50 protein-coding genes and 1 pseudogene are annotated in these 55,988 nt (G+C 70.9%); 25 read left to right on the top strand and 26 right to left on the bottom strand.

Annotated elements, in window-relative coordinates; all coding sequences use genetic code 11:
* Window positions 1-141: pseudogene (locus ACNFOC_RS08510) on the top strand (transferase); the annotation flags it as partial.
* Between the two features lie 104 nt (window positions 142-245).
* Here the strand turns inward: ACNFOC_RS08510 and ACNFOC_RS08505 are convergent.
* Window positions 246-659, bottom strand: coding sequence for a nuclear transport factor 2 family protein (locus ACNFOC_RS08505; RefSeq protein ID WP_416958302.1), 414 nt, complete (start codon window positions 657-659; stop codon window positions 246-248).
* Between the two features lie 13 nt (window positions 660-672).
* The gene (locus ACNFOC_RS08500; protein WP_416958300.1) at window positions 673-1,962 is read right to left on the bottom strand and encodes a streptophobe family protein; all 1,290 of its coding nucleotides are present in this window, start codon (window positions 1,960-1,962) and stop codon (window positions 673-675) included.
* Between the two features lie 161 nt (window positions 1,963-2,123).
* Between ACNFOC_RS08500 and ACNFOC_RS08495 the strand changes: the two genes are divergently transcribed.
* Both ACNFOC_RS08495 and ACNFOC_RS08490 read left to right on the top strand, forming a co-directional pair.
* A complete protein-coding gene (locus ACNFOC_RS08495; RefSeq protein WP_416958298.1) occupies window positions 2,124-3,383 on the top strand; it encodes a DUF6777 domain-containing protein in 1,260 nt (419 codons plus the stop codon).
* A gap of 83 nt (window positions 3,384-3,466) precedes the next feature.
* Window positions 3,467-3,928 (top strand): ATP-binding protein, encoded by a 462-nt coding sequence (locus tag ACNFOC_RS08490; protein ID WP_416958295.1) that lies wholly within the window; start codon window positions 3,467-3,469, stop codon window positions 3,926-3,928.
* 4 nt (window positions 3,929-3,932) lie between these two features.
* Here the strand turns inward: ACNFOC_RS08490 and ACNFOC_RS08485 are convergent, their stop codons facing one another.
* Window positions 3,933-4,712: a class I SAM-dependent methyltransferase gene (locus tag ACNFOC_RS08485; protein ID WP_416958292.1), complete on the bottom strand. Its 780-nt coding sequence runs from the start codon at window positions 4,710-4,712 to the stop codon at window positions 3,933-3,935.
* Between the two features lie 88 nt (window positions 4,713-4,800).
* Between ACNFOC_RS08485 and ACNFOC_RS08480 the strand changes: the two genes are divergently transcribed.
* Entirely contained in the window at window positions 4,801-5,193 is a 393-nt protein-coding gene (locus tag ACNFOC_RS08480; RefSeq protein WP_416958290.1) for a helix-turn-helix domain-containing protein, read from the top strand.
* A gap of 9 nt (window positions 5,194-5,202) precedes the next feature.
* Here ACNFOC_RS08480 and ACNFOC_RS08475 read toward each other — a convergent pair whose 3' ends face one another.
* Together ACNFOC_RS08475 and ACNFOC_RS08470 are read right to left on the bottom strand one after the other, a co-directional pair.
* The gene (locus ACNFOC_RS08475) at window positions 5,203-5,805 is read right to left on the bottom strand and encodes a ClpP family protease (RefSeq protein WP_416958288.1); all 603 of its coding nucleotides are present in this window, start codon (window positions 5,803-5,805) and stop codon (window positions 5,203-5,205) included.
* Between the two features lies 1 nt (window position 5,806).
* Window positions 5,807-6,460 (bottom strand): ClpP family protease, encoded by a 654-nt coding sequence (locus ACNFOC_RS08470; protein ID WP_416958286.1) that lies wholly within the window; start codon window positions 6,458-6,460, stop codon window positions 5,807-5,809.
* Window positions 6,461-6,715: 255 nt separating this feature from the next.
* On the opposite strand from ACNFOC_RS08470, the gene ACNFOC_RS08465 reads away from it, so the two are divergent.
* Window positions 6,716-7,219 carry a VOC family protein gene (locus tag ACNFOC_RS08465; RefSeq protein WP_416958284.1) on the top strand — a complete coding sequence of 168 codons (504 nt, stop codon included), beginning with the start codon at window positions 6,716-6,718 and terminating at the stop codon, window positions 7,217-7,219.
* A 14-nt stretch (window positions 7,220-7,233) separates the two neighbouring features.
* Here the strand turns inward: ACNFOC_RS08465 and ACNFOC_RS08460 are convergent, their stop codons facing one another.
* Entirely contained in the window at window positions 7,234-9,765 is a 2,532-nt protein-coding gene (locus ACNFOC_RS08460; RefSeq protein WP_416958283.1) for a beta-L-arabinofuranosidase domain-containing protein, read from the bottom strand.
* Between the two features lie 190 nt (window positions 9,766-9,955).
* Window positions 9,956-10,714, bottom strand: coding sequence for an ABC transporter ATP-binding protein (locus ACNFOC_RS08455; protein WP_416958281.1), 759 nt, complete (start codon window positions 10,712-10,714; stop codon window positions 9,956-9,958).
* 155 nt (window positions 10,715-10,869) lie between these two features.
* On the opposite strand from ACNFOC_RS08455, the gene ACNFOC_RS08450 reads away from it, so the two are divergent.
* The 9 genes from ACNFOC_RS08450 to ACNFOC_RS08410 all read left to right on the top strand — a co-directional run bounded on the left by ACNFOC_RS08450 (window position 10,870) and on the right by ACNFOC_RS08410 (window position 21,475).
* Window positions 10,870-11,904, top strand: a complete 1,035-nt coding sequence (locus ACNFOC_RS08450; RefSeq protein WP_416958279.1) for an ABC transporter substrate-binding protein — start codon at window positions 10,870-10,872, stop codon at window positions 11,902-11,904.
* Between the two features lie 5 nt (window positions 11,905-11,909).
* Window positions 11,910-12,710, top strand: a complete 801-nt coding sequence (locus ACNFOC_RS08445; RefSeq protein ID WP_416958277.1) for a class I SAM-dependent methyltransferase — start codon at window positions 11,910-11,912, stop codon at window positions 12,708-12,710.
* Window positions 12,707-13,465 (top strand): ABC transporter permease, encoded by a 759-nt coding sequence (locus tag ACNFOC_RS08440; RefSeq protein WP_416958275.1) that lies wholly within the window; start codon window positions 12,707-12,709, stop codon window positions 13,463-13,465. The genes ACNFOC_RS08445 and ACNFOC_RS08440 overlap by 4 nt, the downstream gene beginning before the upstream one ends.
* A gap of 185 nt (window positions 13,466-13,650) precedes the next feature.
* Window positions 13,651-15,234, top strand: coding sequence for an ABC transporter substrate-binding protein (locus ACNFOC_RS08435; RefSeq protein ID WP_416958273.1), 1,584 nt, complete (start codon window positions 13,651-13,653; stop codon window positions 15,232-15,234).
* Window positions 15,235-15,236: 2 nt separating this feature from the next.
* Window positions 15,237-16,193, top strand: a complete 957-nt coding sequence (locus ACNFOC_RS08430; protein ID WP_416958271.1) for an ABC transporter permease — start codon at window positions 15,237-15,239, stop codon at window positions 16,191-16,193.
* Window positions 16,190-17,077, top strand: coding sequence for an ABC transporter permease (locus tag ACNFOC_RS08425; protein WP_416958269.1), 888 nt, complete (start codon window positions 16,190-16,192; stop codon window positions 17,075-17,077). Before ACNFOC_RS08430 ends, ACNFOC_RS08425 begins: the two co-directional genes overlap by 4 nt.
* A complete protein-coding gene (locus tag ACNFOC_RS08420; RefSeq protein ID WP_416958268.1) occupies window positions 17,077-18,807 on the top strand; it encodes a dipeptide ABC transporter ATP-binding protein in 1,731 nt (576 codons plus the stop codon). The genes ACNFOC_RS08425 and ACNFOC_RS08420 overlap by 1 nt, the downstream gene beginning before the upstream one ends.
* A complete protein-coding gene (locus ACNFOC_RS08415) occupies window positions 18,804-20,810 on the top strand; it encodes a CocE/NonD family hydrolase (RefSeq protein WP_416958266.1) in 2,007 nt (668 codons plus the stop codon). Before ACNFOC_RS08420 ends, ACNFOC_RS08415 begins: the two co-directional genes overlap by 4 nt.
* Window positions 20,777-21,475, top strand: a complete 699-nt coding sequence (locus ACNFOC_RS08410) for a TetR/AcrR family transcriptional regulator (protein WP_416958264.1) — start codon at window positions 20,777-20,779, stop codon at window positions 21,473-21,475. The genes ACNFOC_RS08415 and ACNFOC_RS08410 overlap by 34 nt, the downstream gene beginning before the upstream one ends.
* Before the next feature lie 103 nt (window positions 21,476-21,578).
* Here ACNFOC_RS08410 and ACNFOC_RS08405 read toward each other — a convergent pair whose 3' ends face one another.
* Both ACNFOC_RS08405 and ACNFOC_RS08400 read right to left on the bottom strand, forming a co-directional pair.
* Window positions 21,579-23,243, bottom strand: coding sequence for a hybrid sensor histidine kinase/response regulator (locus tag ACNFOC_RS08405; RefSeq protein WP_416958260.1), 1,665 nt, complete (start codon window positions 23,241-23,243; stop codon window positions 21,579-21,581).
* An 8-nt stretch (window positions 23,244-23,251) separates the two neighbouring features.
* The gene (locus tag ACNFOC_RS08400) at window positions 23,252-23,926 is read right to left on the bottom strand and encodes a response regulator transcription factor (RefSeq protein WP_416958259.1); all 675 of its coding nucleotides are present in this window, start codon (window positions 23,924-23,926) and stop codon (window positions 23,252-23,254) included.
* Window positions 23,927-24,157: 231 nt separating this feature from the next.
* Between ACNFOC_RS08400 and ACNFOC_RS08395 the strand changes: the two genes are divergently transcribed.
* Window positions 24,158-24,586, top strand: a complete 429-nt coding sequence (locus ACNFOC_RS08395; RefSeq protein WP_416958257.1) for an STAS domain-containing protein — start codon at window positions 24,158-24,160, stop codon at window positions 24,584-24,586.
* 3 nt (window positions 24,587-24,589) lie between these two features.
* Here ACNFOC_RS08395 and ACNFOC_RS08390 read toward each other — a convergent pair whose 3' ends face one another.
* The 4 genes from ACNFOC_RS08390 to ACNFOC_RS08375 form a co-directional block, all read right to left on the bottom strand.
* Window positions 24,590-25,465 carry a geranyl diphosphate 2-C-methyltransferase gene (locus ACNFOC_RS08390; RefSeq protein ID WP_416958255.1) on the bottom strand — a complete coding sequence of 292 codons (876 nt, stop codon included), beginning with the start codon at window positions 25,463-25,465 and terminating at the stop codon, window positions 24,590-24,592.
* Window positions 25,466-25,514: 49 nt separating this feature from the next.
* On the bottom strand, window positions 25,515-26,552 hold the full coding sequence (locus ACNFOC_RS08385; RefSeq protein WP_416958252.1) for a family 2 encapsulin nanocompartment cargo protein terpene cyclase: 1,038 nt from the start codon (window positions 26,550-26,552) through the stop codon (window positions 25,515-25,517).
* A 16-nt stretch (window positions 26,553-26,568) separates the two neighbouring features.
* On the bottom strand, window positions 26,569-28,014 hold the full coding sequence (locus ACNFOC_RS08380; RefSeq protein ID WP_416958249.1) for a family 2B encapsulin nanocompartment shell protein: 1,446 nt from the start codon (window positions 28,012-28,014) through the stop codon (window positions 26,569-26,571).
* Between the two features lie 252 nt (window positions 28,015-28,266).
* A complete protein-coding gene (locus ACNFOC_RS08375; protein ID WP_416958307.1) occupies window positions 28,267-29,277 on the bottom strand; it encodes a zinc-binding alcohol dehydrogenase family protein in 1,011 nt (336 codons plus the stop codon).
* Between the two features lie 121 nt (window positions 29,278-29,398).
* Here ACNFOC_RS08375 and ACNFOC_RS08370 point away from each other — a divergent pair, with 121 nt between their 5' ends.
* Complete coding sequence (locus ACNFOC_RS08370; protein ID WP_416958247.1) at window positions 29,399-30,193, top strand: VOC family protein; 795 nt, start codon at window positions 29,399-29,401, stop codon at window positions 30,191-30,193.
* A gap of 70 nt (window positions 30,194-30,263) precedes the next feature.
* On the opposite strand, the gene ACNFOC_RS08365 is transcribed toward ACNFOC_RS08370, so the two are convergent.
* Window positions 30,264-31,481: a low temperature requirement protein A gene (locus tag ACNFOC_RS08365; protein WP_416958245.1), complete on the bottom strand. Its 1,218-nt coding sequence runs from the start codon at window positions 31,479-31,481 to the stop codon at window positions 30,264-30,266.
* Window positions 31,482-31,587: 106 nt separating this feature from the next.
* On the opposite strand from ACNFOC_RS08365, the gene ACNFOC_RS08360 reads away from it, so the two are divergent.
* Window positions 31,588-32,283, top strand: coding sequence for a ribonuclease H family protein (locus ACNFOC_RS08360; protein ID WP_416958243.1), 696 nt, complete (start codon window positions 31,588-31,590; stop codon window positions 32,281-32,283).
* A gap of 18 nt (window positions 32,284-32,301) precedes the next feature.
* Here the strand turns inward: ACNFOC_RS08360 and ACNFOC_RS08355 are convergent, their stop codons facing one another.
* Window positions 32,302-32,766, bottom strand: coding sequence for a hypothetical protein (locus ACNFOC_RS08355; RefSeq protein WP_416958241.1), 465 nt, complete (start codon window positions 32,764-32,766; stop codon window positions 32,302-32,304).
* Window positions 32,767-32,902: 136 nt separating this feature from the next.
* Here ACNFOC_RS08355 and ACNFOC_RS08350 point away from each other — a divergent pair, with 136 nt between their 5' ends.
* The 3 genes from ACNFOC_RS08350 to ACNFOC_RS08340 all read left to right on the top strand — a co-directional run bounded on the left by ACNFOC_RS08350 (window position 32,903) and on the right by ACNFOC_RS08340 (window position 36,311).
* Window positions 32,903-34,114, top strand: coding sequence for an FAD-dependent monooxygenase (locus tag ACNFOC_RS08350; RefSeq protein WP_399193923.1), 1,212 nt, complete (start codon window positions 32,903-32,905; stop codon window positions 34,112-34,114).
* A 119-nt stretch (window positions 34,115-34,233) separates the two neighbouring features.
* Window positions 34,234-35,727, top strand: coding sequence for an MFS transporter (locus ACNFOC_RS08345; protein ID WP_416958239.1), 1,494 nt, complete (start codon window positions 34,234-34,236; stop codon window positions 35,725-35,727).
* Window positions 35,724-36,311, top strand: a complete 588-nt coding sequence (locus tag ACNFOC_RS08340; RefSeq protein ID WP_416958237.1) for a TetR/AcrR family transcriptional regulator — start codon at window positions 35,724-35,726, stop codon at window positions 36,309-36,311. Before ACNFOC_RS08345 ends, ACNFOC_RS08340 begins: the two co-directional genes overlap by 4 nt.
* A 22-nt stretch (window positions 36,312-36,333) precedes the next feature.
* On the opposite strand, the gene ACNFOC_RS08335 is transcribed toward ACNFOC_RS08340, so the two are convergent.
* Window positions 36,334-38,067, bottom strand: coding sequence for a cholesterol oxidase substrate-binding domain-containing protein (locus ACNFOC_RS08335; protein ID WP_416958236.1), 1,734 nt, complete (start codon window positions 38,065-38,067; stop codon window positions 36,334-36,336).
* A 136-nt stretch (window positions 38,068-38,203) separates the two neighbouring features.
* Here ACNFOC_RS08335 and ACNFOC_RS08330 point away from each other — a divergent pair, with 136 nt between their 5' ends.
* Window positions 38,204-39,187: an aldo/keto reductase gene (locus ACNFOC_RS08330; RefSeq protein WP_416958234.1), complete on the top strand. Its 984-nt coding sequence runs from the start codon at window positions 38,204-38,206 to the stop codon at window positions 39,185-39,187.
* A gap of 77 nt (window positions 39,188-39,264) precedes the next feature.
* Window positions 39,265-39,753 (top strand): DUF6328 family protein, encoded by a 489-nt coding sequence (locus tag ACNFOC_RS08325; protein ID WP_416958232.1) that lies wholly within the window; start codon window positions 39,265-39,267, stop codon window positions 39,751-39,753.
* Here ACNFOC_RS08325 and ACNFOC_RS08320 read toward each other — a convergent pair.
* From ACNFOC_RS08320 to ACNFOC_RS08280, 9 genes are all read right to left on the bottom strand, one after another.
* Entirely contained in the window at window positions 39,686-40,333 is a 648-nt protein-coding gene (locus tag ACNFOC_RS08320) for a DUF2238 domain-containing protein (RefSeq protein ID WP_416958305.1), read from the bottom strand. The two genes, ACNFOC_RS08325 and ACNFOC_RS08320, sit on opposite strands and share 68 nt — an antisense overlap.
* Before the next feature lie 111 nt (window positions 40,334-40,444).
* The gene (locus ACNFOC_RS08315) at window positions 40,445-41,467 is read right to left on the bottom strand and encodes a hypothetical protein (protein ID WP_405976564.1); all 1,023 of its coding nucleotides are present in this window, start codon (window positions 41,465-41,467) and stop codon (window positions 40,445-40,447) included.
* 115 nt (window positions 41,468-41,582) lie between these two features.
* Window positions 41,583-43,229: a serine/threonine protein kinase gene (locus ACNFOC_RS08310; protein ID WP_416958230.1), complete on the bottom strand. Its 1,647-nt coding sequence runs from the start codon at window positions 43,227-43,229 to the stop codon at window positions 41,583-41,585.
* 351 nt (window positions 43,230-43,580) lie between these two features.
* On the bottom strand, window positions 43,581-44,540 hold the full coding sequence (locus ACNFOC_RS08305; protein WP_416958228.1) for a pyridoxal-phosphate dependent enzyme: 960 nt from the start codon (window positions 44,538-44,540) through the stop codon (window positions 43,581-43,583).
* 82 nt (window positions 44,541-44,622) lie between these two features.
* Complete coding sequence (locus tag ACNFOC_RS08300) at window positions 44,623-45,651, bottom strand: polyprenyl synthetase family protein (protein ID WP_416958225.1); 1,029 nt, start codon at window positions 45,649-45,651, stop codon at window positions 44,623-44,625.
* Complete coding sequence (locus tag ACNFOC_RS08295) at window positions 45,648-46,694, bottom strand: tetratricopeptide repeat protein (RefSeq protein ID WP_416958223.1); 1,047 nt, start codon at window positions 46,692-46,694, stop codon at window positions 45,648-45,650. Before ACNFOC_RS08295 ends, ACNFOC_RS08300 begins: the two co-directional genes overlap by 4 nt.
* 201 nt (window positions 46,695-46,895) lie before the next feature.
* Complete coding sequence (locus tag ACNFOC_RS08290; protein WP_328685458.1) at window positions 46,896-47,573, bottom strand: AIM24 family protein; 678 nt, start codon at window positions 47,571-47,573, stop codon at window positions 46,896-46,898.
* 66 nt (window positions 47,574-47,639) lie between these two features.
* Window positions 47,640-49,103 (bottom strand): CAP domain-containing protein, encoded by a 1,464-nt coding sequence (locus ACNFOC_RS08285; RefSeq protein WP_416958221.1) that lies wholly within the window; start codon window positions 49,101-49,103, stop codon window positions 47,640-47,642.
* 166 nt (window positions 49,104-49,269) lie between these two features.
* Window positions 49,270-50,529 carry a serine hydrolase domain-containing protein gene (locus ACNFOC_RS08280; protein ID WP_416958219.1) on the bottom strand — a complete coding sequence of 420 codons (1,260 nt, stop codon included), beginning with the start codon at window positions 50,527-50,529 and terminating at the stop codon, window positions 49,270-49,272.
* Between the two features lie 307 nt (window positions 50,530-50,836).
* Between ACNFOC_RS08280 and ACNFOC_RS08275 the strand changes: the two genes are divergently transcribed.
* Complete coding sequence (locus ACNFOC_RS08275; protein ID WP_416958217.1) at window positions 50,837-52,639, top strand: M4 family metallopeptidase; 1,803 nt, start codon at window positions 50,837-50,839, stop codon at window positions 52,637-52,639.
* Window positions 52,640-52,711: 72 nt separating this feature from the next.
* Here ACNFOC_RS08275 and ACNFOC_RS08270 read toward each other — a convergent pair whose 3' ends face one another.
* On the bottom strand, window positions 52,712-53,455 hold the full coding sequence (locus tag ACNFOC_RS08270) for a hypothetical protein (RefSeq protein ID WP_416958214.1): 744 nt from the start codon (window positions 53,453-53,455) through the stop codon (window positions 52,712-52,714).
* A 135-nt stretch (window positions 53,456-53,590) separates the two neighbouring features.
* On the opposite strand from ACNFOC_RS08270, the gene ACNFOC_RS08265 reads away from it, so the two are divergent.
* Both ACNFOC_RS08265 and ACNFOC_RS08260 read left to right on the top strand, forming a co-directional pair.
* Entirely contained in the window at window positions 53,591-54,763 is a 1,173-nt protein-coding gene (locus ACNFOC_RS08265; RefSeq protein WP_416958212.1) for an ROK family transcriptional regulator, read from the top strand.
* A 64-nt stretch (window positions 54,764-54,827) separates the two neighbouring features.
* On the top strand, window positions 54,828-55,988 hold a 1,161-nt coding region (locus ACNFOC_RS08260), incomplete at its 3' end, for a glycoside hydrolase family 27 protein (RefSeq protein ID WP_416958210.1).

Raw genomic sequence — 55,988 nt, 5'->3', positions numbered from 1 at the left:
ATGGACACCCACGAGGCGCTGCACGGCGCGGCTGTCGACGTCGTCCTCCTCGTCCAGTGCACCAGCCCCTTCATCGTCCGCGAGGACGTCGACGGCATCGTGAACGCGATCGTCGCGAACGGCGCCGTAGGCGGCGTGACTGAAGTGTCTCGTCTGCGGGCGCGTTGGGGCTGGTCGCGCCCACGCGGCGGAGCCGCATATCGATACAGTCCCGCGCCCCTGAAGGGGCGCTGCAGTCCCCGGTGTTAGCCCTGGCCCAGGCCGTTCAGCGGCACCCGCCGCGCCTCCAGCCTCCGGCGTGCGATCCGCCACCCCGCCTCCACCCGCACCACCGTGTCCACGTACGTCACCGATCCGCACGAGCCGTCCGTCCTGATGCCCAGCCCCTTCGACCGCACCCGGACCTGGCCGTCCGCCAGCTCCTCCACCACTACGTTGGTGACGTGATGGGCGACAGGATTCCCGGCGCCCAACGCCAGGGACGCGTCCGCGAGTTGGGTGAGGCCCTTCAGTGTGCCCTGGCCGAAGTCGGTGAGGTCGTATTCGACGTCCGGGGTGAACACCTCGGCGGTGCGGTCGAGTTGGCCCTCGTCGACCAGGTGGCCGTGCAGTGCGATCAACTCCGTGATGGTCAGGCGGTCTTCGAGAGTCAGTGGCATGTCGCGCACACTTTCACGCCGGGCGCTGCGACTGTGCGGGAATTTCGACCTCGCCCCGCCGGTGCACCGGTCTCGCCAGCAGTGCCCCCAGGAAGCCCGCGATCAGGCCCCATAGCGCTGCCAGCCCCACTGCCGACCACAGTTCGGGCTTCAGGAACAGGTCTCCCGACAGGCCACCGCCCACGTCGCCGATGCCGAGCAGGGAGAGGCCGTAGTGGGCCGAGATCCGTCCGACCAGGCAGATCATGAGGACCGCGAGGGCGAAGGCGATCGCCAGGTGGACGGCGTGCTGCCAGGCGCGTACGTGGGCCGGGGAGCGGGCGGCCATCAGGAAGGCGGCGGTCAGGAGCAGGATCGCGTTCACGGCCAGGAGCCACCACACGCCGCTGTCGTGGGCGGCCAGTGAGCGCAGGTTCAGGGTGGAGACGTCCGGGGTGCGCAGGACCTCGTTCAGGAGGCGTGGGACGGGGAGGCCGAAGGGGCCGTCCACCCGGCCGTTCCAGGTGGCGCCCAGGCCGATCGTGAGCGCCAGCCAGACCAGGTTCGGCATGCCCAGGAGGATGAGGGCGAAGGTCTGGGCGGCGTAGCCGCGTGTCGCCGCCACGACGAGGGCCAGGACGACGCCGAGTGCCACGTAGGCGAGGAGCAGGGCCACCACGGCGAACGCGGCCGGGCGTACCGACGCGTGGAAGCGGAGGAGGCGGGCGGGGAGCGGGGCGCCGGGGGAGACCAGGAGGGCCAGCAGCAGTACCCCTGCAAGCCACAGCAGGCCGAACAGGACCGTCCGCGGCACGTCCGCCGCGAAGCCGACCTCGGGCGACGTGCCGAGCAGGTCGCCGATGTCGCCGAGGGTCCCGGTGCCCAGGGAGACCGAGAACTTCTGGCGCGCGCCCAGGGCCAGTCCGATCAGGGCGAGCAGCCACAGGACGGCGACGCGACCGGCCCAGCCGGCCAGTTCCGCCCCCGAGGCGACCGCGCGGTGCCGCAGGGGCCGTAGGAAACCCGCCGCGGTCGTCAGGGCGCCGGTCAGGGTGACCGAGAGGGGGATGACGGTCAGGCCTGCCTTTGTGTCGGCCAGGTCGCCCGCGTTCCCGGTGAGCTTGACGGTGCCGCCCACGGCCGTCACCACCGTGGCCGTGACGACCCGGGGGAACGCGCCGTCCGGGAGGTCCGTGGCGCCCGCCGCCCACAGGCCCAGCGCGGACACCACGCCCATGCTGAGCAGTCCGGCCAGCACCGTGCCGAGCGCCTGGAGCCAGCCGTGGCGGGCTACTGCCTGGTCAGAGGGGGTTCGGGGGGTCACACGGCCACGCTAAGCAGCGGCCGGGGAGCGCGCCCGCCGGGAGGGCCGTCCGCGTCGGCTTGCGGGCGGACCATGACCCGAGCACACAATGGGTTCGTTGTGGATAAAGCGGCATGAGTCGGTATGAATGCCGCTGTCGCCCGCGTCGGGAAGAAGAGCTCGTGAGCGTCGAACCTCCGTCTTCAGGCCGCCCCACCGGACCGCCCTCCGGCCCGCTGTCGGGACCCTCCCAGCCGCCTTCGGGCCCGCCCTCGCAGCCCACGGGCGGCGGCGGTGCGGGAGCGCCGGAGCCGCACCGGCCCTGGTGGAAGTCGGTGCCGCGCGTCGCGATCCTCACGGCCGTCGTGGTGGCCGCCGTGGTTCTGGGCCTTGTCTTCACCCGGTCCGACGGCGGTTCGGGCAACACGGCGGGCAAGGGCGAGGTCTTCCTCCAGTCCGCGGCCAAGACCGGCCCGGACCCGTTCACGGAGTCCACCGCGACCGAGAACTCCGCCCCGCCCGTCTCCGCCTCACCCACCGCCTCGGAACCGGTGAACGCGGTACGCGGCGTCGACGGCGGCGCCCCCGGCCTCTACGGCGGCACCCAGAACGTCTCCAGCTGCGACGTCGAGAAGCAGATCAAAGCCCTCCAGGCGGCCCCCGCCAAGAACGCGGCGTTCGCGTCCGTCGCCGGCGTCCAGCCCGCCGGAGTCCCCGCCTACCTGCGCTCGCTCACCCCCGTACAACTGCGCATGGACACCCGTGTCACCAACCACGGCTACCGCGACGGCGCCGCCACCAGCTACCAGGCCGTCCTCCAGGCCGGCACCGCCGTCCTCGTCGACAACCACGGCGTGCCCCGCGTCCGCTGCGCCTGCGGCAACCCCCTGTCGCCGCCCGTCGCCCAGCAGACCACCCCGAAGCGCACCGGCGACACCTGGTCCTCGTACCGCCCGCAGAACGTCGTCGTGGTCACCCCCGCACCCCAGATCATCAACATCTTCGTGATCTACGACCCCGACAACCACCACTGGTTCGGCCGCCACCACGGCGACACGGGCAAGCACGACCACAAGACCCCGGCGCCGGTGAACCCGGCCAGCCCCTCGGTGACCGTGTCCCCGCCGCCGTCCTCCAACTCCCCGTCGCCGTGCGCCTCCGCGTCCTCCGGTGCGCCGGGAACCCCGGGAACGCCCGGGACGTCCACCAGCCCGTGCCCGCCGACGTCGAGCGCACCGTCCTCCTCGTCGCCGAGCTCGGAGTCCCCGTCGAGTCCGGACTCCCCGTCCTCCGAGCCGCCGTCGACGGAGTCGTCGGCCGCCTCTTCCGCCTCCTCGGCCTCGTCCTCCCCACCCGAATCATTGGCCTCCGACACGACCACGACCTCGTCGTCCAGCTTCAGCGCGCCGGTTTCGCCGGGGTCGATTTCACCGTCCCTCTGATCGGGGGGACTGCCGGGCGTGGGGCTGGGTACGAGCACTGGTACGACAGCGACCGGCAGTGCCGCCTTCCGAGAGAGACACGCATGATCGACCACCGGGACGGGGTAGTGATACCGACTCGTTTCGACGTGCCCGTGGAACCGCTGCGGCGGGCGGCGCACTACACCGGCGAACCGGGCTGCATCTCCGCGGCCCGGCACTTCACGCACCAGTTCCTCGAACAGCTGAGAACCGAGTGGTGCGCCACGATCGACGACCAGTCCGACGGTGAACTGCTCCTGGTCGTCAGCGAGTTGGTGACCAACGCGGACCGGCACAGCAACGGCCCGTACATCCTGGAGCTGGAGGGCACGGACACCTCGGTGACGGTGTCCGTCTGCGACAGCAGCGTCGCCCTGCCCCGGCTCTTCGCCCGGGACCCCGAGCGCATCGGCCGGCACGGCCTGGAGATAGTCCACGCCCTGGCCGCGCAGGTGAGCGTCGAACGGGTACCGGTCGGCAAGCGGGTGCGCGCCGTGGTGTACCTGAGCGCCGAGGACCGCTAGGAGATCACGCCCCGGTCCGGGTGGCCGTGATCAGCTCGTGCAGGTACCGCTTGGTGACCCGGCCGCCGTGCCGCGTCTCCAGCAGCTCCCGCAGACAGGCCAGCAGGCCCTGGCGCGAGGGCTCGTCCAGCGCGAGATGGCCCGAGTACGTGAGCACGACGTCGAGGTACTCGTCCGTCGTGTACGTGATCTCCCGCGCACCGCGCCACACCGTGACGTCCGCGAAGTGCGCGGAACGCTCGAACTCCCCGGTGTCCGTCGCCGTTTCGTCCTCGGTGGGACTCCGGAAGTCGGGCGGAGTGGCCGGGTCCCAGCGTTCGTAGCAGCGCTGCATCCGGTCGAAGAAGTCCTGGGTGCCGCCCGCCACATGGTGCGTGGTGACGACCGCGAGGTGCCCGCCGGGACGCAGCGCGGACGCCGCCCTCGCCAGGAACCTCCCAGGATCGAACCAGTGGTACGCCGTCGCGATCGCCACCAGGTCGAACGGCTCGTCCGGCACCTCCCACAGCTCGAAGTCCGCGACCTGCACGTCCACGCGCGGGAAGGCGCTCAGGTTGCGCCGGGCCACCGCCGCGAGCGACGCACCCAGCTCCACGGCGGTCAGCCGGCAGCCGAACTCGGCGAGCGGGACGGTGAGTTGACCGGTGCCGGGGGCGATCTCCAGGACCCGGCTGTCCGGGCCGAGGCTCGCCGTGCGGGCCAGTTCGTCGACCAGGGGGCGCGGATACCGGGGGCGGGCCCGGTCGTAGCGCTCGGCCACCGTGTCGAACGTGTCGCGCAGCACCGTTCAGGCACCCTTTCGTATCGGCGATTCCCCCCAGGGCAGAATGCTGATCCCTTGCCCTCACGTCCAAGGCTTTTAGTCTGAGGGGGTGAGCAACCAAGCGCCGTACCAAGCCCGCGTGATTCCGCTGCGCCCGCACGAGCCGGCCCCTCACCTGCCGGAGCCACAGGTTCCCGCGCCCAAGGAGCCTCTGTGGCGCGACCTGGTCGGTGACGTCCTGCGACGCGAACGCCTCGCCCAGGAGCGCACGTTGAAGGATGTGGCCGACGCCGCCCGGATCTCCATGCCGTATCTCTCGGAGGTGGAGCGGGGCCGTAAGGAGGCCTCCTCGGAGGTCCTCGCGGCCGCCGCCCACGCCCTCGGTCTCGACCTCGGCGACCTGCTGTCGCTGGCCCAGGACGAACTCGGCCGGCATCGCAACAGGCGTCAGGGCAGGGTCACTTCGCCGTACAACGGGCAGCTCAGTCTGGTCGCCGCCTGACAGCGCCGCTCAGAGCGGGCCGAGGCGTCGGCTGACCACCTCGTCGGCCAGGCCGTACGCCACGGCCTCCCGCGCGGTGAACACCTTGTCGCGGTCCATGTCGGCGCGCAGCGTGGCGATGTCGTGGTGGGTGTGCCTCGACAGCACCTCCTCGACCTGGGAGCGGATCCGCACCATCTCCTTCGCCTGGAGGGCGAGATCGGAGACCATGCCGCGCTGCCCGCCGCTCGCCGGCTGGCCGAGCAGCACGCGCGCGTGCTCCAGGACGGACCGCCGTCCGGGGTCTCCGCCGGCCAGCAGTACGGCCGCCGTCGAGGCGGCCTGGCCGACGCAGAACGTGGAGATCGGGGCCTGTACGTACGTCATCGTGTCGTAGATCGCCATCAGCGAAGTGAACGATCCGCCGGGCGAGTTGATGTAGATCGCGATCTCGTTCTCCGGGGCCGACGCCTCCAGATGGAGGAGTTGCGCGATGACGACGTTGGCGACCCCGTCGTCGATCTCGGTGCCGAGGAAGATGATCCGCTCGGACAGCAGCTTGCTGAACACGTCGTACGACCGCTCGCCCTGCGGGGTCCGCTCGACGACGTTCGGAATCGTGTACGTCCCCATGTCAGAGCCCCATCCGTCGCTTCGAGGCGGCCGGGCGCACGTCGTCCAGAGATTCGACGACCCGGTCCACCATGCCGTACTCCTTGGCCTGTTCCGCCGTGAACCAGCGGTCGCGGTCGCCGTCGCGGCGGATGGTCTCCTCGCTCTGGCCGGTGTGCCGCGCGACGATCCGCTCGACGGTCTTCTTGGTGAACTCCAGGTTCTCCGCCTGGATCTCGATGTCGGCGGTGGTGCCGCCGATGCCCGCCGACGGCTGATGCATCATGACCCGCGCGTTGGGGAGGGCGTAGCGCTTGCCGTGGGTGCCGACGCTCAGCAGGAACTGGCCCATGCTCGCCGCGAAGCCCATCGTCAGCGTCGAGACGTCGTTCGGGATCAGCCGCATCGTGTCGTAGATCGCGAGGCCCGCCGTCACCGAGCCGCCCGGGCTGTTGATGTACAGGCTGATGTCCGTGCGCGGGTCCTCCGCGGACAGGAGCAGCAACTGGGCGCAGACCCGGTTCGCGGAGACCTCGTCGACCTGCGTGCCGAGGAAGACGATCCGCTGCCCGAGGAGTTGGGCCGCGAGGTGGTCGTCGAAGTGGGAGGACGGGGTGTCGAGCTCCTCGGCGCGTGGCATGAGGGCCGGTGCGAAACCGGCCGTGAGTGGAGACATGGGCACTCCTTGTCCAGGGTGTCGAAGGTGTCGTGACCTGTCTCCACTGTCGGCCGACAACGCCCCGGCCTGGGGATTTCTAGGCCCTCAGCAGATTCGCCGTGAGCAGACGGGTCAGCCGGTGCCCTTGCGCCGGTGGGGGCTGGGCGCGCCCCGCAGGGGATAGGACACCTGAAGTGTTCGGCAGTCGACCGATGAGTTTCGCGGCTCGCCCCAGTCGATACAGATGACCGTGTTCGATGCCCCCTGGAGCCCATGGAGGAGCTCATGACCACCGACGCACCCACCGACGGATTCACCACGTGTCTCTGGTTCGACGGCCAGGCCGAGGAAGCCGCCCACCACTACGTGTCGATCTTCAAGAACTCCAGCATCGGCCGCATCAGCCACTACGGCGAGGGCGCCCCGCAACCGGCGGGCTCGGTGCTCACCGTGGAGTTCACGGCCTTCGGCCAGAAGTTCGTCGGGCTGAACGGCGGCCCGGAGTTCAAGTTCACCGAGGCGGTCTCCTTCCAGATCCCGTGCGAGAACCAGGAGGACATCGACTACTACTGGACCAAGCTCACCGACGGCGGCGAGCCCGGCCCCTGCGGCTGGCTCAAGGACAGGTTCGGCGTGTCCTGGCAGGTCGTTCCCGCCCGGCTGATCGACATGATCACCGACCCGGACCCCGCGAAGGTCGCCCGGGCGACGGAGGCCTTCATGAAGATGGGCAAGTTCGACCTCGCGGCCCTGGAGAAGGCCTTCGCGGGGGAGTGACGGCCGCTCCTCGGTCACATCGACAGGCCCTGCGCCAGCGTCGCCACCTCGGCGGCGCTCAGCGCCCTGCCGTGGACCCGGAAGTCGTCGACCGTGCCCTTCAGGTACGGATCGGCGTACTGCGACCTGCCGATGTATCCGGCGCGGATGTGGTTGCCGAAGCGGCGCGGCTCCACGGTGACGGCCGCGTTCCGGCCGGCTTCGGCGCCGTCGACGTACAGGACGGCGGTCCCGTCGCCGTACGTCACCGCCACGTGCACCCAGCGGTCGGTGGGCAGCGGGTCGGCGTCGATGCGCTGCTCGGCGCCCGCCCCGCCCGCGGTGATCGCGTACCGCAGGGTGCCGTCGCCGCTGAGCGGGGTCAGGAACATGTTGGCGGTGACGCCGGTACCGAGGTCGAAGATCCGGCTCCAGGTGCCCGGTCGGCCGTCCAGCCGGACCCAGGCGGCGAGCGAGTACGCGGAGGCGCCCGCCAACAGGTCCTCGGCGAGGGCGACATGACCGTCGACCCCGTCCAGCGCGACCGCGCCACCCGGGCGGCCGTCCGTCGACCACGAGGCACCGCCGACCAGTTGGGCCGTACGGCCATGGCCCGTCGCGTCGGACGCCGCGGTCCCCGAGGTCTCGTCGAAGCGGTGCCAGGCGGCGAACTCCGGGGGAGGGGGCGGTGGTTCGCCGGTCAGCCAGTACACCGAGTAGTGCTGGTGGTGGACGCGGGCGATCGGCAGCAGGGTCACGTCCGCGTCGTCGGCGCGGGCGGTGAAGCGCAAGGGGTCCGACGACTCCTGCCGTACGGAGTCGACGTCCAGGCGTGACAGCCAGGGATCGGCTCGATCGCCGAACGCCCCCGCCAGCACCACCGGGCCGTGCAGTACCGCCTGTACGTCGGGGTCGTCGGGGGTCGCCTCCACGACGGTACGCATCGGCAGGGACACCTCGACCCGGTCGCCGGTGCGCCACGCCCGCTCCAGGGTCAGCCAGCTCCCGGGCTTCGGACGGTCGGGCAGCGTACGGCCGTTGAGGGTCGCGCGGGCGTCGGCGGCCCAGGCCGGGACGCGCACGCGCAGTCGATGCGTGGCCCGGCCCGCCGTGACCGTCAGGGTGGTGCCGGAGCGGTCGGGGAAGCCGGTGGTCTGCCGCCAGGTGATGCCCCGCTCGCGCCACACGACCTGCGAGGGGATGAACAGGTTGACCAGCAGGGCGCGTTCGTCGTGCGTGTAGATCGTGTCGGCGAACTTGGCGTGCGTCTCCATGCCCGTGCCGTGGTCGCAGGAGAAGTTGTCGTAGTCCGTGGAGTAGGCGTTCGGATCCGTGCCCATGAAGGACGGCTGGCGCTTGAACGAACCCGGCGCCAGACCGGTGTAGTAGATGTTGAAGCCGTGCTCGGAGTCCGGGTCCTGCTCGCCCAACAGCTGGTTGAACAGGGCCCGTTCGTAGAAGTCGAGCAGCTCGACGCGCTCCGGCGTGTGGAGGTGCAGCAGCCGGGTCAGCTTGAGCATGTTGTAGCTGTTGCAGTTCTCGCAGGTGTTGTCCGACAACTGCCCCGCCACGACGTCCGGTTCGTGGAAGGCCTCGCCGTTGCTGTTGCCGCCGATGACGTACGAGTGGTGGCCGGTGACGATCTGCCAGAAGTTCGCGGCGATCGTGCGGTACCGCTCGGGCAGCCCCTCCTCCCACAGCCGCAGCGCGCCGACCATCTTCGGGATCTGCGTGTTGGCGTGCAGTCCGGCGAGCCGGTCCTCGTCGCGGGCCAGCGGGTCGAAGACCTGGGCGTGGGTGAAGCGTTCGGCGACATCGAGCCAGGTGCGGTCACCGGTGAGGGCGTGCAGATCGGCGAACACGTCGTTCATCCCGCCGAACTCGGTCTCCAGCACCCGCTGCATCTGCTCGTACGACAGCTTCGCGGTGCGCGCCTCGACCCAGTGGGCCTGCCGGAGCACGACGTCCAGGGCCTGGTCGCCGCCGGCCAGCCGGTACTGCTCGACCAGCCCCGCCATGATCTTGTGGATCGTGTAGTACGGCGCCCACACCCCGGTCCCGGCCTCCAGCCGGTCGAAGAAGCTCTCCGGGAACGCGGACAGATACCCCTCGCCGAAACCGGCGGCGGGGGAAGCCGCCTGACACGTCGCCAGCTCGGCGACGAGGGCCCGGCCCTTGTCGCGCAGGGTCGCGTCACCGGTGCCGGCGTACGCGAGGGCGAGTCCGGAGAGGAGATGGCCGGTGGAGTGGCCGCGCAGTTCCACGTCCGGGCCCTCCCAGCCGCCGCAGGGCTGGGCGTCGCTGGGCAGTCCGACGTTGGTGCGGAAGGTGTGCAGCAACCGGTCGACGTCGACGAAGCGCAGATAGGCCGAGTTGCGGCGCTGGTTGTCCCGGAAGGGGCTCTCCAGCAGGGTCACGGCGGTCAGCGGGAAGGGGCGGGCCGGAGGGAGTGCCGGTGCGGCTCCGGTGGCGGCGTGCGCGGTGCCGCCACCGCCGGTGAGGGCCAGGGCCGCCGAGGTGGCACCTGCGGCCGCGAGCAACTGACGTCTGCCCAGGGGTGGGGTCATCACCAATGTCCTTCGCATGTCGAGGAGTTGGGAGTCGGAGCGGCGGTGTCCCTCCGCCACTCCACTCCTGTTCGAGATCCCGAATGTTGTGCGACATGCTGTGCGCAGGACACGCTATGCGCCCGCTGTGTGATGTCAACAGGGCCGTGTGAGACGGCAGTTGACCGTGAGGCGACCGCGCGGAGGGGGATCAGCTCTCGCTGTCCAGCAGCAGCGCATGCAACTCGGCCGCCCGCCGGGCCAGTTGCTCGGCCTCGTCGGCCTTGGCGCGGGTGCGCGGCCGGGGCAGGGTGATGTCGAGGACGGTACGGATCCGGCCGGGCCGGGGCGTGAGCACGACCACCCGATCGGCGAGCAGCACCGCCTCGTCCACGGAGTGCGTGACGAGGACGACGGTGGACGGATGCTCGCGATGCGTGCGCTGCAACTCGGCGCACAACTCGTCCCGGGTGAGCGCGTCGAGCGCGGAGAACGGCTCGTCCATCAGCAGCACCCGGGGCCGCTGCATGAGCGACCGGCACAGCGCGACCCGCTGCTGCATCCCGCCGGACAGCTCGTGCGGCAGGCGGCGCTGGAAGCCGTCGAGGCCCATCGTCCCGATCAGTCCCAGCGCCAGTTCGCGCGAGCCGTTCTTCCGGTCGCCCGAGATCTCCGCAGGCAGGAGCACGTTGTCCAGCACCGACCGCCACGGCAGCAGCGCCGGACGCTGGAAGAGGAAGGCGCAGTCGCGGCGGGGCCCGGTGACGGCCCGGCCGCCCATCAGGACCTCGCCCCGCGTCGGCGGCACCAGCCCGGCGATCAGTCGCAGCAACGTCGACTTCCCGCAGCCGGACCGCCCGACGACCGCCACGAACTCGCCGTCGGCCGCCTCCAGATCAATATCGTGAAGCGCTTCGACGGAGCCCCGCCGATGCGCGAACTCCTTGGACACGCCCCGTAGTTGGATCACGCGTCGACTCCCGTCGGCCGCCGTGCGCGGAGTACCGAAAATCGCTCTGCTGGATTGTGACATGCTCGCGTACGATTTTCCGGATCGCGACCCCGGCGATAAATCCCCACCAAGTGCCGCCGTCCCCCACCCATTCCCCCGTCAGGGAAGGTCGCATGATCCGCTCATACCGCACAGCGACGGTTTTCTGCGCGGCGGCCACGTTACTTGCCGCCGCTGCCTGTGGCTCCAACTCCCCTTCCAAGACCCCGAGTTCGGCCAAGGATCACATCACCTACGTCACCGCCTTCGGTGCGGCGGGACGGGACGCCTTCGCCTGGGTCGCCGAGCAGAAAGGGTATTTCCGGCAGGCGGGAATCGACGTAAAGATCGAACTCGGAAAGGCCACGGGCGAGAATCTCAAGGCCCTCGCCTCCGGAAATGCGCAGTTCACGAGTTTGGACTTCACGGGCGCGATGATCTCCGCAGGGGCCAAGAACTCCACGGCCTACCGCGACTTCCGCGCCGTACTCGCCATCCACCAGCGGACCCTCGTCTCCATCATGGCGATGCGGGGTTCGGGCATCACCACTCCGAAGGACCTCAAGGGCAAGCGGATCGCGGCCGCCGCCAACTCCGTGAACCAGCTGCTCTTCCCCGGCTACGCCAAGCTCGCCGGCATCGACTCCGCGGGAATCCACTGGATCGCAGTCCAGCCCGTCCAGTTGGGCCCGGCCCTCGCGAGCGGGAAGGCCGACGCGCTCAGCACGTTCCTGATCGGCCGGCCCACCATCGAGAAGGCCACCGTGCAGGCCAAGTCGAAGCACGTGGTGGTGTTCCCGTACAGCAGCTACCTGCCCGACCTGTACGGCAACGCGACGGTCACCACGGCCTCCATCGCCGCGAAGAAACCGGACCTGGTCAAGCGCTTCCGCACCGCGCTGCTCAAGGGGCTGGAGTACACGATCCAACACCCCGACGAGGCAGGGAAGTTGCTGCATGCCAAGCACCCGGAGACGGACGCCGCGGCCGCGACCGCGGAGATCAAGCTGATGACGCCGTCCGTGACGGCCGAGGGCGAGTCGTCCATCGGTCTGATCACCGAGGCGCGGATGCGGCGGGCGATCACCAGCCTCCAGAACGCCGGAGTCGTCCAGCCGGGGATGACACCGCAGGACGTCGTCGACTTCACGGCCATGAAGGGGAGTTGACGGACTTGGAGACCCCGCTCCCGTACGTCTTCGACAACGACCACCCGGAGGCCGCCGACCGGCACGGCCAACTCCCGGCGATCCTGGACGAGTTCACGATCTCGCGGCTGACCTCCCTCGGTGACCTGACCGGCCTGCGCTGTCTGGAGACCGGCGCCGGGGGCGGCAGCATCGCCGCCTGGCTCGCCCGTGCGACGGGACCGACCGGGCGGGTGCTCGCCACCGACGTCAACACCCGTCATCTGCCCCCGAGTCCGCCGTACGACGTGCTCGTGCACGACCTGGAGAGCGAACCGGTGCCGGACGGGCCGTGGGACGTGATCCACGCCCGGCTGGTGCTGCTGCACCTGCCCGGACGGGAAGCCGTGCTCCGAAGGCTCGCGGCGGCGCTCGCACCCGGTGGCGCACTGGTGGTGGAGGACTTCGAGACGACCTTCCGCAAGCTGGTGCTTGCGGCCCCGACGCGGGAGGCGGCCGAACTGGTCGACCGCTACCACGAGTTGCTCGTCGAACGCGTCCTGCCCGCCCACGGCAACGACCCCACCTGGGCGGGACGCGTGCCCGCCGCCATGCTGGAGGCGGGCCTGGCCGACGTGGACACCGTGATCCAGGCCCGGTCCTGGCCGGGCGGCACCGCGGGCGCCCTGCTGATCGGCGCGAACATCGCGCAGGCGCGGGAGGACTTCCTGGCGGCCGGCATGACGGAGGCCCAACTCGACGAGCTGGACCGGCTGGTGGCCGATCCCCGGCTGCTGGTGCGCGGCCACTTCACCTACTCGACCATCGGCCGCAGGCCCTCCGCGTGAGACGCGTCCTGGCGGCGGGACCGCCGGTGCTGGCGGCCGCGTGCGCCCTGGCCGCGTGGTGGCTGGCGACCGTCGCCTTCGGCATCCGGCCGTTCCTGCTGCCGTCACCGCCCGACGTCGTCCGTGCCTTCGGCCGGCTGCCCGGCTATCTGCTGCGGCAGACCTGGCAGACGTTCACCGAGACGGCCGTCGGCTTCGGCCTGGCCGTGGGCGCGGGACTCGCGACCGCCGTCCTGCTCACCGCCTCGCGCGGCGTGGAACGGGCGGTCATGCCGCTCCTGGTCGCCGTCAACGCCGTACCCAAGATCGCGGTGGCGCCGCTCCTCGTAGTCTGGCTCGGCTTCGGGACCGCCCCGAAGGTGTTCATGGTGGCGCTGCTCGCCTGGTTCCCCGTCGTGGTCTCGACGATGGCCGGGCTGACCTCGGTCCCCCTGGAGCTGACCGAGCTGGCCCACTCCCTCACCGCCTCCCGCTGGCAGACCTACCGCAAACTCCGCATCCCCTGGGCGCTGCCTCAGGTCTTCATCGGCCTGCGCCTGGGCGTCACCCTGGCCGTCGTCGGCGCGGTCGTCGGCGAGTTCGCGGGCGGCGACCAGGGCCTCGGCTACGTCATCGTGGCCTCCGGCGGCAACGCCGACACCCCGCTCGCGTTCGCCGCGATGGCCCTGCTCAGCGCGATGAGCGTGCTGCTCTTCTATGCCGTCGTCCTCGCGGAGCGGGCGCTGCTGCCCTGGGCCCGCGAGATCACCGGCTGAGCGACCGTCCCCGGAGCCACCGCACGGGCCGTCCCCGCGATCCCCGCGCCCGCTCCGCGTAACCAGTGCGTTTCGGACGTTAATTTCCGCGCCCAAAGGGTTGGCGGAAAACCATCCCCTCGTTATCGTTCACCAACTTCACTCAATCGTTCGGCTGAACGAATAGCGACAAGGACGGTCGGTACATGTCCGACATCCACCACCCGGGCCGCCGGTCGGTGCTCGCCGCGGGTGTCGCCTCGGCCGCCGCGCTCGGCGGGTCCTGGCTGCTGTCCGGCTGTAGTGGGGCACAGGCCGCCCCCGTCCTGCCGGCCGCCGCCGCGAAGGGCGCCCCCGACCGCGGCGGCACCCTGCGCATCGCCCGGCCGCCCGCGTCCGACGCCGAGACCCTCGACCCGGCCAGCTCGCTGTCCGCGTACGAGTACCTGGGCGCCCTCTACAACCGGCTCGTCCGCGTCGCAGCGAACGGTGAGCTGGCCCCCGACCTCGCCGAGTCCTGGGAGACCGACGCCAAGGCCCGCACCTGGACCTTCCGCCTCCGCAAGGGCGTCGCCTTCCACGACGGCCGCGCCTTTACCTCCGCCGACGCCGCCTACACCCTGCGCCACATCCTCGACAAGGCGACGGCGTCCCCGCAGGCCGCGGTCCTCGCCCCGCTCATCGACCCCGCGAAGCTGGGCACGCCCGACGCCCACACCCTCGTCGTCCCGCTGAAGAGCCCGAACGCCGAGTTCCCGAGCCTGCTGACGCACTACAACTGCTACGTCATCCCCGACGGCAGCGCGAAGTCGATCGGCCGCACCGGCATCGGAACCGGCCCCTTCAAGCTGGAGTCGTTCGCGCCCGCGGGCCCCGGCCGCGTCACCGCTTACAAGGACCACTTCGCGGGCCGCCCCGTCCTCGACGCGATCGCCTTCTACTCGGTCGCCGACATGTCGGCCCGCTCAAATGCCCTGCTGGCAGGCCAGGTTGACCTGCTCTCGCAGACCAACCTCGACTTCGCGACCGCCCGGGTGGTCGCCGCGTCCGACCGCGCGACCATCGCCCGGGTGAAGAACGCCCAGTGGTACGTCCTCCCGATGCTCACCACCGAGAAGCCCTTCACCGACGTCCGCGTCCGCCAGGCGATGAAGCTCGCCTACGACCCCGAGCACGTGGTCAAGGTCGCCCTCCAGGGCGCGGGCACCCCCGGCTGGGACAACCCCGTACCGCCGAGCGACCCCGCGTACATCTCCGCGCATCCCAAGCACGACCCGGAGAAGGCCAAGTACCTGCTGAAGCAGGCGGGCCACGAGGGTCTGGCCATGGACCTCTACACCTCCTCCTACGACCCGCTGTTCACGCCGATGGCGCTCGCCTACCAGGACTCGGCGAAGCGCGCCGGCATCCGCATCAAGGTCAAGACAGCCTCCGCTGACTCCTACTACACACAGATCTGGATGAAGAAGCCGCTGATGGCCACCTACTGGTTTACGGGCCGACCCGTCGACCAGCTCTTCACCCAGATCTTCCGCAGCGGCTCCTCCTACAACGAGACCGCCTGGTCGGACAAGCAGTTCGACGCGGTGCTCGACCGGGCCCGCGCAGAGATCGACGACACCAAACGGCGCGAACTCTACGGCGAGGCACAGACGTTGGTGATCGAGAGAGGCGGGGCGATGACCCCGATGTTCGCCGACCGGCTCGTCGGCATCTCCCGCAAGGTGCGCGGATACGCCGAGCACGGCTTCGAGTTCGACTACCTCAACATCGGCCTGAAGGGAGCCTGAGCATGCTCTCCTTCATAACCCGCCGTGTCGCAGCGGCAGTTGGCACCCTCTTCCTCTCCTCCATCCTCGTCTTCCTCGCCGTCCAGGCGCTGCCCGGCGACGTCGCCACCCAGATCCTCGGCAAGGACGCGACCCCGGACGCCGTGGCCGCCCTGCGCGAGAAACTGAAGCTCGACCGGCCGGCCTGGGAGCGCTACTGGGACTGGGTGTGGGGTGCGCTCCACGGCGACTTCGGCACCTCGCTCGTCTCCGGCAAGGCCGTCGGCGGCGAAGTGTCCATGTATCTCGGCAACTCCGCGCTGATCGCCGTCGTCACGGTCCTCTTCGCGGTCACCGGATCGATCGTCCTCGGCATCCTCGCGGGCCTCTACCGCGACCGGTGGCCCGACCACGTCATCTCCACCGTCAGCCTGGTCGGCATGAGCGTTCCCGAGTTCGTCGTGGCCACCGTGCTCGTCCTGTGCTTCTCGGTCGCGCTCCCGTGGTTCCCGGCGGTCGTCCTCTACGGCCCCGACGCCACCGTCTCCCAACTCCTGTCCGCCGTATGGCTTCCCGCGCTCGCGCTCGCCGTGGTGATGGCCGCGTACATCGTCCGCATGGCCCGCACCTCGGTGATCGACGTGATGGCCACCGAGTACGTCACCACCGCCCGCCTCAAGGGCCTCTCCACCTGGCGGGTCGTCACCCGACATGCCCTGCCCAGCGCCCTGTTGCCCACGCTGCACGTCATCGCGCTCAACGTCGCGTGGCTGGTCGGCGGGGTCGCGGTGGTCGAGAACGTCTTCAACTACCCGGGCATCGGCAAGCTGATGCTCTCCTCGGTGCAGAACCGCGATCTGCCCACCATCCAGGCCATCGCCCTCATCAGCGCGGTCGTCTACGTCGTCTGCAACCTCGCGGCCGACCTGGCCACCATGGCCCTCAACCCCAGGCTCCGCACCCGAGGGAGGACCCGATGACCACGCTCGACACCGTCCCGCCGACGGCCGTACGAGGCGCCCGCACCGCCCGCGCCTGGCGCACCCTGACCAGCTCCCGCACCGCCGTCATCGGCCTCGCGATCGTCGCCGTACACGTCGTGATCGCGCTGCTGGCCCCCCTCCTCACCTCCTACGACCCCATCGCCAACGACGCCAACCACGCCCTGCTCGGCCCGAGTTGGAGCCACTGGGCCGGCACCGACCAGTACGGCCGGGACGTCCTCACCCGCGTCCTCTACGGCGGCCGGTACGCGCTCGGCATCTCCGTCACCGCGACCCTGATCACCGTCGCCCTCGGCACGGTCATCGGATGCGCGGCCGCCCTGCGCGGCGGCTGGTTCGACGACGTACTGGGCCGGGTCCTGGACGCGATCCTGTCCATCCCCGCGGTTCTGGCCCTGCTCGTCGTCGTGACCGCCCTCGGCACCGGCCCGGCGGTCATCGTCCTGGCCGTCGCGATCGTCTACGTCCCGCAGGTCGTCCGTGTCGTCCGCGGCGCCGCCCTCGCGGTCGTCCCCGCCGACTACGTGACCGCGGCCCGCGCCCGGGGCGAGAGCACCTGGTCGATCCTGCGCCGGGAGATCCTGCCGAACATCACGGACGTGGTGTGCGTGGAGTTCGCGATGCGGGCCTCCTGGGTCGTGCTGCTGATCTCCTCGCTGTCCTTCCTCGGCTTCGGCGCCGACCCGCCGACCCCCGACTGGGGTCTGATGGTCGCCGAGAACCGCACCGCCATCACCGTCGTCCCCATGGCGAGCCTCGCCCCCATCATCGCCCTGGCCACCCTCGTGGTCGGGCTCAACCTCGCGGCCGACGGCCTGTCCAAGGCGTGGGGCGTCGACCGGATCAGGGAGGGCTCCTGATGGCCTCGATCGTGTCCGTCAACTCCCTGTCCGTGGCCTACCGTTCGGGTGGCCAGGACGTCCCCGTCGTGCACGAGGTGTCGCTGGACGTCGCCGAGGGGCAGACCCACGCCCTCGTCGGTGAGTCCGGCAGCGGCAAGTCGACCATCGCCGCGACCCTCCTCGGTCACCTGCGGCACGGCTCCCGGATCACTGGGGGCTCGGTCCAGGTCGCCGGTGCCGACGTATTCGCCCTGCCCGCACGGGAGTTGAGGCGCCTGCGCGGCGGAACGGTCGCCATGGTCGGCCAGAACGCGGGCCACGCCCTCACTCCCTCCATGCGCATCGGCCGGCAGATCGCCGAGGCGGGCGGCGACGTCCCCGTCGTCGACCTCCTCGAACAGGTCCGGCTGCCGAACCCCGCCGAACTCGCCCGCCGCTACCCGCACGAACTCTCCGGCGGCCAGCAGCAGCGCGTCGCCATCGCCATGGCCATCGCGGCCCGCCCCAAGGTCCTCGTCCTCGACGAGCCGACCACGGGCCTGGACGTCGTCACCCAGCGCAGCGTCCTCGACCTCATCGCCGCCCTGCGCGACGAACTCGGCCTCGCCGCAGTGCTGGTGAGCCATGACCTGGGCGTCGTCGCGCACATGGCCGACGAGGTGACCGTCCTGCGGTCCGGCCGTGTGGTGGAGTCGGCACCCACCAGGCAGCTGTTCGCCCAGCCCCAAGACGCGTACACCAAGCGCCTGTTGGCGAGTGTGCCGCGACTCGACGACACCGGGCTCGCGGTCGTCGGCGAGGCGGGGGAACGAGAGGTCAGGCCCAGGGCCGAGGTCCCCGCCGACGCCCCTGTGGCCGTGTCCGCGCAGGACATCACCATCGACTACGGCAGCATCCGTGCCGTGCACGGCGTGTCCTTCGACGTCCGGCGTGGCGAAGTCCTCGCCCTCGTCGGTGAGTCGGGCAGCGGCAAGTCCACCCTCGCGTGGAGCCTGGCCGGACTGCGCACCCCGTCCGGCGGCACGATGAACCACGCGGACGGCGACCTGGCCCGCCCCGCGCAGCAACGACCGCTGTCCCTGCGCCGCCGGGTACAGCTCGTCTTCCAGAACGCCGACACCTCGCTCAACCCCCGCCGCTCCGTGGGCGACGCGGTCCGCCACCCCCTGCGCTTCTTCGGCACGGTGACCGACCGTACGGAGGCGACCGAGCGGGCCCGACAGCTGATTTCCGACGTCCGGCTCGACCCCGCCCTCGCCGACCGCCTGCCCGCGCAACTCTCCGGCGGCCAGCGTCAACGCATAGGTATCGCACGGGCGTTGGCAGGCGAACCGGATGTGTTGATCGCCGACGAGATCACCACCGCCCTGGACGTCTCCGTCCAGGCCGACGTCCTCCGGCTCCTCGACGACCTGCGCCGGGAACGCGACCTGGCCTGCCTGTTCATCAGCCACGACCTGGCCGTCGTACGGGGCATCGCGGACCGGGTCGTCGTCCTGCGCCACGGAGTCGTCGTCGAGGAGGGCCCGACGGAGTCCGTCTTCGCCGACCCCCAGCACCCCTACACCCGCCAGCTCATGGCCGCCGCCCTCGAACCCGACCCCGACGCGCAGCCCTACGTCGACGACACCGCCGACTGGGCCGACGCGGCGGACGGGGACGACATCTGGACCGACCAGGGCGACGACGGCCACCGCGTCCGTCGCTGGCGTCCCCTCAACGCCCCCGTGGCGGAAGGAGCTTTGTGAAGTACCGCGAGCAGTTCGAGCGCCGGGTCGTCCGCGAGGACGTCTGGATCCCCACCCGGGACGGAAGGACCCGGCTGCACGCCCGCATCTGGCGGCCCGCTGACGCCGAGTCGGACCCCGTGCCCGCGCTGCTCGAATACCTCCCGTACCGCAAGAGCGACTGGACGGCGCCCCGCGACGCCCAGCGCCACCCCTGGTACGCCGGACACGGCTACGCCTCCGTCCGCGTCGACATCCGGGGGCACGGCGACAGCGAGGGACTGCCCGGCGACGAGTACGACGCGCAGGAACTCGCCGACGGCGTCGACGCCGTCAACTGGCTTGCCGCGCAAGCCTGGTGCACCGGCAAGGTCGGCATGTTCGGCATCTCCTGGGGCGGCTTCAACTCCCTCCAGATCGCCGCCCTCGCGCCCGAACCGCTCAAGGCGATCGTCACCGTCTGCTCGACCGACGACCGCTACGACAACGACGTCCACTACACGGGCGGCGCCGTCCTCGGCATCGACATGCTCGCCTGGGCCGGCACCATGCTCGCCTTCGCCTCCCGCCCGCCGGACCCGGCGAGCGTCGGTGCGGACCGCTGGGTGCCGATGTGGCGCGAGCGCCTCGACGCCCTTGAACCCTTCCTGCACACCTGGCTCGACCACCAACAGCGCGACGACTACTGGAAGCACGGCAGCGTCTGCGAGGACTACACCGCCATCGACGCGGCCGTCCTCGCGGTCGGCGGCTGGAACGACCCTTACCGGGACGCGGTGTTGCGGCTCGTCGAGCACCTGCCCGGCGACCGCGTCCGGGGGATCGTCGGCCCGTGGTCGCACCAGTACCCCGACCGGGGACTGCCGCCCGGCCCGGCCATCGGCTTCCTCCAGGAGACCCTCCGCTGGTGGGACCAGCACCTCAAGGGCATCGACACGGGCGTCATGGGCGAGCCGCTGCTGCGGTCCTGGATCACCGACCCGGTCCCGCCTGCGACGTCGTACGACGTGCTGCCGGGCCGTTGGGTGGGGGACACCAACTGGCCGAGCCGGAAGGTCAGTTGGGACTCACGTCCGCTCGGCGCGAGCGCGGACCCCGTCCTCGTGCGCTCCCCGCAGCACACCGGACTCGACGCCGGCCGTTTCTTCCCCTTCGGCAACGCGAGCGACCTGCCGCCCGACCAGCGCGAGGAGGACGGCCGCTCGGTCTGCTTCGATTCCGAACCGCTCACCGAACGCGTCGAGATCCTCGGCCGCCCGCGCGTCCGACTCCGCCTCGACAGCGCCACTCCGCGCGCCCATGTCATCGCCCGCCTGTGCGACGTGGCCCCGGACGGCTCGTCGACGCTTGTCACCCGTGGTGTGCTCAACCTGCTGAGCAGGCACGGCCGCGACCGGGCCGTCGAATGGACACCGGGGACGTACGAGGACGTCGAGTTCGAGCTGACCGGCATCGGCTACGCCGTCCCGCCCGGCCACCGCATCCGCCTCGCCGTCTCCGACACGTACTGGCCGTGGGTCTGGCCGCACGGCGAGCGCGGCGAGCTGCGGGTCGTCCCGGCCGAGAGCGCCGTACAACTGCCCGTGCGGGAAGCGGGAGATGAGCCGCTGATCCGTTTCGAGGAGCCGGAGCAGGCGATCCCGCTCGACGTAACCTACGACCAGCCCGCCGACCCGACCCCCGAGCGACTCGTCACGCACGATGTCGCCAAGGGGGAGTGGACGCTGGAGGTCGACCCCAACTACGGGGGATCGCGGACGTATCCGGACGGGCTGCGCTACGAGGAGAGCGCACGGGAGACGTACCGCATCCACGGTGACGACCCGCTGTCCGCGAACGCCGTGTCGGAGTGGCGCATCCGGTTGCGGCGCGGGGACGACTACGACGCTGAGATCATGGCGCGGACGGAGCTGCGCGCCACGGCCGCGGACTTCGTCATGGACAGTCGCGTCGAAGCACGGGCGAACGGAGAGACAGTGGCCAAGCGCGCATGGCACCGCACCACCCCGAGGACGTCGGGATGACGGCCGCCAAGCAGCCCCAGCCGGCCACCAAGTCCCCGCGCCGGGCCGTCGCCGCCGCCGACCGCACCCGGCAGCCCACCGAGGTGCGCCGCCGGCTCATCGTCGAGGCGGCCGTCCCGCTGATAGCGGAACGTGGTTACGCCTCGGTCGGCGTACGGGACGTGGCGGCCGCGGCCGGGGTCTCCGTCGGCACCGTCACGTACCACTTCGGCAGTGTGCAGGAGATCCTCTCCGAGGCGATGGTCCTCCATATCGAGCGCTACTACGCCGAGTTGAGCGAGACGGCCGAACAGGCGACGAGCGGCGCCGAGGCGCTACGGCTGCTCGTCGACGCGCTGTTCACCGAGGACACCGACCGGCACTGGCGCATGTGGTTCGACTACTGGAACGCGGGCGAACAAGGCACGGACGAGGCCTTCAGCGGCGGACAGGCCCATCGCTACGAGACCTGGCACCAGCAGATCCGCGCACTGGCCCAACGGGGCGTCACCGACGGCGAGTTCGACTCCGACGACCTCGACGGCTTCACGGTCCGCTTCGCCGCCCTCGCCGACGGCCTCGCCCTGCAACGGCTGCGCCAGGCACCCCCGTTGAGCACCCAGGACGCCCGCCGCCACCTCAACCGCCTCATCGAGACGGAACTCGGGCGCCGATCACCCGGGTGACCCAGCGAACCTTCCTTCGTGCCCTCCAGGTAGTCGCACGGCGTGGTCCCCGGGTAGGGGGCCTCAGGCAAGCACAGCCGGACCGAAGGAGGAAGACGCCCGACTACCCGGGACTCTCCAGGAACTCCAGCAGATCGGTCAGCGGGAGCGGCTTGGCGAGATGGGCGTCGAAGCCGGCCGCCCGGGACAGCGAACGGTCGGTGCCATGACTGAACCCGGAGACCGCGATCAGGCGCGGCCGGGTGCCGTGCGGGCGGGCGCGTACCGTACGGGCCACCGTGTAGCCGTCGGTGTCGGGCAGGCCCAGGTCGCACAGGACCACGTCGAAGACGTCGGACTCGGTCGCGGTGAGCGCGTCCGCGCCGGTGTGGACGGCGGTGACGTGGTGGCCCCGGCGCTCCAGAAGGGTGCGGTAGGTCGCGGCCAGGTCGGTGTTGTCCTCGACGATCAGGATGGCCAGTTGGCGTCGGGAACGAGGGGGCGGGGACGGCCGTACCGGCTCCGGAACCGCCTCGTCCGCCTGCGGCAGGAGCACGGTGAACACCGCTCCCTTGCCGGGGCCTTCGCTGCGCGCGCTGATCCGGCCGCCGTGCAGGTCGACCACCGTGCGCGCGACCGCGAGCCCCAGGCCGAGACCCTCGGGTGTGCTGGGGCCCGCCGGGGCCGCGCGGGTGAACACCCCGAACAGGTCCTCGGCCTGGGCGGGTTCGAAACCGATGCCGTCGTCCTCGACGGTGAGCCGGGCCCGCCCCTCCTCGATCGCGAGGCGGACCTCCGTACGTCCGCCGGGCGGGGTGTACTTGAGCGCGTTGGACAGCAGGTTCGTCAGTACCTGCGCCAGCCGCAGCCGGTCCCCGTCGACCACAACGGGCGTGTCGGGCAGGGTGAGTTGGAGCGTGCGTCCCTCGTGTCCGAACAGGCTGCGGATGTCGGCGCACGCGCTCTCGACCACGGACCGCATGTCGACCCGCTCGGGCACCAGTTCCAGGCGGCCGGTCAACGCCCGTGTCCCGTCCAGCAGATCGTTGCTCATCCGCACCAGCGTGCCCAACTGCCGTTCCAGGACCGGCAGTGCGGGATGGCCGCCGTCCGGCAGGTCCAGCGCGAGCAGCTCCACGGCCGCCGTGGCGGCGGCGAGCGGGTTGCGCAGCTCGTGCGAGAGCGTCGCGATGAAACGGTCCTTGGCCCGCTGCTCCTCCATCAACTGCCGCCCCGTCGCGTCCAGTTCGGCGTTCGCGCGGCTCAGCTGCTCGTTGACCTCGCGGATCTCCCGGGCCCGGACGAAGAGGTCGATCTCCATGCCCTCCGCCCGCATCTGTGCCTCGGCCGCGGCGCGTTCCTGCTCCCGGCCGACGTGGCGCAGATGCACGAAGTCCGTGACGTCCTCGACCCGGTGGATGATGTGCGTGACCCGTCCGTCGGCGTCCAGGACGGGGGAGTTGACGGGGCTCCAGTACCGCTCGTCGAAGGTGTCGGCCTCGCCGCCGGGGATGTCGTAGCGCTGGAGGGCCATCGTGTCCTTGCGGCCCGTCGCGACCACCGACTCCAGCGAGCGGCGCAGATTGGCGACCCCGTCGGCCGAGGGGTCGTCCGGGTTGTCGGGGAAGACGTCGAAGATGCGCTGCCCGACGATCGCGCGTTCCGTACGGGTGGCGGCGAGATACGCGCGGTTGACTTCGACGATCGTGAAGTCGGGGCTCAGCACCAGCAGCGGGGAGAGCGCCGCGTCGAAGAGGAGCCGGAAGTCCGGGGTGGGGAGGGGCGGCATGACGGCTCTCAGGGGTCGAGGCGGTAGCCGTAGCCGCGGACCGTGGTGATCCGGGGCGCGGGCGTGGGGAGTGCCGCGAGCTTGCCGCGCAGGCGGTACACGTGCTCGATCACGGTGGCGGGCAGCTGCCAGGAGGCACCCCAGATCCGTTCCAGCACCTGCTCGGTGGAGAACACCCGGCCGGGCGCCTCGCCGAACATCTCCAACAGGGCGTACTCCTTGGGCCGTAGCGTCAGGAAGACGCCGTCGGCGGACGCCTGGCGGGCCGCCGTGTCGATCCGCAGCGAGCCGATCTGGAGGACCGCCGGGACCTCCGGCGGCTGCGATCTGCGCAGTACGGCCCGGATGCGGGCCACCAACTCCCGTTGGGAGAACGGCTTGACCAGGTAGTCGTCGGCGCCGATCTCCAGGCCCGCCACCCGGTCGGCCTCCGCGCCCCGTCCGGAGACCACGATGACCGGGAGGCGGCTGGTGGACCTGAGCGCCCGCAGGAGTTCGAGGCCGCTGCCGTCCGGCAGGCCCAGATCGAGGACGGCGAGATCGACGCGGCTCTCGTACAGGACGGACTTGCCGGCGCGGGCGTCCATGGCCCAGGTGACGGTGAATCCCTCGCGTTCCAGGTAGGAACGGCACATCAGTGCGAAATCGGGTTCGTCCTCGATCAGGGCGAGGTGTGGACGCATTCCGGATCACCTGGCCCAACTGCTGCCCGCTCGTTGTGTCGCTGATGAGCGGGCGTTGATGCCCCGACCATGTGGCGAAGGTAGAACAGTTGGTACCCACGGTTCAAGGGGGAGCCGCTCGGGGGAGTTCCGGCGTGGGCTCGTGCGGTGCGGGGATGTCGAAGCCGCCGCACGGACCCGCGCCGGATCGCGCGCCCGCGCGCGGAAGGCACGGAACGGGGACGGAACACCTTGCACGAGAACAGCCTGTTGCCCGAGAACGCCCTGTTGTACGAGAGCGGCCTGGAGCCGGTGGCCACCCCAGCCTGGCCCGCGCCCGGCGAATACGCCCTGCTGGGCGCACGGGACAGCCTGCTGGTCGTCGACCTGCATGGCGACCTCGACCTCGCGACCGCCACCCCGCTGCGCGAGTGGCTGGACTCGGTGGTGGCGTTGCGTGCGCCCGCCTACGTCGTCGATCTGCGCCGCACCACGTTCATCGACTCCACCGGCCTCAACGCGGTGCTGCGTTTCCGCCGCCGGGTACGGGAGTACGAGGCGGGCTTCGCCGTGGTGTGCGCCCCGCGCACCGTGCGCCTGTTGCGGGCGCACGGGACGCTGGACCTGCTCGACCCGGCGCCCGGCCTCCCGGAGGCGGCCTCCAGGATCGCCGGGCGCTGAGACTCAGACCCGGTCGGCCGCGATCAGCAGATACTGGAAACTGCCGTTGCGGTAGGCGGTCAGGAAGGTGTCCTCGATGCCCGTGACCAGATGGTCGGTCTGCCGGCGCAGCGCCCAATAGGGGATGGCGTCCTCGGTGAGATCCTGGACGTGGACGGGCACCAGCCGGTTGCGGGCCATCGCCCGGAAGTACTCCGACCTCGGGTGGATGTCGCAGATGTAGTGGGCGTTGATGAGGGACACCTCGCGCGAGGCCCGGCCGTACGTGTCGTCGTAGCAGCCGGTGATCACCACATAGCGTCCGCCGCGGCGCAGCAGCCGGGCGTGCTCGGCGAACAGCAGGTCCAACTCCACATACATGGTGGACTCGTTGTTCCAGGACGCGGCGAACTCACCTGTCGGGAAGCCGGTGTCGAGCATGTTCCGGTGGTGGTAGCGCACCTTGCCGTCGATGCCCCGCTTGCGCGCCTGCGCGTTGGCGAACTCGGCCTGCTTGGCGGAGATCGTGACCCCGTCGGCCCGGCAGCCGTAGCGCAGATGCGCTACGACACTGCCGCCACCGCGACCGCACCCCGCGTCGAACACCCGGTCGTCCGGTGTGAGTTGACCGAGGTGGGAGGCGAGGAGTTCCGCCTGCGCGTGTTCCAGGCGGTGCAGTTCGGCGGTGAGCCGCTCCCGGCGCCGGACGGGGTCGGGTTCGTCGAGCACGGACTCGTCGGCCCCGCCGATTCCGTAGTGGTGGTGGTACAGATCGTCGATCTGCCCGAGGTCGAGGTTGACCGGGTTCTCTTCGGCGTTCCAGTAGTCCGCGACACGGTTCTGGTACGTGGACTGGGTCGGCACCGGTGCTGCTGCGGTGCCGGCGTCGGTGGTGGTCAACAGTGACTCCTAGCGTGCTACGTCTGACAGTGCGTCAGGGGCCGGTCTGTTACCAGTAGTTGGGCAGGTGGTATCGGTGGGTGTTGGTCGCGTGCCACTCGTGGTTGCCGGCCACCCAGGCGGCGAGGCCCCGGGTGTAGCGCTCGACGAGGGGCGAGGCGGCGGACAGCACCGCGGACTCCTCCTCGAAGGCTTCCATGATCCGGTTGTGGATCCCGACGGACTTCAGATAGGCCGCCTTCAGCCCGCACCGCTCGTTCGCGGCGACGACCTGCGGAAGGTTGAGGTGGTCAGGGTCGGACAGCTCCTTGGTGAAGGAGTAGAGGTCGTTGACGATCGTGGTGGCGTTGCCGGCGAGGGCCGTGATCCGCTGGATCTCGGGCCGGGCGTAGACCTGCTCGGGCAGTTCGTAGCCGTCGACCGTGTCGACGACCGCCAGACAGGGCCGGAAGTTGTTGAACTGCCGCATCACCAGGTACTCCCAGACCCGCGGTACGTACCGGATCTCCATCCAGGCGGCCTCGCCCAGGTAGCCCAGGTGCAGCCGGGCGAGGTCGTGCACGAGCCGGTCGGTCTGGCTGGAGGTGGCGAGGAGGGCGTAGTCCTTCAGCGCGAAGTGGTACGAGCGCAGCGGCCCGTCGGCCTGCACGCCGTGCCGCCACTCCTCCTCGTATTCGGGGGTGGAGTGGAAGGGGTCGAGCGCCGACTGCCCGAAGATCAGCCGTCCGCCCAGGCCGCGGTGCGAGCCGCCCTTGTCCTCGTCCTCCTCGCAGTAGCAGTTGTCGACGATGTTCTCGGCGAGCAGCAACTTGCCCGCGGCGGTGAGCCGTTCGAGGTCGAGCGCCCCCGGGTGCTGGAGCACCACGGCCCGGCCGAACTGGAACCCGGCGAAGTCCCCGTCCCACGCGGCGGGGAACAGTTCGTGCCCGCGGGCCCAGGCCTCCAGCCTGCGGTCGATCTCCGCGGCCTTCTCCGGGTCGGCGGGTGCGGCCGGTTGGTACTTGAGCCCGGGGATCGCCCCGGTGCGGCGGGCCCGCACGGTGCTCGCCAGGTTCGGCGGGCCGGGCAGCGAAAGGGATGTGGTCATGGAGTGCTCCACGCCGTCATTCGGCGGTCCGGCCGATCTGGACGTTCTCCAGGATTCCCGCCGCGTCGGGGACCAGGATGGCCATCGAGTAGTACGCGGTGACGAGGTAGCGGATGATCGCGGCCGAGTCGATGCCCATGAAGCGCACGTTCAGACCGGGCTGGAACTCCTCGGGGATGCCCGTCTGGAACAGCCCGACGACACCTTGGTCGGCCTCGCCGGTGCGCAGCGCGATGATGCTGCTGGTGTGCTGCGGGGTGATCGGGATCTTGCCGCACGGGAAGAACGGGACGCCGCGCCAGGCGGGGATCTCGTGCCCCTCGACGTTCACCGTGCCGGGTACCAGACCACGCCGGTTGCACTGCCGGAAGAAGGCCGCGATCGCCTTCGGATGGGCGAGGAAGAGCCGTGTCCTGCGCCGCATGGCGAGCAGTTCGTCGAGGTCGTCGGGGGTCGGCGGGCCGGTGAAGGTGCTGATGCGCTGGGTGTAGTCGATGCTGTGCAGCAGCCCGAACTCCCGGTTGTTGACCAGCTCCCACTCCTGCCGCTCGCGGATCTCCTCGATGGTGAGCCGCAGTTGCTGCTGGGTCTGGTCCATCGGGTCGTTGTAGAGGTCGGCGACCCTGGTGTGCACCCTCAGTACGGTCTGGGTGAGCGACAACTCGTACTCGCGCGGGGCGAGTTCGTAGTCGACGAAGCCCCCGGGCAGCGTCGGCTCGCCCACATGGCCGGCCTGCACCGGGACGTCGGCCTCGCCCTTGCGGTTCATCGGCAGGCGTTGCCGCTCGGCGTACGCCTCCAGATGGGCGGCCAACGACGGTACGCGGTCGGTGAATTCGGCCATCACGTCCCAGGGCAGCACGAGCAGGACGCCCGCGGTCTCGGCCCGCACGGAACTCAGCCACAGGGGATCGGACTGCCCTATGGCCTCGTCGCCCATCTGGTCGCCGTCGGTGACGACGCCGAGGATCTCCTCCTCGTCGTACTTGCCGGCGGTGAAGCGGGTGAAGCGGCCGTGGGCGACCAAGTAGGCCTCGGTGACGGGCTGTCCGGCCTCGAAGAGGACCTGGCCTGCCCGCACCTCCCGGACCCGGAACCGGCTCGCGACCTGCTTCAGCACCTCCGTGTCGGAGTACCCGCGCAGCACGGGCAGTTCGGTGAGTGTCTCGGGGATGACCTTGATGTCGTCGGCGCCGTTCTGCTCGAACCGCACCCGGCCGCGGCCGACGCTGAGCTGGAGCCGCCGGTTGACCCGGTAGGCACCGCCCCGCACGTCCACCCAGGGCAGCATCTTCAGCAGCCATCGCGAGGTGATGGCCTGCATCTGCGGTTCGGACTTGGTGGTCGTGGCGAGCTGACGTGCCGCCAGGGTGCTGAGACTGGTGGGTTGTTGACCGTTGCCGGGTGTCGCGGGGCCGGGTTCGTCGGTGGCGGGTCCGTGGGCGCTTTCCGGAGTGGACACATTCCCTCCCGGGAGGTGAACAGGGGTGAGCGCGTCGTCGGTGTACAAGCCAAACAGTCCTGCCCAGGACCGGTAACCGCGCGCAGGGGGCGGCTTCACGCCCTGGAGGGTGTAAACCGTCGGTCGAGGCGGGGAGAGGAACAGATCGTTCCCGTGCCCCGGCGCGCGGGGCGCGAACACGCCTCACCTGCGCGAAACCCCGCGCGCCGCCTACCTGTTGAGGTCGTCCACCCGCGAACCCCCGCGCGCCGCCTACCCGTTGAGGTCGTTCACCAGCACCGCGGCCCCGTCGAAGCGGCCGGCCTTCAGATCCGCCAGCGCGTCCGCGGCCCGGGAGAGCGGATAGGTGTGCGTGGTCGCGCGCACGTCGTGCCGGGCGGCCAGGGCGAGGAACTCCCTCGCGTCCTCCCGGGTGTTGGAGGTGACGCTGCGCAACTCCCTCTCGTAGAACAGCTCGTGCTCGTAGTTCAGTGGCGGTGTGTCGCTGAGGTGGATGCCCGCGACCGCGAGGACCCCGCCCCGGTCGAGCGCCCGCAGCGCGACCGGCACGAGATCGCCGACCGGCGCGAACAGGATCGCGCTGTCGAGCGGCTCCGGCGGCGCCTCGTACGCGTCACGCGCCGAGGTCGCCCCCAGCTCCAGCGCGAGCCGCCGCGCCGCCCGGCCCCGGGTCAGCACATGCACGGTGGCTCCCTCGGCGAGTGCCACCTGGGCGCACAGATGGGCGCTGCCCCCGAAGCCGTAGAGACCGAGCCGGCCGCCCGGCGGCAGCGCGGCCCGGCGCAGCGCGCGGTAGCCGATGATCCCGGCGCACAGCAGCGGCGCCAGGGCAACGTCGTCGAGGCCGGCGGGCAGCCGGTGGGCGAACGCGGCCGGTACGGTCGTGTACTCCGCGTAGCCGCCGTCGGCGTCCCAGCCGGTGTACGCGGAGCGCGGGCACAGGTTCTCGGCCCCGCGCAGGCAGTACACGCAGGTGCCGTCGGTACGGCGCAGCCACGCGACGCCCACCCGGTCACCGACCGCGAACCCGCTCACCGCGGCCCCGAGCCCCGCCACCACACCGACGACCTCGTGTCCCGGAGTCACCCCCGGCCGGTGCACCGGCAGATCCCCCTCGGTGACATGCAGATCCGTCCGGCACACCCCGCACGCGCGCACGTGCACCAGCAGTTCGTCACCGTCCGGTACCGGCACCGGCTTCTCCACCAACCGGAGAGCGCCCTCCTCGACGGGCCCCGGCTCCGCCACCGCCCACGCGCGCATCGTCCTCGCGTCCGCCATGCGTCCAGTGTGGAACGGACCGGGGCGTTCGGCGCGCGCCCGGCTCTCCGGGTGACTAGCGTGAGAATCCGGACAACCCGACCTACCGGAGAGGGCCGCAGCCATGGCCGTACAACCTGAGGGAACCCCCTGTTGGGCCGACGCGATGTTCAGCGACGTCGAAGGAGCCAAGCGCTTCTACGGCGAGGTCCTCGGCTGGACCTTCGGCGACGCGTCGTCGGAGTACGGCAACTACACCCAGGCCTTCGTCGACGACAAGGCCGTGGCGGCCGTCGTACCGCCGATGCCCGGCCAGGAGGGGCAGTCGCAGTGGTGCCTGTACTTCGCGTCACAGGACGCGGCGGCCACCGCGGCGAAGATCCGCGAGAACGGCGGCCAGGTGCTGATGGAGCCGATGAAGGTCGGCGACTTCGGCACCATGTGCCTGGCCAGTGAGCCCAGCGGCGCCGTCTTCGGCGTCTGGCAGGCCGGCGTCCACGAGGGCTTCGAGGCCACGGGCGTACCCGGCACCTACGCCTGGGCCGAGGTCTTCACCCGCGAACCCGAGAAGGCGGACGGGTTCCTCCCGGCGGTCTTCTCGTACTCGGCACAGCAGATGGACGACGCCAACGTCGACTTCCGCGTCTACAACCTCGGCGAGAACACGGTCCTGGGCCGGATGAAGATGGGCGACGAGTTCCCGCCCGAGGTGCCGTCGTACGTCAACGTGTACTTCGCCGTGGACAATTGCGACGACGCCGTGGCCACGGCCACCAAGCTCGGCGGCATCCTCCGTTTCGGCCCCATGGACAGCCCCTTCGGACGGTTCGCGGCCCTGAGCGACCCGCAGGGCGCCTCGTTCTCGGTGATCGACATGACCACGACCCAGGGAGAGATGCCGACGATGACGGACGTCTAGCCGAGCAGCCCCTTCACCGGCGGCGACCAGGTCGTCCTTCGTACACGCGGCGGCTCGGGGACCGAGTCGGTCACCCGGTGCTCAGCCCTCCCTCGTAGTGGGACACACGGTTGGCCACGGCGACTCCCCAGGGGACGCCGAAGAGCAGGACGAGCGCCAGGCCGAGGACGAGCGGAGCCGGGCGCAGGGCGCCTACTGCCAGGCACAGGACGGCCATGGCGACACAGGTGCGGGCCAGGGGGCGGTAGAGCCCGGGGTTCTCGTCCCAGTGGCGCAGGGACGCCGCGAGCACCATCGTCGCGCAGAGCACGACTGCCGCGCCCCCGCACAGCACCCATGCCGTGGCCGCGGGGGTCCGGCTGTCGTGGGCGTGCTCGACGAGGCCGACCATCGCGGCGCCCATGGCGGCCACCGAGGCCGTGATCGGCAGGTGGACCACCATCCACAGCAGGGCGCACGCGCGCGTGGGCCTCGGCAGCCGGTGTCCGGCGAAGTCGAAGTAGGTCCACCACGCGCCGAATCCGACGACCACGGCGACGAGTCCGACGGCGAGGGTGAGCGCGTTGGTCGGCTCGTGGGCCAGCCCGTCGACCACTCCGGTCACGTTCTCGCCGAGCACGATGATGATGAACAGCCCGAACCGCTCCGTGAGCGCGTCGGTCACGCTGAGCGCGACCACCTGTTCCGGGATGGCCCTCCCGATCACGAACACGAACCCCGCCAGGTAGCCGACGGCCAGCACACCCCACGTCAGCACGCGGGCGTTCGCCGGCAGGGCGGCGCTCGCTGCGAGTACGACCGCGCAGGCCGCCGTCCCCGTCACGTACAGCATGCTGGGGCGCCGGAATTCCGGCGTGTCACCGCGCGAGGCGAGCAGCCACAGCAGCGCCAGGACCGCGAACAGCACCCCCGCGTCCACGGCGAACGCGGCACCGCGCTCGTCGCCCGCCCCGGGGATGAACGCGCCCAGCGGGACCAGCACGAGGATCTGGAGCAGGAACATGCTCCGGCCGCGCGCGTCCTCGTGCCCGTGCAGTTCGTGGTGCAGGCTGCCGTTGAGCCACGCGATCCACACCAGCGCGAACACCGCCGCGAACAGGCCCAGGCCGTGCAGGTCGAGTTCCCCGGACAGGTGATGGGCGGCCTGCGCGACCAGGACGACCACGACCAGGTCGTAGAAGAGTTCCAGCGGTCCGACCACCCGCTCGCGCGGCTGCTCCCCGTGGGGGCGCGGAGGCCGCCACAAGTGGCGGCGCACCCGGGCCCATTGCTCTTGTCGCGTGGTCATGCGCGCAGCGTAGAGGGCCGGCGGGCAAGATCTCGGACACGGTCCACGGACTTCTGCGAGGGCAGGGCCGGTTCACCCGAGGCCGAGCCCGTCGCGACGCCATGGCATGATCGGGCGCATGCGTGAACGTGTGGTGGCCGCGTGCGACGGGGCTTCGAAGGGGAATCCCGGGCCGGCCGCCTGGGCCTGGGTCGTGTCGGACGACAAGGAGAGCCCGGCCCGCTGGGAGGCGGGACCGCTCGGCAAGGCCACCAACAACGTCGCCGAACTCACCGCGCTGGAGCGCCTGTTGACGGCGACCGCACCGGACGTACCGCTGGAGATCCGCATGGACTCGCAGTACGCCATGAAGGCGGTCACCACCTGGCTGCCCGGCTGGAAGCGCAACGGCTGGAAGACCTCCGGCGGCAAGCCCGTGGCCAACCAGGAGCTGGTCGTCCGTATCGACGAACTGCTCGACGGCCGCTCGGTCGAGTTCCGTTACGTCCCCGCCCACCAGGTCGACGGCGACCCGCTGAACGACTTCGCCGACCGCGCGGCCAGCCAGGCGGCCATCGTCCAGGAGCCCGCGGGCAGCGACCTCGGCTCCCCGGAACCGCCTCCCTCGCCCGACACCCCGAAGAAGCCCGCCCGTGCGGGCGGGGCCAAGTCGGCCCGGAAGAGCACGAGTTCGGCCTCGCGCACGATCAAGGCCAAGTTCCCCGGCCGCTGTCTGTGCGGTCGCGCCTACGCGGCCGGCGAGCCCATCAGCAAGAACGCCAAGGGCTGGGGACACCCGGAGTGCGCTACGGCCGAGGTGTAAGCACCCCGCAGGGCCGGTTCACTCCACGGTGAGATCCGAACGCATCGCTGTCCGAAGGGCGTTGAGGATCTCACTGACGGCGTTCATCGCCGACGACCACTCGGGGTCCGTGCTGACGTCGGGGCCGTCGAATCGGTCCCGTAGGTCCCGGACCCGCCCGAACGCCTGGTCCGCCGTGTCGCCGAGCTGCTCGGGGGCGATGATCAGCATCTGGTAGCGGAGCTGGTAGGCGTTGGTGGATCCCAGGATCTCGCCCGCCTGCCTGATGCGTTCTTCCCTGGTCAGGCCGGTGTTGCGCTTCAGGTCCCGAAGGCGGTGCGTGGTGAGCGAGAGCGCCCCGAGGTATTCGGCGTACAGCTGCTGCCTCACGACGCGTTCGCGGGCCGTGTGCTCCCGCTGCCACCGTGACCGCTCGGCGAACAGCGTCGTACCGACACCCAGGATGGCGCCGAGGGCGGTACCCGCGAGAGTTCCCCAGTCCACGGTCCGATGGTAGGCAGGCGCGGCGGAGCCGGAACCCGGAACCCGGAACACCGAGGCGCCGGGGGAACGCCACCCCTCCATGCTGCTACTCTGCGGTTCCACTTGACCACTTTGAGTAATCTCCAGGGGTGTGCGCGTGAAGGTCGCCTGTGTCGGAGGCGGGCCCGCCGGTCTGTATCTCTCGATCCTGCTGAAGCGTCAGGACCCGTCCCACGACATCACCGTCTACGAGCGCAACCCCGAGGGTTCGACCTACGGCTGGGGCGTGACGTACTGGCGTGGACTGCTCGACCAACTCCGGGAGTACGACCCCGAGTCGGCGCAGGCCGTCGACGAGCACTCGGTGCGCTGGAGCGACGGCGTCGCCCGCATCCGGGACCTGACGACCACGCAGCCCGGGGACGAGGGACACGGCATCGGCCGCCACCGACTCCTCAAGATCCTCGCCGAACGGGCCCGATCCCTGGGCGTGCGGCTGGAGTTCGAGCGCGAGGTCACGGCGGACGACCTGCCCGACGCCGATCTGATCGTGGCGGCCGACGGCGTCAACAGCGCGCTGCGCACCCGCCACGCCGACCACTTCGGCGCCGAACTCAAGCCCGGCCGCAACCAGTACATCTGGCTCGGCACCAGCAAGGTCTTCGGCTCGTTCACCTTCGCCTTCGTGGAGACCGACCACGGCTGGATCTGGTGCTACGGCTACGCGTTCGGCCCCGAGGGCAGCACCTGCGTCATCGAGTGCGCACCCGAGACCTGGACCGGTCTCGGCCTCGACACCGCCGCCGAGGCCGATGGACTCGCCCTGCTGGAGAAGCTCTTCGCCGACCTGCTGGACGGCCACTCCCTGATCGGCCGCGCCTCGGCCGACGGCAGCGCCCAGTGGCTGAACTTCCGCACCCTCACCAACCGCACCTGGCACCGCGACAACCTCGTCCTGCTCGGCGACGCCGCCCACACCACCCACTACTCCATCGGCGCCGGCACCACCCTCGCCCTGGAGGACGCCATCGCCCTCGCCGACGCCCTGCGCGACCACACCGAACTGCCGCAGGCCCTCGCCGCCTACGAACAGCGCCGTAGATCCGCCCTGTTGTCCATCCAGAGCGCGGCCCGCTACAGCGCCCAGTGGTACGAGAACCTCCAGCGCTACATCCACCTGCCCCCGCACCGCATGTTCGCCCTGCTCGGCCAGCGCCACTCGCCCCTGCTGCCGTACGTCCCGCCGCAGGTGTACTACGGCATCGACAAGGCGGCCGGACGGCTGGAGGCGCTGCGCCGGTTCAAGCGCTGGCTCGGCCCCAAGGTCGCGCGGACCGTGCACGCGCGGGCGCTCGCCTCCCGCAAGTAGGGCGCCCTCCGCGGGCGGTCCGGCTTCCGGGGGTGGCCGGGGAAGGTTGGGTGAATGGCTATTCACCAGTTAGGGTGAATAGCCATTCACCTTATTTTTTCAGGCCAGCTGGAGTGCCCATGGGCCAGCCCGTCCCGATACCCGCCCCGCCCGGCAGCACCGCCGGGCGGACCCCCGTGCGGGACCGGCTCACCGTTCCGGTGCTGGCGTTCGGCGGGATCCTGATGGCGGTCATGCAGACCGTGGTCGTCCCGCTGCTGCCGTCCCTGCCCCGGCTCACCCACTCCTCAGCGGGCGCCGTCTCCTGGATGGTCACCGCGACCCTGCTCTCCGGCGCCGTCCTCACCCCCGTGCTCGGCCGGGCCGGCGACATGTACGGCAAGCGCCGGGTCCTGACCGGCGCCCTCGGTCTGATGACCGTCGGCTCGGTCATGTGCGCCCTGTCCTCCGACATCCGCGTGCTGATCTTCGCCCGCGCCCTGCAAGGCGCCGCGGCTGCCGTGGTCCCCCTGTCGATCAGCATCCTGCGGGACGAGCTGCCCCCGGAGCGCCGGGGCAGCGCGGTGGCGTTCATGAGCTCCACGGTCGGTATCGGCGCCGCACTCGGACTGCCGCTCGCGGCACTGATCGTGCAGTACGCCAACTGGCACGTCATGTTCTGGGCGACCAGCGCGCTCGGCGCGATCGGTGTGTGGGGGATCTGGTGGGCGGTGCGCGAGTCGCCCGTCCGTGAACCGGGCCGCTTCGACGTGCTCGGCGCGCTGGGCCTGGCCGTAGGACTGGTGTGTCTGCTTCTCGGGGTGTCCCAGGGCGGCCAGTGGGGGTGGGGCAGTTCGCGGATCCTGGGGCTGTTCCTCGCCACGGTCGTCGTGTTCGGCCTGTGGTGGTGGCAGCAACTCCGCGTGCGGCAGCCGCTGGTGGACCTGCGGTTGGTGTCCCGCCCCCGGGTGGGTCTGTCCCATGTGGCGGCCCTGCTGACCGGCTTCGCGTTCTACGCCAACTCCCTGGTCACCGCCCAGCTGGTGCAGGCGCCCAAGGCCACCGGGTACGGGCTCGGACTGAGCATCGTCCAGACCGGCCTGTGCCTGCTGCCCGGCGGCATCATCATGCTGCTGCTCTCGCCCGTCTCGGCCCGGATCTCGGCGGCCCGCGGCCCGCGCATCACGCTCGCCATCGGGGCCGCGATCATCGCGCTCGGCTATGTGGTGCGCATCGCCGACAGCCGTGACCTGTGGACGATCATCCTCGGCGCGACGGTCGTCGCCACGGGCACCACCTTCGCCTACTCGGCGCTGCCCACGCTCATCCTGCGTGCCGTCCCGGCCGGCCAGACCGCGTCCGCGAACGGCGTCAACGTCCTGATGCGCACCATCGGCCAGGCCGTGTCCAGCGCCGTGGTCGCCGCCGTACTGGTGCACCACACCAGCCTGGTCGGGGGGCTCCCGCTGCCCACGCTGCACGGATATCTGATGGCGTTCGCCATCGCGGGCGTGATCGCCCTGGTGGCGTGCGCGGCGGCACTGACCATCCCGGGCGACCCCGCCTCCGACGACACTCGGCCGGCTTCCGACCGTGCTCAGGGCGCGCGGGACGAGGCGTTGGAGGGAGCATGAGTGCCGTGAGCACCACTCCACCCACCGCGTCCCCGCCCGCACGCCGGGACGCCGAGGCGACCAAGGCGGCCATCCTCAGGGCCGCCCGCTACCTCCTCGCGCGCAACGCGCACGCCGACATCACCCTCAAGGCCGTCGCCGAACGCGCCGGTGTCAGCGCCCCGTTGATCCTCAAGTACTTCGGCAACAAGGACGCCCTCTTCGCCCGCGTCATGTCCTTCGAGACCGACGCGGCGGACCTGCTGGACGCCCCGCTCGACGGACTCGGCCGCCATATGGTCCGGCACGTCCTCGTCAGCCAGCGCGAGCGGGGCGCCGACCCGCTGCTGCGGATCGTGTTCGCCCCCCTCCAGGGCGACCACGGCGACATCCTGCGCGTCAACTTCCGCGCGCAGGTGGTCGATCGCCTCGCCGAGCGCCTCTCCGGCCGCGACACCGCCCTGCGCGCCGAACTCGCCGTCGCGACCATCCTCGGCCTCGGCGTCATGTACGGCATCGCCCGCGGCACCCGGCTGCGCGTGACGGCCATCGACACGATCGTCGACCGCTACGGACCCACCGTGCAGGCCCACTTGACGCCCTGACCCGGAGACAGCCTGGCCGGCCCTAGCCGAACAACCGGTCCAGGAAGGCGTTCCCGAACACCCCGTGCGGGTCCAGCCGGTCGAAGGTCCCCTCGGCCTGTCCCCACACCGACTCCCCGAAGGAGCCCGGGATCGCCGTGCCCAGCACCTCCTCGTCGCTCCACGCGGCCTGCTCGGTGTAGGCCCAGCCCTTCGACCACTCGACCCGGGTCAGCGCGTCCGTGCCGTCGTACGAGCGGTACAGGAACTGCTCCAACTCCCGCAGGAACTCCTCCGCGTACGGCGTGCCGGGCAGGGTCAGGACGTCCAGCCAGATCGCCGTGTCCCACTCGGGGTGCTCGGAGCTCGGGCGCAGCGCGGACAGCAACGGGGCGCGGGCGCCCGCGAGTTCGGAGTCGGCGGGGTGGTCGAGGCCGGTCACCCGGATCTCGACGGTGCCGTTGACGGGGAAGCGCCCGAGCGCGGCGTACGCGGTGAGCCGTTCCTGGTAGAAGTCGGTGAACTCGTGGACGACGCGCTGCACTTGGGCCCGTGAGGTGAGCACCGCGTAGCCGTTCGCGGTCTCCCGCAGGGTTGTCGGCTTGATGTAGAGCAGCGTGTTCTTCGACGGCCCCCAGATGTCGGCCGACAGCGTCGTCGTCAACCCCAGCGCGGCCACGTCGAGTTGGGCGTTGCCGAGCACCGGCGCCAGATACCACGCGGCATCGGACAGGATCCGCCCGACGAGATCCGCGATCAGTGTCGGCACGTTGTCGGAGAACGGGTAGTTGTACGGCGATGTGACGTGCCGCGAGGTCAGCGGCCGGGTCGGTGCGACGCTCCACACCTTCAGCCAGGGGAACTCGGTGAACGCGAACCAGATCGCCTCGGCCCGCCCCGCCTCGTCCAGGAAGCTCGCGAAGGTCCGCCCGCCGGACCCGGGCGCCGCGAACAACTCGGTGGCCGGGATGTCCGTACGGCTCACGCACCGCAGGTTCGCGTTCGCCCCGACCCGCAGCACGACCTCGGTGACCAGCGAACGCCCCAGGTGCGTGAGGAGCGCCGCGCAGTCCGCCTCGTCGCGGGTGTAGGTCCGCAGCACATAGGCACCCGTGTCCGTGTCCCACACCACCGCCGTCAGCGACAGCACCAGATTGCTGAGCGACCCGAAGGTGTGCCCGGCGGTCCGCTGCTCGCCGTTCGCCGGTACGGCGGTGCCGTGCGCGTCGATGGCCAGGGCGCCGCCGAGCGTCAGGTCGCCGGGCGCGGGCGAGGCGGTGAGACCGAGGCCGTGGCCCTCCAGGAACGTGAGCAGTGCCTCCAGGGTGACACCGGTACCGGCCCGCACGGCGGAGCCGGAGTCCAGGGTCAGGCCCGTGAGGTGCGGGGCGGTGTCGACCAGCAGCACCGGCGCGTCCGACGTCGTACCGGACTCGATCGTCAGCGGTGACCAGCCGTGCGAGGAGCCGCGGGCGCGGGCCCGCCAGCCGTGCTGCCAGGCCCAGTTGACGACGGACACCACCTGGCCGGGGTCGGTCGGCGCACACGCCCACAGTCCGTCGGCGGTGATCTCGCCGACCCAGTTCCGGTACGCCGAGCGGTAGAGGTCCACATCGCCGGGGAAGTCGGGCAGCTCGGCCGCGGCGACGGCCGGATCGGCCGTCAGGAGTACGGGTACGGCGGCCAGGGCCGCCGCGGAGAGGAGGAAGCCCCGACGGGTCCAGGGAGCGGAACTGCCCTTCCCCGGCTGGAGGTTGTTCGCCACTTGATCGGTCACGCGCACACGCTAGGCGCGAGTTGACACGAGTAGGCATCCTGTCGAACCGGTTCACTCGTGTGAGTGAAAGATTCACAGGTCGCGGCCCGGAGGAGCCCGATCCGCGCATGTCAGTGGCGGATGACAGACTGAGGGCATGGACGAACGTGTAATCGGCAGGTCGAATCAGCAGCTGTCCGTCGTCGGTCTCGGCACCTGGCAGCTGGGCGCCGACTGGGGGGACGTCGACGACAAGGAAGCCCTCGCCGTGCTGGAGGCGGCGGCGGAGTCGGGGGTGACCTTCTTCGACACGGCCGACGTGTACGGCGACGGGCGCAGCGAGCAGACCATCGCCACCTTCCTGAGCGGGCGGCCCGATCTGCATGTCCTGGTCGCGACGAAGATGGGCCGCCGCGTCGACCAGATCCCGGAGAACTACGTCCTCGACAACTTCCGCGCGTGGAACGACCGTTCGCGCCGCAACCTCGGCGTCGACCGCATCGACCTCGTGCAGCTGCACTGCCCGCCCACGCCGGTCTACTCCTCGGACGAGGTGTTCGACGCCCTCGACACCCTGGTCGCGGAGGAGCGCATCGCCCGGTACGGCGTCAGCGTGGAGACCTGCGAGGAAGCCCTCACCGCGATCGCCCGGCCGAACGTGACCAGCGTGCAGATCATCCTCAACGCCTTCCGTATGAAGCCCCTGCTCCAGGTGCTGCCGGCCGCGCAGGAGGCGGGCGTCGGCATCATCGCGCGCGTGCCGCTCGCGTCGGGCCTGCTGTCGGGCAAGTACACCAAGGACACGGTGTTCCCGGAGAACGACCACCGCACGTACAACCGGCACGGCGAGGCCTTCGACCAGGGCGAGACCTTCTCCGGCGTCGACTACGCGACGGGCGTCGAGGCCGCCGCCGAGTTCTCCGCCCTCGCCCCCGAGGGTTACACCCCGGCCCAGCTGGCCCTGCGCTGGATCATCGACCAGCCCGGTGTCACCACGGTCATCCCCGGCGCCCGCTCACCCGAACAGGCCCGAGCCAACGCGGCCGCCGCCAAGCTGCCCGCCCTCTCCGAGGAGACGCTCACCGCGATCCGGGACCTCTACGACCGCCGGATCAAGGGCCAGGTGGAGAGCCGCTGGTAGGCCACGACCTCCTCTGAACAGCCCTCCGTCAGGCTGTCCTCCGTTTGAACGGGCGGCGGTCCGGTTACACGGACCGCATGACCCAGGAGGAAGATCGGCGGACGGGGCGCGACGAGTCCGAGGACGAGAGAGCGGACCGGATGTGGGGCGAGCTCATCCAGGAGGTCCGGGTCGCGCAGACCGGCGTACAGATCCTGTTCGGGTTCCTGCTCACGGTCGTCTTCACCCCGAAGTACGAGCAGCTGGAGCACGCGAACCAGGTCCTCTACCTCGTGACCGTCGTCCTCGGCGCCACCGCCACCGGCGCACTGATCGGCCCGGTGTCCCTGCACCGCCTGGTCTCCGGCCGGAGCGTGAAACCCCGGGCGGTGCGCTGGGCGTCCCGGCTGACCTTCGTCGGCCTCGTGCTGCTGCTGGCCACGATGACCGCCGCACTGCTGCTGATCCTCCGGGTCGCCACCCACGACGCGTACGTGCCCTGGCTGGTCGCGGGGGTGGTCACCTGGTACCTGCTGTGCTGGTTCGTACTGCCGCTGTGGGCGCGACAGCGCGATACGACCCGATGACCCCGAGCCGCGCCATCTGCCGGTCGTGGACCCGGCTGAGCAGCAGCACCGAGACCGTGGCCCCGATCAGCGCGCAGAACATGTCCCACTGCGTGTCCCACACATCCCCCTGAGTGGCCAGGAAGGCGTCCGCACTGTGCCCGCCGATCACGGCCGCCGCCCACTCGAAGAGCTCGAACAGGGCACTGAAGGCGAGACACGCGCACACGGTGAGCGGCGCCAGCCAGCGGCTGCCGCGCAGCGGTGAGGTGCGGGTGAGCAACTCCCGTACCAGGACCGCCGGTACGAACCCCTGCGTGAGGTGGCCGAGACGGTCGTAGGGATTGCGGCTGAGACCGAAGGTGTCACGGACCCAGTCGCCCGCCGGTACCTCCGCGTACGTGTAGTGGCCGCCCACGGCGAGGACCAGCGCGTGCGCGGCGAGCAGACAGCACAGCAGGCCGGTCATGGGGAAGCGGCGCCAGGTCAGGACGATCACCGGGAGTCCGACGAAGACCCACACGGTCTCCAGGAACCACGTCGTGCGGTCGTGCGGATGCCAGGCGGAGAGGGCCATGCCGACGACCACCAGCGCGACCATGGCGGCGGGCAGACGGCGCCGCGGTGCGGAAGCGAGAACGGACACGATGGGGCTCCCTTGTCGTGGGGAGCCCCATCGTGTCCGAAGGCCCAACTCGCTACATGAGTACGGCTACTCAGCCGGAGTGGTGGTCTTGCGCAGCGCGTTGAGGCAGCTGTCGATGGCCTGCTGGAGCTCCTCCAGACGCTGGACCATGTCGTCCTCGTAGAAGTCCTGGGCGTCGTCGAAGGTCAGCTCCTCGAACGCCTTCGTGGCCTTCTGGAGACTGCTGTAGAACTTGGTCCGCTTCTCCTGGACGCGCAGTTCGGGGTCGGCCTCCACCGCCTCGACGACCAGGTTCTTCATCGTGTCGTAGGCCTCGGTGGCCCACCCGCCGGTGTCCTCGCCGTCCTCCAGCTCGTCGAGGAGCGACAGGTGCCGCTCGGCCTCCTGGCGCAGGTCGACGGGCGCGTCGACGGTCTGGCCGGCCGGGGTCTTGATCTGGCCCGACTCGGCGATCTGCCGCACGTAGCCGATCCGGTCCGCCGAGCGGCTTTCCGTCGCCACCGCCTTCTTCAGGTCGTCGGTGCGTACGACGTCCCGGGCCAGCTCGGACTGGAGTTCCGGGTCCTCCCGGACGCGGTCCAGCAGGGCCTGCCGGGCCGCCCGCGCGGTGGACGGGTCGGCGAGGATCGCGGCGCGCAGCGCGGTCGGGTTCTCCGCGACCTCCAGCGCCTTGGTGGGGCGGATGCCCTCGGCCTCGGCGGCCTCGGTGATGGCGGTGCCGCGCTCGGAGGTGGCGCTGGAACGGGAGACGTAGTAGTTCAACCACACGTCCGCGTCCGGGAGTTCGACCTCCTGGCCGGGGGCCAGCTCCTCGAAGTGCGGGACGAGACCGTCGTCCGCGGCCCGGTCCCAGGCCTTGTAGTAACGCATGACGCGCTCGGGGGAGCAGTCGGCGAGTTCGGCGAACTCCTTCGCGGACACCTTCGGCGTCTCGTCCGCGCTCTGCCCGCCGGGCCGGACGCTGCGCGCCACCTTGAGGCCGAACGCCCAGCCGCCGGTGCGGGCGTAGGCTCCGAACTCGTGCGCGTCCCGGGCGACGAGGCCGGCGTCGTCGAGAGCGGTGAAGGACGTCTCGGCCTGGTCGATCACTACGGTCAAGGCGGACTCTCCTGGGCTTGTGATGAGGCATGGTGCGAACACGCAGCCTATATCCACCCATTGCCGCTGGTTTGAGCGCCCGGCCCTCGCGTCGCCGTCGGTGCCGTCAGTTCGATTCCCGCCGGAAGGTCTTGAAGAAGGTCTGCAACGCCTGGCGGTTGGCCGCGTCGTTCCATTCGTCGGCGGGTGTCGTCCACCGTAGCGAGAAACTGCGCCCGCCGCCGATCAGGAAACCGCGGCCGAGTGTGCGCACCCGGTCGTCGCCGGTTCCGGAGAGCCACTCCAGGTCGGCGGCCTTGTCGCCCTGGTACGTGGTGGCCTGGATGTCGCCGATCTGCTGGAAGCCCTCGGTCTGCTTCAGCCCCGGCAGGACATCGTCACGCCAGATGGCGACCGGGTCCGGGCCCGCCTGCGTGCTGTACGTCACCGCCAGCGTGCGCGGGTCGCCCGTGGCACCGAAGGTGACCCGATAGGCGCCGGACACCTGCTGGGTCTCCACCACCTTCCAGCCCTTGGGGAGCGCGACGGAGAAGCCCTGCGGCGCCTTGAACACCCGGAAGCCGGCCGGCAGCGCCGAGACGGTGGGGGAGGGGGACGCGGTGACGGAGGGCGAGGCGGACGCGGAAGCGGTCGGTGAGGCGGGGGACGTCGGCGACGGCGTGGCGGACGGAGAGTAGGCGTGACCGTCGACGTTCTCGCCGGGGGTGCTGACCGAGGCGGACGCGGACGGCAGGGGGGAGGGCTCGGTCGTCGCCGAGGTCTGGGTGCCGGGCAGCTGGTGGGTGGCGGCCAGGACGGCGACCGTGACGGTGCCGACGGCGAGGGCGGTCCCGGCGGCCATGCCCCGGCCGCTCCAGGTGGTCCCCGCCCCGCGCACGGCGTCGTAGGCCCGCCGCAGCCGGGGCAGCGGGACCGGCTCGCGGTCGGCGTACGGGTCCTCTTCGAGGATGCGGGTGAGGATCTCGCGGACCACCGGGCGGGTCGGCCGCTCCCGGGAGTTCTTGCGCAGCAGCCCCTGCACGACCTGCGCCAGCGGCCCTGCGCGCGACGGGCCGCGCATCGGGAGCCGGTCGACGCCCTTCATGGTCGCCTCGGGGCGGCCCCGGTCGCGGAACGGCGGGTGTCCCTCGACCAGCGTGTAGAGGATCGCGCCCAGCGCCCACAGGTCGGCGGCCGGACCGATGCGCTCGTCCCGGGCCTGTTCCGGCGAGGCGTACGACGGTGCGGTGATCCGCGGCGCGAGGGTGGCGCCCGCGAGTCCGAAGCCGGTGAGGACGACCCCGCCCCGGTCGCGCACGAACACCTGGCCCGGGCTGAGTTCGCCGTGCGTGATGCCCTCGCTGTGCGCCGCCTCCAGGATGTCGAGCAGTTCGAGTCCGATGCGGGCGGCCCGCACATAGTGGAACGTGCCCTGCTGGGCGAGGAGTTGGCCGAGCGGTGTGCCGTCGATCCAGTCGGTGACGGTCCACAGCGTGCCGGCCTCCTCGACGGCGTCGACGACCGGGGCGACCCGGGTGGGGCAGAGCAGCACCATGACGTCGGTGGTCCGCCGGATGCCGGCGGTGATCCGGCCGGCGCCCTCCGGGTCCGGGGCGACGGGGAGGGTCACCTGCGTGAGGAGGCAGGGCTGTTCGGCGATCGTGTCCTCGCCGTACCAGGAGACGCGGTTGGTCTCGCGGTGCGCGACCTCCATGGGCCGGTATCTGCCGGCGACCGACTCGTGTACGGAGACGTGCGTCTCGACCATGGCCATCCCTCGCTGAACCCCTGGCTCTCACCTTTCCCAGAAGTACGGTGGGTGTGCTGGGCTGCGTTCAAAGGAAGCCCAATTCCCTTGTGTTTCTTGCCTTTTATTCAACGGCGCCGAGCAGGTGTGCGAGAAATCGAGTCGCGGGGAGCTCCCAGGTCGCCGCTCGTGTGCCGGGGCCGGTGAATTCGCGCCGGAGGCTTCCCTGGCGGAATATCACCGCCCCGACCTGGTGGTAACCAGCGGTAAACGCCGACATGAAGACCGCGAATACGCGAGGGTTTGTCGACAACGTAGTCAAGGGATCTGTCCACGATCCCGTCAACGAACCTGTCGGCGAAGTGAGTTGACGGAAAGTCAGCGCAGTCCGAAGTCTTCGGACCAGGCCGAGATCTCCCCGACGGTCGCGTTGCCCCCGCAGACCACGAGGCCGAGCCGGGCGCCGTCGCCGACCCGCCGCAGCACCTGCCGGGCGGCGGGCAGCAGACAGCCCGCGGCGGGCTCGGTCCACACCTTGGCGTGCTCGGCGAGGTCGAGACAGCCCCGCACGGCGTCCCGGTCGGGGACGGTCAGCACCTCGGTGACGAGGGCCGACACATGGTCGTACGTCAGCTGCGACACGGCCGGCGCGCTGAGCGTCGTCACGATCGACGACGGCGTGACCGGCACCGGGCCGCCCGCCGCGAGCGCCGCGGACATGGCCTCGGCGCCCTCCGTCTCCACGCCCCAGACCCGGATCCCGGGCCGCCGGGCGTGCAGGGCGGCGGCGATGCCGGCGATCAGGCCACCGCCGCCGATGCTCACCAGGACGTCGGTGAGTTCACCGGCGTCCTCCGCGAACTCCAGCCCCACGGTGCCCTGTCCGGCGATCACCACCGGGTCGTCGAACGGGTGGACCAGGGTCAGCCCCTCGTCCCGCAACCGGTTCACCAGCGCGAACGCGCTCGGCATGTCGTCCGTCAGCCGCAGCGACGCGCCCGCCGCCTCCACCAGCGCGACGGACCGCGCCGGCGCCGAACGCGGCATGACCACCGTCGCCTTCACATCGAGCGCCGCCGCCATGACCGCGAGCGCGATCCCGTGGTTGCCGCCGCTGACCGCCACCACTCCGGCCGCCAACTCGCCCTCGCTCAGCGACAGCAGCTTCGCGGTCGCCCCGCGCGCCTTGAACGAGCCTGTGCGCTGCAACAGCTCCAGCTTCGTCGTGACCGGGACACTGAGCAGCTCGGAGAGCCCGAAGCTCTCCAGGGTCGGGGTGCGCACGACGTGTCCGGCGATCCGCTCGGCGGCGGCTTCGATGTCCGAGATGCCGATCAAGGCAGTCATCCTTCCGGCCCGGGGACAGGTGACCCGTGCCGATTCGACCCTGACCCGGAAAGGACGCGCAGGTCAACACGTTTCAGAGATCGCGGCGCACCAGGAACTCCAGCAGGGACCGCAGGTCGTCCGCGGGCCCGGCCGTCAGCGGCACACCGGCGAGAGCCGTCTCCACGGCGCCGATGTGCCGACGGGCCTCCGCCAGCGCCGCCGCACGCCCACCCGCCTCCTCGATCAGCGCGGCCGCCACGGCGGGTTCGGTGCCCGACTCCAGGAGGGCGGCGAGGCGTCGGGCGCCGGGGGCGGAGAGCGCGGCCAGGACCGGGAAGGTCTTCTTGCGCTCGCGCAGATCTCCGTGCACGGGTTTGCCGGTCACCGCCGGGTCGCCCCAGATCCCCAGGACGTCGTCGACCAGTTGGAAGGCGATGCCGAGATGCCGTCCGGCCCGGTCGAGCGCGGCGACCGTCGTCGGGGGCGCTCCGCCGAGCACGGCACCGAGCGCCACCGCGCAGCCGAGCAGCGCGCCCGTCTTGCCCTCGGCCATCGCCCGGTACTCGTCCGGGCGGACCCGCTCCGGCCCCGTCCAGGGGCGCGCCGCGAACAGCAGGTCGTCCGCCTGCCCGTGCACCAGGTCGCCGAGCGCCGTGGACAGCAGACGCAGCCCGCCCGCGCCGCCCGGGGCCGCGGCGAGCGTCTCCACGGCCAGTGCGAACAGGGCGTCGCCCGCGAGGACGGCCGGTCCCGTGCCGTAGGCCTTCCAGACCGTGGGGCGGCGGCGCCGGGTCGGATCGCCGTCCATGATGTCGTCGTGCAACAGCGAGAAGGTGTGCACCAGTTCCACCGCCACGGCCGCGGCGACCCCGGCCCGCCCAGGGGCCCCGGCCGCCTCCGCGCCGAGCACGGCGAGGGCCTGCCGTACGCCCTTGCCGCCCGGCGCGGCGACGGGAGCGCCGCCCACCTCGCACCAGCCGAACGAGTAGGCCGCCATCTCACCCATCCACGGATGCAGCCGCCCGACCGCCTCCGCGAGAGCGGGCCGCACCAAGTCCCGGCAGCGGGACAGGACTTGGGGCACGGACGGTGTCGCTACGGTCGAGGAACGCGCCGTCACCGTACGACCTCCGCCGTGCCGCCGACGCCCAGCTCGTCCTGCGCCCGGGCCACCATCTCCCGTGCGTGTCGCAGGCCTATCCGTTCCAACGTCCGTGCCAGCTCGGCGAGTTCGGCCGCCGTCTCGGTGCGGTCGCGGCCCAGCCGGGCCAGGGACTTGGCCAGGCCCAGCCGGGAGAGGGCCTCGCCGCGCGGCTCGCTCATCGCGCGGAACTCGGCGAGCGCCTGCTCGTAGAGGTCCCGCGCCTCGGCGTAACGCCCGGCGCGGTAAAGGACGTTGCCGCGCATCTTGTGGTTGTAGGCGAGCGCGCTGGACAACGTCATCGCGCGGCAGCTCTCCTCCGCCTCGGACAGCAGGCCGAGCGCCCGCTCGGTGTCCTGGTCGCGCACGGAGACGATGTCGGCGAGTCCGCGCAGCGCCCAGGCGTGTCCGCGCCTGTCGTCGGCGCCCGCCGCGATCTCGGCCGCCTCCTCGAACATCGCGAACGCGGTGTCGTAGGAACCCCTGTTGCGATGGATCTGCGCGATGCCCTCCAGTGCCCACACCGTGTGCCGGGCCTCGCCGCGCTTGCGGGCCTCGGCGAGGAGCTGTTCGTGCAGGCGCGCCACGGCCTCGTAGTCGCCCTGGATGCGGCCGGTCTCGGCGAGGCCCGCCAGCGAGTAGCCCCGTACGACGATGTCGCCGCCGCGCTCGCCGAGTTCGGCGGCGAGCCCCAACAGCCGCCAGGCCAGCGGGAACGCGCCGCGCTGCCGGGCCAGGGTGCCGCCGCTCCACATCGCCCAGGCCATCGCGGCCGTGTCCCCGGCCTCGCGGGCGGCGCGGTAACTCGCCTTCCACGCCCGGTCCGCCTCCCGCACCTGCCCGAGCCGCCGGTGCGCCTCGGCGACCGCGAGCCCCGAGCGGGCCGCTTCCCCGGACTGTCCGGACCGCTCGGCCGCCGCCAACTGCTCGGTGCCGGCGGCCAGTACGTCGACCAGTGAGGAGTTCACGGACAGGGTGGTGAGGGCGCCCTGGTACTCCGGAGCGAATGCCTTGCCGTACATCGATGCCTTTCGGTCCGTATGCACCGCATGTAGACACTGTGTGTATACGTAGTGGGTATACGTTGTGTGTATACATCCTGTGCATAGATCGTCGAAAATGAGCCCTGGCCGTGGGGGCCAGGGCGTCATCCGCTGATGTGGATCAAGACGTCGATGTGTACGGCGAGGTTGCCTCTGAGGCGTAGATCACTCGCCGCGACCTCAGTGCTGCTGCGCCTTCTGCGGGGTCTCCTCGCTGGGCCGTACGACGACGAACCCCTCGCCCTGGAGCATGAGTTGGACCGCCTCGCCGGAGCCGCCGCGCAGCATCGACCCGATGGACTGCGAACGGTGCAACGAGGTCTGGAGGTGGGCCGACCAGCCGACCACCGCGTCCGTGTCGACGAACACCGGGTACTGCGCCGAGACCGGTATGACCAGCGGGTTGCCCTCGCAGACCAGACCCAGCTTGCCCTGCCCGGTGAAGACGCTGTTGAAGAGGCCGCCGCCCGCGATGCCGGAGCCCTTCACCGTCTTGATCGCGTACGACAACGAGGCGTCGAAACACAGGACGTTGCGGCCGTTGACGGTGAACTCGTCACCGGGGTCGATCTCGACCACGAAACAGTTCTGCGCCTCGTGCGCGAACCACGCCTCGCCCTGCCCGCGCACCGCCATCAGCGGCAGCCCCTCACCGGTGACCGCGCGCTTGAGCATGCCGCCCACGCCCTGGCCCTTGCGCTCGAACTGGAGGTTGCCGCGGTAGGCGATCATCGCCCCCTGGCGGGCGAGCATCTCGCCGTTGACCGCGTACCTGATGCACTTGGCATTCTCGACGGTCATGCCCGGCGCGGTGGCCGGCTGCACCATGTGCTCACTGGAAAACAGATCACCCTTCATGCGGGCATCCTGACCCGGAAGATCTCATTCCGCCAAGATCGTGGACGGGTTGACCGTCCCGGGCGGTCAGGCACCGAAGAGCTGCGTCCAGTACGTCCCCATCTGTCCGCCGCCCGCGAAGCCGATGCCGATGTGGGTGAAGTCCGGCTTGAGGATGTTGGCGCGATGCCCGGGGCTGTTCATCCATCCCTGCACGACCTCGGCGGCCGATCGCTGACCGCAGGCGATGTTCTCGCCGATCGTGCGCCTGCGCGAACCCGCGGCGGCCGCCCGGTCCCACGGCTGCGAACCGTCGGGCGAGGTGTGCGAGTAGAAGGCGCGGGCCACCATGTCGGTGCTGTGCGCCTGCGCGGCGGCGGCCAGCAGCGGGTCTACGGCCAGTGCGCGCAACCCGGCCCTGGCGCGCTCCGCGTTGGTCAAGTCGACGACCCGCTCCGCCGTACGGGCCAGGTCGCCCACTGTGAACGGCCTTGCCCACAGCGCCGTCCAGAAGACGTCACCGGAGCGGGCGTCGACGGCCTGGGCGAGACCCGCGTGCGTGAACTCCCGCTCCAGCAGCGTCCGGCGGGCCTTCTCGGTGCGCAGGCAGTATTCGACGAACTCGGCGGGGGTGCGCGGTCCGGAGACCAGGTGCTCGCCGATGGTGAGGTAGGCGTAACCGGCGCGGACGACCCGCTGGTACACGGACGTGCCGTCACGGCTCTCGGCGCCGAGGTGTCCGGCTGCGGCCATGCCGGCGGCGTGGGCCTGAGCGGCGGAGACGAGCCGCGGGTCGAGGGAGACCGGCGGTGAACCGGCGTCGGCGCGGGCCGAGTTGGCGAGGGAGAGGAAGTCGGTGCGGTCGGGCGCCGGGGAAGTGGGCGAGCCGTGGTACGGGCCTGCGGGGGACGCCGTTCGGGGCGCGGGGACGGACGCTGATCGTCGCGGGCCGGACGCGGATGCGGGCCGCGAGGTGGTCGTGGACCGAGGGGAGGTGCCCGGCGTCGGGGGTGACGCGGCGGAGCCTGCGCCGCCTCCCGTTCCCGCCCCTCGGTCCGGCGCGGGGACCGTGTCCTCGGCGATGTCCACGCCGAAGTCCCGCGCGACACCCGCGAGTCCGTCCGCGTACCCCTGTCCCAGTGCGCGCAGCTTCCAGCCGGTGCCGCGCCGGTAGAGCTCGGCGAGGAGCAGGACGGTCTCGCGCTGGGGGCGTGGTGGGGTGAAGCGGGTGAGGGGCCGGCCGCCGGCGTCCGTCACATGGAGGGTCGGTGCGGGCAGGCGGCCCAAGGGGGTCCCGGGATCGGCGGGACTGATGACGACGGTGACCCGCGCGGCGCCGGTGCGCAGGCGGGCCGGGTCGATGGCCAGGGTGTCGTCCCGCAGCCGCGCTCCGGGCGCCGTCGGCTGGTTGTAGAACACGAAGTCCGCGTCACCGCCGACCTTGCCGCTCTCGTTCGTGATCAACGCCGAGATGTCGAAGGGGCCGGGCACCCACAGGGTCAGGGCGCCGCCCGGAAGGGGTAGATTGCCGCCCGGCACCAGCTCGTTCATGGCACCGCCCTCGTTGTTCGTGCCCGGTGGGGGAGTTCCCCGGTGGGGGACTTCGGTGGGGGACTTCGTCCTCCACTCAACGTCCCGCCAAGGCGCGAGGGTTCCCACGTGCGGAGGCGGGGGCCGGAGAGCGACGCTGCCCGACCCCCGCCTCCGCACCGCGTCCTCAGTCCCGTGCGACCCCCGGCGCGATGTCCTCGTAGGCCACGTTCCGTTCGGTGACGTAGGAGCCCCGGCCCGTGAGCGGTGAGCTCTGGATCGCCCTCGTCCGCTTGCCGCAGAACGCCGACTCCAGGGTGCGCGCCATGGTGTTCAGCACCGTGCCGTTGTTGGAGGTGTTGGCCAGCGCGGTGAGGCTGCGGCGGCCGTCCTTCGAGGTGAAGGAGTAGGTGTAGAAACCCTGGACCGCGCCCGTGTGGCCGTACACCGAGACACCGCAGGACAGATCGCGGCGGCGCAGTCCGAGCCCGTACCGGGTCGTGCTGTTGACCGGGGTCCACCGCTCCATCTGCGCGAGTTGGGCGGCGGAGGTGAGCCTGCCGCCGAGCAGCGCGGAGAAGAAGGTGTTCAGGTCGCGCGTGGTGGAGATGACAGCGCCGGCGCTCTGCGCCCAGGACACCGTCTGGTCGGTGGCGTCGACCAGCTTCGCGCCCGCGCGGTCCGGGGTGAGATAGCCGTGGGCGTACCGGCCCGGGATCTTCGTGGCCGGGTGGACGTAGAAGGTGTCGCGGAGCTTGAGCGGCTTGATGATCCGGTCGCGGTACTCGGTCGCCACGGAGTGGCCCGTCAGTTTCTCGATGAGCATCCCGGCGACGACGAAGTTGGTGTTCGAGTACGAGTAGGCGGCGCCCGGCGAGTTGGTGCGCGCGTGCCTGAGCGACAGCTGGACCAGCTGTCGGTAGGTGAAGACCTTGTCGCGTACGGCCTCGAAGCCGGAGACCGAGCTGGCGAACATGGAGTTCGTGTAGTCGTACAGACCGCTGCGGTGGCTCATTACGTGGCGCACGGTGATCCGCTTGTCCGGCAGCAGTCCGGGGAGGTAGCGGTCGACCGAGGCGTCCAGGTTCAGCTTGTGGGCGTCGACCAGTTGCAGCAGGACGACCGCGGAGAACGACTTGGTGACGCTGCCGATGCGGAAGCGGTCGGCGTTGCCGATGGCCCGACGTGTCGAGCGGTCGTCGATGCCCGCGGCGGCCGTGTGGACGGTGCCGTGGTCGTCGATGCGGGCGATCGCCCCGGGCGCGCCCTGTGTCGTGAGCGTGCGCAACACGGCACGGAGACCTGCCATGTCGGGGGCCGGAAGTGCGGCCGCGCTGCTGGTTCTCGTGGTGTCCGACCCATGGGTCGCGGCATGCGCCGGTACCGCCGTGAGCGTCAGCAGTGCCGCCGCCGACGCCGTGGCCCTGCGCACCGTTCTTGAGACCATCCGGTTCTCTCCCGTTTTTTTCTCGGTATGCGAGATCGATCACAGTCGGGCGAGGCAACCTTCTCGCGCCCCGTCACATCTCCACAGCTGACGCACAGTTGGTCATTCGCTGATCACTGAGCGATGCGGATTTGCCAAGTATTGCCATGAAAGGCTCGAAAACCGTTCATTTCGGCTTTACATGTACATGGTGGATGCGTGAGGGTTTCGGTCCGGGGCCCGACCAGTCCCGCGGGCGCTTTCAACCGCGCCCTGTCTCAAGGCGGTTGGGGATCCCGGCCGTCTTCGTACGGAGGAGCCCTCATCCATGCGTGGACCCCACATACGCGGCCTGGCGGTCGCCGTCGCGGTGACGACGGCCGCCACGGGGCTGGCCGGCACGGCCTTCGCGGGACCGGCCACGGGGACGGACGGTGCGACGTCCTCGACTGACACCGGCACCAGTGCCGCGTCCGTCGTCACGACCGCGCGTGCCGCCGCGTTCGCGCACGCGTCGGCGACCGGTGTCACGCGGGGCGATGAACTCCGGGCCCAGGACGTGATGATCGACCCCGAGGGCGCACGCCATGTGCGGTTCCTACGCACGCACCAGGGCATGCCCGTCCTCGGCGGCGACCTCGTCGTCCATCTCTCCCACCAGCTGGCCTACACCGGCGTCACCCGGGCGGCCGACCAGAGCGTCAGGCCCGCCACCACGCGGGCCAGGCTGACGGCAGGTCAGGCCGAGGCGAAGGCCGCCGCCGTCGGAAAGGGCGACGCGGGCACCGCCCACCTCGTGGTGGACGCCCGGGACGGGGGAGCCGCCCTCGCCTACCAGGTGCCCGTCAGCGACAGCGGCACCGCCGAGGCCGCCGGCACCCGCACGGTCGTCATCGACGCCGTCACCGGTAAGGTCCGCAGCAACACCCCCGACAGCGACGAGTTCCTCTCGCCCAAGCTGCTCGACGCCCTGCGCGAGCGCGGCGAGACCCTGGACCCCGCCACCGGCACCGGCGTACAGCCGACGTCCCTCACGGCAGCCGCCGCGACCCGCGCGGTCCACTACCCGGTCACCGCCTCGGGCACCGGCACCTCCCTCTTCGCCGGCAAGGTACCGCTCACCACCACCCGCACCGCGCGCACCAGTTACCTCCTCAAGGACCCGACCCGCTGGGGCACCGAGACCCGCGACGCCAAGGGGAAGGAACTGGAGAACTTCGCGCAGGGCAAGAAGTTCACCACCACGACGAACAAGTGGGGCAACGGCACCGTCTCGCACCGCGACAGCGCCGCCGTCGACGCCCAGTACGGCATCACCAAGACCCTGGACTTCTACAAGAAGACCTTCGGCCGCAAGGGCATAGCCAACAACGGCAAGGCCGCCCGCGGCATGGTCCACTTCGGCAACAAGGTGGCCAACGCCTTCTGGGACTCGACCTGCGGCTGCATGCTCTACGGCGACGGCGACGGGGACATGTTCAAGAAGCCGCTCGTCGTCCTCGACGTCACCGGCCACGAACTCACCCACGGCGTCGTGGACGCCACCGCCAAGCTGGAGCCCACCCGCGTCGACGCCGACGGCAACCAGTACGGCGAGGCGGGCTCCCTGAACGAGTCCCTCGCGGACATCTTCGGCTCCAACGTCGAGTTCAGCGCCAACAACGCCAAGAACCCGCCGAACTACCTGATCGGCGAGAAGCTCGGCCTCGCCCAGAAGTTCCTGCGCCGCCTCGACCACCCCTCCCTCGACAAGCTGGAGGGCACGATCGACTACTGGTCGCCGCAGACGTACGACGCCGAGGTGCACGCCGGCTCCGGAGTCTCCTCGCACGCCTACTACCTCCTCGCGGAGGGCAGCGGCCGCAAGACGATCGGCGGCTTCGCCTACGACTCGCCCACCTACGACGGGTCGACGGTCACCGGCATCGGACGCGCCAAGGCCACGGCGATCTTCTACCGCGCGCTGACCCGCTACATGGTGTCCACCACCGACTTCCACGACGCGCGCACCGCGACGCTGAAGGCCGCGGCGGACCTCTACGGCGCGAGCAGCACGGCGTACAAGACCGTCGACCAGGCCTGGGCCGCCGTGAACGTCGCGGTCGCCAACACCCCTGCCGCCAGGCACTGATGACCGTCCGGGTGCCCTGCCACGAGCGGGGCACCCGGACACCCGGCCTCGGCCCGCAGCTTGTCGACCTCCTCAGATCCACTGCTTCTCGACCTCCTCGGACACGGTGAACACGGCCTCGCAGGAAGGGCAACTGGCCTTCCCGAACACGTACGTCAGCGCCCGCGCCACCTCCGTCTGCCCGAACTGGACCGCCTCGCCGTGCAGTCGCGCACCGATGCCGTCGAGCTGGCCGGGTGTGGCCGGTACAAGTTCCGTACGCCCCTCCGTGGCCTCCTCCTTGCCCGCGCCGGTCACGTAGTCACCGGCCGAGGTGAAGACGCCGTACGAGCCGAACGCGACGAACAGGCCGTCCTCGCACTCGGGACACTCCAGGTCGTACTCCTCGCTGTTCACCCCTTCCAGTGCCTCGGCCCACACCTCACCGCCCTCGAAGGCGAGCACGGCCATCGTCAGGTACACGTAGGTGTGCGCGTCCTGCCCCGGATCGGCGCGCAACGCCCTTGCCGCATCGAGCAGTTGGGCTATCTCGCGCGCGTACCGCGCACGGCACTCCTCGTCCGGGTCCGTGGTGATCAGCCCGGCCATGGTGACCGCCTGTATCGGCCCGCCCGGCGCCCGGCCCAGCGCGATGTCGGTGAGCACGGGCATCGCCGCCCAGCTCGCGTCGTACACCGAACCCTGGTGGCACAGCGAACCCCACAACTCCTGCCACACGGCGTCGTCCTCGGTGCCGCCGAGGCGCGCGAACAGGCCCGGGACGTCCTCTGCGCTGCCGTAGGCATGGGTCAGCTCGGACCAATCGATCGTCGTCATACGGCGATTGTGCCGCCCGGCACTGACAACGAGGCCTCGGCAGGCATCAGTTCCGCTCAGGCGGCTCACAACTTCGCTTCGACAAATCCTGCTTCTTTTATTGACGACGGAAAAGAAGGGATCTAGGTTCCCGCCATGCGCTCGATCCCCCGTACCGAGTCGTTCCCGGCACACACGCCGGCCGTCTCACAGGTCTTCACGACCGTGCTGTCCCACGGCCCCCTCACCCGTCTCGAGGTGGCCCGCCGGGCAGGGCTGTCGGCGGCCGCCGTGACCAAGGCGGTCCGGCCGCTGATGGAGGCCGGGTATCTGGCGGAGGGCGCCGACCAGGACGCGCCCCCGGCGCTCGGGCGGCCAGCGAACCTCGTCCGGGTCGACGGCGGACGGGCGTTGTTCATCGGGGTCAAGGTGACCGGCGACGAGATCATCGGCGTCCTCGCCGACCTGTGCTGCCGCATCCGCGTCGCCCGCCATGTGCCGCTGACCGACCACGATCCCAAGGCGGTGCTGTCGACGATCGCCGACCTGGCCCAGGAACTCCGCGTCGAGGCGGACGACTTGGGCATCCAGGTGCTCGGCCTCGGGCTCGCGGTCTCCGGTGACGTGGACCGCGGCGAGGGGGTCGTCCGCTACTCGCCGTTCCTGGAGTGGCGTGACGTACGCCTGGCCGAACTGGCCGCCATGACAACGGGGTTGCCGGTCACCGTCGACAACGACGTGCGCGCGCTGACCGTCGCCGAGCAGTGGTTCGGCGCCGGCGCGGGTCTCACGGACTTCGCCGTGGTGACCGTCGGCGCGGGCATCGGCTGTGGACTGGTCGTGCACGGCCGGGTCGTCGCCGGCGCCCACGGGGTGGCCGGTGAGATCGGGCACGTGGTCGTCGATCCCGGCGGGCCGCTGTGCCACTGCGGCAACCGCGGCTGCGTCGAGGCGATCGCCGGGGACGCCGCGATCGTCGCCCGCGTCCGCGAGGTGACCGGCGTCCAGGTCGCCGACACCGCCGAGGCGTTGGCCCTCGCGCACCGGGGCGACGCCGGAGCGCGCGAGGTGTACGCGCGGGCCGGTGAGGCGATCGGCCGGGGCATCGCGACCGTGGCCAACCTGCTCGGCCCCGAACGCGTGATCATCTCCGGCGAGGGCCTGGCCGCCTACGACCTGTTCGCCGAGCAGATCCGCGACTCCTTCGCCGCCGCGGCCTTCGGCTCCGCCGCCCGGTGCGACGTGTACACCCGTCCCCTGCCCTTCGACGAATGGGCCCGCGGGGCCGCCGCCACCGCGATCCAGTCCTTCATCCGAGCCGCCGACTAGCCCGCCCGATCACCCACGCCCCCTCTACGCCCGCCACACTCCTACCCGCACGAGGAGCCCGACGATGTACTCCCTCACGCCCGTCCGCGCCCTGAGAGCCATGGTGGTCCTGGCCCTCACCGCCGGCTTCGCCACCCATCTCCCCACCGCGCACGCGGCCACCCCCGCTGTGGACACGGCCTCCGCTGTCGCCGCCAAGCCCTATATGGGCTGGTCGAGTTGGAGCATGCAGTCGTCCAAGTACCCCGGCCTCAACCCGGACGGCGACTACAGCTACCTCACCGAGGCGAACGTCAACAAGCAGACCGACGCCCTCGCGAGCAAGCTGAAGAAGTACGGCTACGACTACCTCAACATCGACGCCGGCTGGTGGATGGACAAGGCCTGGAAGTCCGGATACGACCAGTACGGACGCCAGAAGGCCGACCCGGTCCGCTTCCCCAGCGGTATGAAGGCCGTTGCCGACCGAATCCACTCCAAGGGCCTCAAGGCCGGAATCTACCTACCCGCCGGCCTGGAGAAGGGCGCTTACGGCGACGGCAAGACGCCCATCTGGAACGCCGACGGCTGCACCACCGCCGACATCGTCTACAGCGACCTGCGCACCACCAACGGCTGGGACAGCGCGTACAAGATCGACTTCTCGAAGCCCTGCGCCCAGAAGTACATCGACTCCCAGGCCCAGTTGATCGCCGGCTGGGGTTACGACTTCCTCAAGCTGGACGGTGTCGGTCCCGGCTCCGGAAAGAGCGGCGACCAATACGACAACGTTGCCGATGTCGCCGCCTGGAACAAGGCCATCACCGACACCGGACGCCCCATCCACCTGGAAGTCTCCTGGTCCCTGGACTACGGACACGCGGCCGACTGGCAGAAGTACTCCAACGGCTGGCGCATCGACACCGACGTCGAGTGCTACTGCAACACCCTTGTCACCTGGGAGAACTCGGTCGACGACCGCTGGGACGACACCCCCGCCTGGACCGACAAGGCAGGCCCCGGCGGCTGGAACGACCTCGACTCCCTGGACGTCGGCAACGGCGCGATGGACGGCCTGACCAAGGCGGAGCGCCAGAGCTACGCGACCCTCTGGGCCGTGGCCAAGTCCCCGCTGTTCACCGGTGACGACCTCACCAAGCTCGACGACTACGGCGTCTCCCTGCTGACCAACCGCGAGGTCATCGCCGTCGACCAGAGCGACGCGCCGCCCGCCCGCCCCGTCACC

It is taken from the genome of Streptomyces colwelliae, assembly GCF_048158785.1.
Taxonomy (GTDB): domain Bacteria; phylum Actinomycetota; class Actinomycetes; order Streptomycetales; family Streptomycetaceae; genus Streptomyces.
The sequence above is the reverse complement of the archived record's forward strand: the minus strand, read 5'-3'. Positions and strand labels throughout refer to the sequence as shown.

Excerpts from the sequence above, each read along its gene's own strand:
- ACNFOC_RS08290 (WP_328685458.1), bottom strand. The coding sequence starts at position 47,573 with ATGAAGGGTGATCTGTTTTCCAGTGAGCACATGGTGCAGCCGGCCACC.
- ACNFOC_RS08425 (WP_416958269.1), top strand. The coding sequence starts at position 16,190 with ATGACCACGCTCGACACCGTCCCGCCGACGGCCGTACGAGGCGCCCGC.
- ACNFOC_RS08310 (WP_416958230.1), bottom strand. The coding sequence starts at position 43,229 with ATGGCCATGGTCGAGACGCACGTCTCCGTACACGAGTCGGTCGCCGGC.
- ACNFOC_RS08330 (WP_416958234.1), top strand. The coding sequence starts at position 38,204 with ATGGACGAACGTGTAATCGGCAGGTCGAATCAGCAGCTGTCCGTCGTC.
- ACNFOC_RS08505 (WP_416958302.1), bottom strand. The coding sequence starts at position 659 with ATGCCACTGACTCTCGAAGACCGCCTGACCATCACGGAGTTGATCGCA.
- ACNFOC_RS08410 (WP_416958264.1), top strand. The coding sequence starts at position 20,777 with ATGGCACCGCACCACCCCGAGGACGTCGGGATGACGGCCGCCAAGCAG.
- ACNFOC_RS08270 (WP_416958214.1), bottom strand. The coding sequence starts at position 53,455 with ATGACGACGATCGATTGGTCCGAGCTGACCCATGCCTACGGCAGCGCA.
- ACNFOC_RS08370 (WP_416958247.1), top strand. The coding sequence starts at position 29,399 with ATGGCCGTACAACCTGAGGGAACCCCCTGTTGGGCCGACGCGATGTTC.
- ACNFOC_RS08295 (WP_416958223.1), bottom strand. The coding sequence starts at position 46,694 with ATGTACGGCAAGGCATTCGCTCCGGAGTACCAGGGCGCCCTCACCACC.
- ACNFOC_RS08345 (WP_416958239.1), top strand. The coding sequence starts at position 34,234 with ATGGGCCAGCCCGTCCCGATACCCGCCCCGCCCGGCAGCACCGCCGGG.
- ACNFOC_RS08275 (WP_416958217.1), top strand. The coding sequence starts at position 50,837 with ATGCGTGGACCCCACATACGCGGCCTGGCGGTCGCCGTCGCGGTGACG.
- ACNFOC_RS08280 (WP_416958219.1), bottom strand. The coding sequence starts at position 50,529 with ATGGTCTCAAGAACGGTGCGCAGGGCCACGGCGTCGGCGGCGGCACTG.
- ACNFOC_RS08435 (WP_416958273.1), top strand. The coding sequence starts at position 13,651 with ATGTCCGACATCCACCACCCGGGCCGCCGGTCGGTGCTCGCCGCGGGT.
- ACNFOC_RS08375 (WP_416958307.1), bottom strand. The coding sequence starts at position 29,277 with ATGCGCGCGTGGGCGGTGGCGGAGCCGGGGCCCGTCGAGGAGGGCGCT.
- ACNFOC_RS08450 (WP_416958279.1), top strand. The coding sequence starts at position 10,870 with ATGATCCGCTCATACCGCACAGCGACGGTTTTCTGCGCGGCGGCCACG.
- ACNFOC_RS08475 (WP_416958288.1), bottom strand. The coding sequence starts at position 5,805 with ATGGGGACGTACACGATTCCGAACGTCGTCGAGCGGACCCCGCAGGGC.
- ACNFOC_RS08420 (WP_416958268.1), top strand. The coding sequence starts at position 17,077 with ATGGCCTCGATCGTGTCCGTCAACTCCCTGTCCGTGGCCTACCGTTCG.
- ACNFOC_RS08285 (WP_416958221.1), bottom strand. The coding sequence starts at position 49,103 with ATGAACGAGCTGGTGCCGGGCGGCAATCTACCCCTTCCGGGCGGCGCC.
- ACNFOC_RS08405 (WP_416958260.1), bottom strand. The coding sequence starts at position 23,243 with ATGCCGCCCCTCCCCACCCCGGACTTCCGGCTCCTCTTCGACGCGGCG.
- ACNFOC_RS08365 (WP_416958245.1), bottom strand. The coding sequence starts at position 31,481 with ATGACCACGCGACAAGAGCAATGGGCCCGGGTGCGCCGCCACTTGTGG.
- ACNFOC_RS08340 (WP_416958237.1), top strand. The coding sequence starts at position 35,724 with ATGAGTGCCGTGAGCACCACTCCACCCACCGCGTCCCCGCCCGCACGC.
- ACNFOC_RS08465 (WP_416958284.1), top strand. The coding sequence starts at position 6,716 with ATGGAGGAGCTCATGACCACCGACGCACCCACCGACGGATTCACCACG.
- ACNFOC_RS08490 (WP_416958295.1), top strand. The coding sequence starts at position 3,467 with ATGATCGACCACCGGGACGGGGTAGTGATACCGACTCGTTTCGACGTG.
- ACNFOC_RS08400 (WP_416958259.1), bottom strand. The coding sequence starts at position 23,926 with ATGCGTCCACACCTCGCCCTGATCGAGGACGAACCCGATTTCGCACTG.
- ACNFOC_RS08325 (WP_416958232.1), top strand. The coding sequence starts at position 39,265 with ATGACCCAGGAGGAAGATCGGCGGACGGGGCGCGACGAGTCCGAGGAC.
- ACNFOC_RS08460 (WP_416958283.1), bottom strand. The coding sequence starts at position 9,765 with ATGACCCCACCCCTGGGCAGACGTCAGTTGCTCGCGGCCGCAGGTGCC.
- ACNFOC_RS08470 (WP_416958286.1), bottom strand. The coding sequence starts at position 6,460 with ATGTCTCCACTCACGGCCGGTTTCGCACCGGCCCTCATGCCACGCGCC.
- ACNFOC_RS08430 (WP_416958271.1), top strand. The coding sequence starts at position 15,237 with ATGCTCTCCTTCATAACCCGCCGTGTCGCAGCGGCAGTTGGCACCCTC.
- ACNFOC_RS08265 (WP_416958212.1), top strand. The coding sequence starts at position 53,591 with ATGCGCTCGATCCCCCGTACCGAGTCGTTCCCGGCACACACGCCGGCC.
- ACNFOC_RS08360 (WP_416958243.1), top strand. The coding sequence starts at position 31,588 with ATGATCGGGCGCATGCGTGAACGTGTGGTGGCCGCGTGCGACGGGGCT.
- ACNFOC_RS08320 (WP_416958305.1), bottom strand. The coding sequence starts at position 40,333 with ATGGTCGCGCTGGTGGTCGTCGGCATGGCCCTCTCCGCCTGGCATCCG.
- ACNFOC_RS08385 (WP_416958252.1), bottom strand. The coding sequence starts at position 26,552 with ATGACCACATCCCTTTCGCTGCCCGGCCCGCCGAACCTGGCGAGCACC.